The sequence below is a fragment of the Aliiroseovarius sp. B-4 genome (assembly GCF_056857795.1).
The window spans coordinates 400,124-456,020 of record NZ_JBSXNV010000039.1; the positions used below are offsets into that span (position 1 = coordinate 400,124).

Sequence of the window (55,897 nt, forward strand, 5' to 3'; positions counted from 1 at the left end):
CTGCAAAAGTATCACGCCATGTTCTGTGGAGACCCCGAATGACAAAGGAACCCATCGATATTGTCGTCATCGGCGCAGGGATCATCGGGGTCAGCACGGCACTTGAACTTCAGGCAAGGGGCCGCATCCCCTTGCTTGTCGATCGCAAAGGGATCGCCGCAGAAACCTCGCGCGGAAACGCGGGCGCCTTCGCTTTTTCGGAAGTCGAACCCCTGGCCACGCCGGGCATCATGCGCCGGGCACCCAGGTGGCTGTTGGATCCGCTGGGTCCGCTTTCGATTCCACCGGCCTACGCGTTGAAAATCGCACCCTGGATGTTGAAATTCTGGCGGGCCAGTTGGTCGGATCGGTATGATCGCGCGGTCACAGCACAGACCCGCCTGATGCAACATTGTGAGGCCGCGTTTGAACGACAGCTTTCCCGGTTCGGGGATCCGAACATGATCCGCCGCGAGGGACAGTTGGAGCTTTATGAAGGCGCAAGCGCGTTCAGAGAGGCGCAACCCAAATGGCAGCGTCGAGCCGATCTTGGGATCAAGGTGCATCTGTTGGATCACCCCGATGCCATCGCCGAAATCCAGCCAGGCCTGAGCCGGAGATTTACCCATGCCGGGTTCACTCCCGGCTGGTTCAACACCACCGACCCTCAGAATTGGACCGAGATGCTGGCCCAGAGATACGCCGATCAAGGCGGTCGGGTTGGGACGCTTGAGGTCCACGACATGACCCCCCGCTCGGATCACATCGAACTCGTGACCGACCAGGGCCGCTTGTTGGCCAATCAAGTCGTCCTCTGTGCAGGGGCATGGTCGCACAAGCTGGCCGCAAAGATCGGGGATGCCCTCCCGCTTGAAACCGAACGAGGATACAACACCACGTTTGACCACACATCTGTTAACCTGAAAACACATCTGACCTTTGCCGCGCACGGATTCGTCATGTCAAAGATTGGGGATGGATTGCGCATCGGAGGTGCGGTCGAGTTGGGTGGATTGGACTTGCCCCCCAACTATCGCCGGGCGGAAATTCTGGTGCGGAAAGCCGCATCATTCATGCCCGGTCTGGATGCGTCGGGTGGCAGGCAGTGGATGGGCTATCGGCCGTCTCTGCCTGACAGCCTGCCGGTCATCGGGCCGTCCAGCGCGGGTGATCGAATCCTCTATGCCTTTGGTCACGGGCATCTGGGTCTGACCCAATCGGCTGGCACCGCCGAGCTGGTGGCCGATCTCGCGGCACAATCAAAACCCGCGATCGATCTTGCACCATTCGCCGCCGCACGGTTCTGACGCTCTCGGCCGGGTAGCTACTGATCCTGACGCACGATGTTTGTGACAAGCACATCATGAACAACTTCGCCCAACAAGCTGGTCGCAACCTCGCGCAAGGCGCGGCGCAGGTTGGTCAGACGGCTTGTTTGCGTAAACACACCATCAAAGCCTCCAGTGTTTGCGTGGTTGAACATGACCTGCAAGAACTCGTCGCGCAGTTTCGGTTCGCGCTGATAGACGGCCTCGCGTTTGCCCGTCGTGACCTCCAGACTAAGCGAGAGCACGACAAGCGCCGTCACTTTTTCTTCCTTCACGATTGGGATCACGAACTGGTTGTTTATCTTAACAAATTCAGCGTCCACATCCGCCTTGACCGGGTTAGGGGAAGCAGTTTGACTGTCATCCTCACCATCGGCATCGGCGCACGTTTCTGGGATCTCAGCTGCGGGCGGTGGCTTCAGAAAATACCCTGCGCCACCCCCTGCGGCCAACCCCATCAGTGCCAGCAAAATTGGAAAGATCTTTCCCATGACTGCCCCTTTTAGAACGGCAAGATGATGTCGGTGACCTGCTGGCCGTAACGTGGTTGCTGAACGTCAGTGATCTGGCCACGCCCGCCATAGGAAATGCGCGCCGATGCAATCTTGTCATAAGAGATTTCGTTCTGACGCGAGATATCCTCGGGCCGCACGAATCCCGTCACCAGAAGTTCGCGCAGTTCAAAATTCACGCGCACCTCTTGTGTACCCTGAATCTTCAAAACGCCGTTGGGCAACGTGCCGATCACCGTTGCGGCGACGCGCAGCTCAAGTTTTTCGTTGCGCTTCACCGACCCGTTTCCATTCGACGCACTGCTGGGCGAGAGCGACACCGCGTTTGCCATCGACGCGCCTTCGGTCAAGTCTTTGTCGATGGATTGCGGCAGGCCGAAGAAGTTGGGAACCCCCATCTCCTCGGACCCGGATCGCGCGCGTTTCGAACTGTTCGAGAACTCGGCCCGATCATCTATTTCGATAACCACGGTCAGAATATCCCCGGCCTGCTGCGCCCGCCGGTCCCCCAGCAGGGATTGACGCCCGCCGCTCCACAGGGACGCCCGCATGGGCGAACCTTTGGCTGGTGCCGTGCGCGGCAGGGCCGAGGCGCTCATCGCGACGTGCTCTGCGCTCATCTCTACCGGGTTAAGCTCTGGCGCCTTGCCGATGTCATTTATACGGCCGCATGCCGAAACAACCATCAGGGTAAGAAGTGAAAGAATAAAATGGCGCATGGAAAATCCTTCGGGCTTGTTAACGCGTATGTGAGACAGAGACCGTTCCGTCCGCCAGAACGGACCCGGTGACGGTGCTGCGAGACGACAGGTTCAGGATGCGGACACGATCGCCTATGCCCGCCCGGCCAAGACTGCGACCTTCGGCAAGAATGGTCAGTGGGCCCGAGACATAGGCCAGCGTCACGATTTGATTGCGTTCGACAAGTGCGGGTGGGCCAATATCGTTCACCATGACTGGGCGACCTGCATACAGCACCACGCGTGCCTCTTGCCCGACCACATCCTCGATAAACTGGAATCCGCCAGGAAGATCAGATGGGATCAGTTCAACGTCTTGCGCCGTGATCACCGCATTTGCGCGAAGATTGCGCGCGGCGACCACTGTGTCGGCGCTGGCCAGACCGGCCGAGGCAACACACATGACAAGACCAATAAGCGCGCGCATCACCGCACCTGTGTTGTTGCAGCCAGCATCTGGTCGGCGGCGGTTATGACTTTCGAATTCAGCTCGTATCCACGCTGCGCTTCGATCAATTCGGTGATTTCACGCACAGCATCAACCGAGCTGTTTTCAAGATAGCCCTGTCGCAACGTGCCGCGCCCATCTTCACCGGGTGCACCAACAAACGCGGGGCCGGAAGCTGGCGTTTCGCGAAACAGATTCGATCCGATTGCTTCAAGACCCTTTTCATTGGTGAACCCCGCCAGGCTGAAGGCCCCCAACAATTCCGGTTCAACGGCATCTTCGAAATAGGCATAAACTTCGCCATCGGCATTGATCGAGATGGATCTTGCATCGCTGGGAACCGTAATCTCGGGCGCAACAGCATACCCGTCCGAGGTTACGATCAACCCGTCGCCGGACAATTTCAAACCGCCATCGCGCGTGTATCCTGATCCGCCCGACGGTAGCGTCACCTCGAAATAGCCTTTGCCTTCGATGGCGATATCCAGATTGCCATTGGTTTGTGACAGCGTGCCTTGCTGCACCAGCATCGAGACTGATGTGGGGCGCACACCCAGACCCAGTTGAATTCCTGTGGGCAACGCTGCGCCATCCGCTGCGCTGATGGTGCCGGCACGGGCCATCTGCTGATAATGCAGATCGGCAAACTCTGCGCGTCGCGCGTTGTATCCGGTCGTGGACATATTGGCGAGGTTGTTCGATATCGTCTCGACCCGCATTTGTTGCGCCAACATACCTGTGGCAGCGATGTTCAATGCACGCATTGTAAACCCCCTTTATCCGGCGATGGTTTTCAGGACGGAGCGGATGCGTTCGTCCTCTTTCTCAAGAAATTTCTGGCCCAGTTCGTAGCTGCGTTGGACTTCGATCATGCGGGCCACCTCGGAAATCGGATCGACATTCGATCCTTCCACAAAACCCTGTAGAATGGCGACGCTCTCCAAAATGGGTTCCATCCCACCGGGCGCTTCAAAGCGAACGCCATCACGGTGCAGAAGGTCAGTCTGATCGATGGGGGCATACAGTCCGATCTGCGCCACGGCCCGGCCGTCAATTGACAATGTGCCGTCGGCCGCAACCGAGACAGCCTGCGCGTCTGGTGGCACAAAGACAGGGGCGCCGCCGCCATCCAGCAGGCGATAGCCATCGGGCGTGGACAGTTCGCCCTCGGCCGACGGAGCAAACGACCCGGCACGCGTTAAAAACTGACCATCGGGACCGTCGAGCAGAAAAAACCCCGCACCTTCAATCGCAAAGTCAAACGCGCCGCCGGTTTGGACCAATGCACCTTGCTGAAGATCAAGAGCGCGCGCATTCGCCGTGGCCATCGACAGCGAAGGATCTCCCGGGGCCAGCGCTTGAATATATTCCGAGAATACAACACCTTCCCGCCGGAACCCGGTCGTCGAAGCATTTGCGATGTTGTTCGCGACGGTCTGCATTTCGCGCATCAGACCAGATTGACGGGTCAGCGAGGTGTAGCCGATGTTGTCCATGCCTATCCCCCTGCGATCAGCGGGATCACCCGCAGTTGAAAGAATCCAACCAGAGTCTCGGTCATGAAACCCATGCTGGCCCAGAACACGACAACGATCGCGAGCAATTTTGGGACAAAAGTTAGCGTCAGTTCCTGAATAGAGGTCAGCGCCTGAAGCAGGCCAACGATCAACCCGGACAACAGCGCCACGGTGAGGATCGGCACCGAGATCACCACCGCAATCCATAGACCCGCACGCAACGTGTCGTAGAAGATGATTTCGTCCATCATCAGATCGGCATCCTTAAAATTTCCTGATAGGCCTCGACGACCTTGTCGCGGACGGTCACGGCGGTTTCGACGGCCAGCTCGGTCTGTGCCAGTGCCTGCACAAGGGCGTGCGGGTCAGCATTGCCCGACAGGGCGGCCATCGCGGTTTTCTCGCCCTGCTGGACAGTTTCGGCAAAGCTGGTGGCGACCGTCGCGAACGGGTTCGTGCTTTGTTCGTCCAGCGGGGCGGGTGTCGCGGCCTGTCTGGATGCAGCGTATTGCTGAGCGGCGAGGGTTGATCTGATATCCATCTAACAGCTTCCTATCGGCGCAGAAGGTCAAGCAGGCTACTCGACATTTGCCGGGCCTGATCGAACATCTTGAGGTTGGCTTCGTAACTGCGTTGTGCTTCGCGGGCGTCCGCAATCTCGATCACAAGGTCAACGTTTGACCCTTGATAGTATCCGGTCTCGTCCGCCAATGGATGAGCGGGGTCGTAGATCGCCGGCAATTCCGTCTGATCCAGTATCACCCGTCCCGAACGCACGGCTCCGGTGGCTTGCCCACCGTCCATCACCGCTTCGAAACTGGCCAGCTTGCGGCGGTACCCGGGCGTGTCGGCATTGGCGATATTCTCGGAGATATAGCGCAGGCGGTTTGCCTGGCTCTGCATTCCGGAAGCGGCGGCTGCGACAGAGGATCTTAAGTCATTCATTTTGCGTCACCTCACCTGCGGCCGAGCGCTGTGCGCATGATGCCAAGCGACGTTTTGTAGACGGTCAAGGCAAGATCTTGGTCGCGTTTTGCTTCTGCGGCGGCCATCATCTCGGTCTCTAACGCGACAGAGTTCCCGTTGGGCGACATGGCCCCGGCGCGGTAGACCATGTTCGGCTCAGCATTTGCCTGATCAACAGACCCGGTCAGGTGGCGCGCGCGGGTGGCTTGCATCGCCCCGCCATTGTTTTCACGAAACGTTTCGGCAAATGATGCAATATCTTTCGCGCGGTATCCGGGTGTATCGGCATTCGCGATATTCTGCGTAATGACCGACTGTCGGGCGGCGGCATGTTTTGCCAGCCCCACGGCTTTGGTCAGGATTTCCATTTTTTCAAACATCGGGGCTTCTCCCTCGATTGGCTTCAACCAAGGCTTAACCCTGATTCCTTTAAAAACAGTTTCAGCAAATGATGGGAGATGCCGAGTGACCCAAATCGGATTTGAACAATTGGCCGCCGAAGTGTCGTCGGTGCGAACCGTCTGCCATGTCGGACGCATCGTGGAAATCGGGCGCGGCACAGTGCGGGTGCGCGGGTTGTCATCGGTCGCCGCGCAAGCCGACCTTGTCGACATTCAACCCAGAACCGGGCGCGCACGTATGGGAGAGATCCTGAATCTGAACGCTGAAACCGTGACAATATTGCCTGACGGAGATGTGGAAGGTCTGCAAATCGGGGATAAGGCTGTCTTGCAAGGGCGCGCCGAGATTGCGCCTGACGACAGTTGGATCGGTCGGGTGATTGACCCGATGGGACAGCCGCTGGATGGGCGCCCGATATTACGAGGCACGCATGCTACCCCACTGCGAGGGCAGCCTGCAAACCCGACAGAGCGGCGCGCCCTTGGTGCCCGGTTGGAAACAGGGCTGGCCGCGTTCAATACGTTTCTGCCCATCGTGCGTGGGCAGCGAATCGGATTGTTTGCCGGATCCGGTGTCGGTAAATCGACATTGCTGGCGAAACTCGCGCGTGGTGTGCAGGCCGATGTCGTTGTGATTGCCCTGATTGGCGAACGCGGGCGCGAGGTGAAGGAATTCGTCGAACGGGTTCTGGGGCCCGAGGGGATGAAGCGCGCCGTTGTGGTCGCGGCCACATCGGATCAATCGCCCATGGTCCGGCGACGTTGTGGTTGGGCTGCTATGACGGTGGCCGAACATTTTCGGGATCAGGGCCAGCATGTTCTGCTTCTGGCAGACAGCGTTACCCGATATGCCGAGGCGCATCGCGAAATCGCGCTGGCGTCGGGCGAAAGCGGAAACTTGCGGGGCTTTCCTCCGTCGACCGCACAACAAATCACAACGCTTTGCGAACGTGCTGGACCGGGTGCAGGCGCGGCGGGCGACATCACCGCCATATTCTCGGTGCTGGTGGCCGGGTCGGATATGGAGGAGCCAGTTGCCGACATTCTGCGTGGGGTGCTGGATGGGCATGTAGTCCTGGACCGAAATATTGCTGAACGCGGGCGTTTCCCGGCGATTGATTTGCTGCGCTCTGTGTCACGCGCTCTGCCAGAGGCCGCGACGGATGAAGAGAATGCCTTGATTTCAAAAGGGCGCAAGCTGCTTGGACAATACAGCAGATCGGAAATGATGATCCAATCCGGCCTTTATACGGCCGGTTCCGACCCTGCGTTGGACCAAGCCATAGCGGCCTGGCCCGATCTGGATGCCTTCCTGACCCACGCCGAAGTAAAAGACAGCACGGCGAGCTTTCAGCGTCTTGCGGCATGTATGGCAACCTAGCGCGGCTTCATCTGACCTAGGCGGCGGACTCATGGAATTCGAGCCACAGGCGTACCGATGCAAGTTTGATCGTTGCCAGAAAGTTGCGTTACGTTTTCTCATACCGCGTTGCGATGCGGCGGGAAGAGGCTTTGATGCGCTCGAAGAAGCGTTCGATTTTGTTGCGTTCCTTATAGATTCCCTGTCGAAATCCTTGGGCAACTTACGATTTGACCTGGGTGGGATCACGTCGATTGCACCTTGTTCCCAGATCATCTCGCGGATCCAATCGGCGTCATATGCCTTGTCCGCCAGTACGTATTGACCGGGTTGCAGAGCGTTCAGAAGTCGCTTTCAGGGCGGGGCATCATGGGCCTGTCCGGGCGTCAGCTCGAACCGGATCGGCAGGCCGTCCTGGTTGGTAAACGCTTGAATTTTCGTACTTAAGCCGCCGCGCAAGCGCCCGAGGCAACGACGCGGGTTGTTTTCTGAGCGTGGTAGCCGAATGGTGTGCCCGCACGGTCGTGCCATCCACCATGACCATATCGACGTTGTGGGCGTCGGCCACCGCCTCCATGATCCGATCCCAGTGGCGCGCATAGCCCCAACAATTGAAGCAGTTGTAGATCGTGGTCGGCGGACCGTATTGCTCGGGCAGATCGGCCCAGGGGATGCCCGTGCGAGGGACGTAAAAGATGCCATTGATCACGCGGCGATCATCAGCACGCTTCACGCCGCGTGACTTGTTGGGAAGTGCTTGTTGGGAAGTGCTTGCTTGATAAACTCCCACTCTAAATCGCTCATATCCGACCGCGCCATCTGTCTGCTCCCGCATGTTGTCTTGCGAGAAATGAATCACAAGCCTATACGAAAGAGCAGAAATTATCGGGTGTACCGCCTAGATCGTCTGAAGCAAACTCAGCGCAATCGCACCGCTTGACATTGACGCGTCGCCAGATGCGATTTGTGAGCGAACAAGGAAAAGCCGGTTTAACTCGTCCACTTTGTCCTGATCCGCAAACTGATCGACAGTGCTGCTACCCAAGTATTGGTCGGCCTTGTCCCGAAAGGTTGCCAGTTGCTGGTCGATGTCGACGGACCCGAACGCGCTTGGCAAACCAAAGGCTGTTTGGAACACCTCGCGCAAAGGTGGGTTGCCCATGATCTTGTACCATTTCGTATCGTCCGATCCGGACCCGCGAACAATTTCAGACAACTGGTAATCCAGTGTCATAGCCAACCGCATGTCGGCATCCTGCTCACCCACCGCAATTTCGAACTGCTTCTGCCGATAGGCATCGGCGACCCTGGACCCGAAATCCGAGATCTGGGTGCGCGGAATGTTGTAATCGCCAAACCCGAAATCCTTAGCGAACTCCAAATACCGTTTATCCGACAACTTGTTGGCCAAATCACCGGTGTCCAGCGTGCCATCGTCCAACACCTTCTTCACAAAATAGGTGCTGTTGATGTCGTCGCCCAACCCGTACGCACCCAAAGCCACACGCAACAGGCGGCGATCACCGACCAGATCTTCACTCGTCTTGATCGACCCGATTTTTTCTTCGAAATACTGTGTGTCCCGCTGGATTTCAGGCGAAGCATTGAACGCGGTCTGTTGCGCAGCCTGTGTGCGCTTCAGGAACGCCCAACCCGCCGCGCCGCCCATGGGTATGACGGGCTGAAAGCTCATGACAATCGCGCACCCAGCAGACGTTCCTCGCGCGGCAACAAGGCCCGTAATTGCTTGAGGGCGAGGTAGTGCTGATCCTCAAGCACGGCCGACGTCGCCAAGGACAGCAGGTCGCGACTGTCCACATCCGTCAGAACTTGGCTCAACTGCTCGATCCCACGCAAAAGTTGCAAGTGCGCATCGTCTTTGGTGACATCACCCGACAGAACAAGCTGTGCGATGTAACAGACCCTGCGTACCGGGGTATTTGCATCCTCGGGATGGATGGCATCCCGCAGTCGCAGGATGTTTGCATTCGGCGTCACGATGGACAGACGCGACCTGCGATCGCCGTTTTCGATCACGGCCCCATTGATCAAGACGCGTTCCTTTGGGCTGAGCTTCAGAACAAGGCCGCTCATGACGCACCCTCCGACTGCCGCAACCCGCGCATGATGGCTGTGTTGATATCCACGAGAACGGAAACATCTTCGCCTTCGGATAGAATCTTGCGACTGTGGTCAGCCGTAAACTCGGCCAGAAAAAATATGCGCGCCCGCAGTTCGTTGGGCAGACCGTTGCCATCATCGGCGACATCCGCCGCAAGCACGGTCCACAGACGCCGGTTTTCATGAAGGGCTGCGGCCAGATCAGCGAAGCCGGTGGTTCGCGCCCGGCCCAATTGGTGCGTAACCTTTGCAAAAGCGTCGTATTCAGTTCCGCGAGATGTGCGCAACGGTGCGCGGGAGGATGTATTATAGGCCGTTTTGGCCAAGGTGACTGCGTTCACTGGGATTTCCTTCCTGTGACGGGAAACTTACAGAGGGTGAGGTGAGGGCGCCATTTTGGCGCCCTCGTGTCAGTTTAGCGGAACAGTGACAGGATGTTCTGCGGCGCCTGATTCGCAATCGACAGCGCCTGCGTGCCAAGTTGCTGCTGAACCTGAAGCGCCTGCAACCTTGCCGAGGCTGCTTCCATATCAGCGTCAACCATCGCGCCGATGCCGGCTTTCAGTGAATCCGACAGTTTGCCCACGAAGTTGGATTGAATTTCAATCCGACCTTCAACCGAACCAAAGGTGGCCGAAGCATCAATCGACGTTTGAATCATGTTCTCAATCGCACCAAGGGCTGCATCCGCGCCACCGCTGGTCGAAACATCCATGGTGGCCAGACCTGCCAACCCACCAGACCCGCGCGACGCGCTGAACGAGAAGGCCGCATCAGCATTGGTTTCATTGGTGATCACCAGCTGCGCTGCATTGGTGTCGATGTCCATACTGAAGCTGTTTCCATCAAGCCCCTGCGCGACCATCGCGTTCTTCATGCCCGCAACCACGGATTCCGCTGTGTCACCTTCCTTGACGACATAGCTTCCTTGCACCGTCCCTATCGTCAGAGACAGTTGATCGCCAACAACCAGTCCGGTGGTCACGGCAGTATCCACCCCGGCCGCATCCGGCATCACTGCCGCAGTCGCAGTAGCGCCACCAGAGGCGTCAAGGAACGCAAACGTGTCCAGTGTGATCGAGTCGTTGGTGCCACCATCATTGGCATCGATCACACCGGCTGTGCCGGTATCCGTTCCGACCGAGGCAGCCGCCGCGGCCAACGCCGTGCCCGCCGTCAGCGACAGGTTCTGTGCGTCGACACCGATCGAGCTGGTGACGATGGATCCATCTGCTTTCCGGTCAAGCGACGACAGGACGTCGACGCCCGTGTTGCCATTGGCGTTGGTTCCGGTCTGCGAGCCATCCACAAGGTTCAGACCGTTGAATTGCGCCGCGCCGACGACGGATGTGATCTGGTTGCGCAGCGCGACGATGTCGGTTTGGATCTTGCCACGGTCAACATTGTCTTCCTGCGCCGCCACAATCTTGGATTTGATTTCCGTCAGCAGGTCGGTCACGGTTTCCGACGCCTGACGCGCAACCGCAACGGTGCTTTCGCCCAGTGACAAGCTGTCAGAAATGCCCTTGAAGCCTTTCACATCCGCTTCCATCACTTTGGAAATCGCCCAGACCGCTGCATTGTCTTTGGCTGAGCCGATGGCCTTGCCGGTCGAAATTTCAGCCTGCGTGCTGGCAAGGTTGGAATTGATGGATTTCAGTGTCTGAAGTGCGACCATCGCACTGTTATTGGTCAGAATACTGGACATTCGATTTTTCCTTCGTTCATTGGCGCTTTGCACCTGATTTCGTAGCCGCCGGTTGCGGCGGGTCTGCAAGTCTTTCTGACCGTTGCGTCGCCATAAATCCGGCACGCGCCATCCCTCAGGATGCAGAACTAAAATGAGACGAATGATCTAAAGGAAGTCTGAATCCATACAGTTTGCTTGCCTTCAATTTGAGACAATTCTTTCCTGATCAGGCTTTCCGTTCAAAGCTGGATCCCCGCTTCGACAAATCTTGCGCCCGCCCTTCGCGTGTATAGGTGCGCAGTTCCGACTGACCCTTCATCAGCGCATCCAGTCGCTGTTTCACAGCTCGAATCCCGCGCACCGTTGCCGCCAGCAACTGCTGGTTTCGATCTGCCCGATGGCGAAGCCGTTCAAGAGCCGGTTGGTCTGCCTCCAGCGACTTCACAGAGTTCAATAACCGCTCCTTTTCAGGCACCAGCCGCGTCAGCTTTTCGATTTCGCCTGAAAGGATAAAGACCCTTTCCCGCTCAAGCAGGTCTTCAAGTGCGTTCATAGCTGTAGGGGCGCTAGAGTCCTCCATTATCTTGTTCCTTCAACGCGTCGAACAGAGATTGAGCCAACCCAATGCCGCCTGATTTCACCATTTCCTCGGCCTGCGCCTGACGTAGAAACGATGCGAACTGATCCTCACCCGCACCACCTCCGAAACTGTCGGGTGTTTTGCCGATCCCTGCTGATTTCAGCATTTCGGACAGGAAACTGGCCTCCAGCTTGCGGGCAACATCCATCAACTCCGCGTCATTCTGCCCTTTGGCGTCAGCATTTGGTTGTGCACCCATACGGTGCGTGGATCCAACTGCGTCCATTTTCCGATCCTTTTTGACGACAATTTTCTTGGTTATCGCAGCAAGCGGTAAAGAACTGGTAACTTGCAACTGGCATGGTCGCCTTATCGGAGTCAGAACACCCGGGACATGACATGCAATTTAACCCCGCCATTCAGCCAATTGGACCCAGCGATGCCGAACACCGGCCGAGCCTCCGGTCGGCAAAATTGTCAACTGCGCCGGGTGTGGACACGCAGACGAGCATCTCGTTTTCTCTGGGTAAAGACAGGTCCAATATTGGATCGACAATGGAGCCTCCTGCAGTCGCCCGCTTTCTGCCTCCTACCACGCAGGCGGAAACGGCTCCCATTCAGGTCGATCCACAGACCGACCTCAACAGCCAAAACGCGGAAATGACCAAACCAAGGGATACGAATGACCGTATGATGGCTGGGCCAAAAATGCCTGACGCGCCCCGCGCTGCTCCAACAAACGTCACGGCAAAGCCAAACCTTGAGCGCGATCCTGATTTACCGGAAACACCCGCACAAAACGAAGACGAACAGTCCGAGGCCGTGACAGTCCCTGTATTCGCACCTGAAACAGCACCAGCATTTGTCGGGCTTGTGGGCTGGAATGCAGGTGGACCGCCCGGTCACAGCCCGGCATCCGCCATCGGTTCATCACCAACAAACGCATATCCAAGCGAGAATCCCAAACCAGGTACCGCCGCGCCGGTCACGCACAGCCCGCTTGCTTCACAGGACGCCTCCACGCTATCCGTCACCATTCCCTCTGACCCGATTGTGACCATTGTGGCTGCGGCGGACACGGCCGTTCAAACGCCGCCTTTAGTTCCTGACGCCAAATCCGCAGGCCCTGCACTTGCGTCACCCATACATCAACCGATCGCAGGATCGCCCGAATCAAATCCTGTCGCGGCGACCCCTGCCGCGGTGCCACATGATTCTGTGAAAGAGGGGTCACGCTCGCGGATTGCAAATGACCCCGTGCAACCAATACAACAACAATCCCCGCTCCTTGATGGGTCAATGCGCAGCGAAACCAAAGCCGTTACACCACAATTGCCGCCATCGCCCTCACCTTTGGCAGCGTCCACTTCGATTGGCGTGTCAACTCCGACGAAATGGTCTTTGGACGACCCAATCACCGCCGCCGAGGTGTTTGTTGCATCGGACGACCCGCTCCCTGATCTGAGCGCGCCGCATCTTCGCGAGGCGGGTCAGCCTGCGCAGCTGCCCCGTTCGGCATCCGAATTGCCACGGCTTATCGCCACACAATTGGCCGATGCGGTTCGATCAAACCCTGACAAACCGATCGAACTGACCTTGAACCCCGAAGAGCTGGGACGCGTTCGGATGAGCTTTCAGACCGAGGCAGCATCCCTGAATGTCATCCTTCAGGTCGAACGCCCCGAGACGCTGGACCTGATGCGCCGCCATATCGAACAACTGGCGCAGGAGATGCACGAACTGGGCTATGACAAGGTCAGCTTTTCATTCCAACAGCAACGGCAAGACACAGCTTCGAACGGGCAGTCCCTGCCGACCGCGCAACAACTGTCGACAACCCGAACCGATCCCGTTGACCCGCTTGAAACGCAAGACGTGGTTCAGGTCCATGTCGGTGGTGCCACCGGCATGGACATTCGGATCTAGAAAGGAAACCCAATGGATGTATCTCAAACCCTGCCCGCTGCGTTGACGGCGGGACCTGCACAATATTCCGAAGGGACGAAAAATGGCGATGCCGTGATCTCTTCTGATTTTGAAACTTTTCTGAAAATGCTGACCGCTCAGATGGAAAATCAGGATCCGTTGAACCCGATTGAATCTTCCGATTACGCCGTGCAGCTGGCCACCTTCTCAGGCGTCGAACAACAGGTGCGGACGAATGATCTGCTTGACGGGCTTGGGACAAAACTTGGCCTGATGGGGCTGTCCGATATTGCCGGATGGGTCGGGATGGAGGCGCGCGTCGCCGCCCCCGTTCAGTTTGATCAGACGCCGATCACACTTGTACCGCAACCAGCCATCGGTGCTGATGAAACAAGGTTGGTCGTCAAGAACGCGGCTGGCGACATTGTCGAGAACAAGATTATCCCGACCTCGACCGACCCGGTTCAATGGGCCGGTGTGGATCAGTCCGGCATGCCGTTCCCGCGTGGTGTCTATTCGTTTGAACTGGTCAGTTCCGGCAACGGTGTTCACCTTTCAACCGACCCGGTAGAGGCTTATAGCAAGATCACCGAAAGCCAGAATGCAGATGGCAATCTGTGGTTGATCCTTGAAAGCGGTCAAAAGATTCAGGCGGACACGGTGTCAGCGATCCGCGAGCCGTGATTGATACGGTTGCCCCTGACCCTTTCGCATCCTAGCTTGGCGCCGGTTTGAACAGGGGCCACGGGAATGGACGAAAAGCTAAGGCAGACAAAGCGCGAGCAATTGCGGCGCATCTGGTCAGATGCGTCGGTGATCCCGGATGCGGCTCATTGGTCCCTGCTGACAGGTGGACGCACCAACCTGATTTGGCGCGTCGATATGCAAGATGCTCCGCCCTTGGTCTGCAAATTGTTCATTCCCAACACCGCCACGCCGCTTTTCGCCAATGACGGAACCCGCGAGGCGCTGGCGTTGCGTGCATTGAGCGGGTCACGCATGGCGCCAGAGCTTGTGGCTTTTCAGGACAGCACCCTTGGTGAAACGATGGTCTATCAGCACATCGACGGCCACCCCTGGAACGGCGATGTGACAGCGGCGGCACAAGCAATGGCACGGCTGCATGCACGCACGCTGCCGGTTGGACTGCCGGAATTGACCGTCACACCCGCCTCACTGATTGCCGATGGTCATGGCATGTCCCCATCCGGCCTGACCCCACCGCCGCCCGTTCCGCAAGCCCTGCCTGACGCCCACCGCGTATTTCTGCATGGCGACTTCGTTCCCGGCAATATCATCGTGACCTCCGATGGGCTGCGACTGATCGACTGGCAGTGCCCCGCCGCTGGCGACTCCAGCGCCGATATCGCAATGTTTCTGTCCCCGGCGATGCAGATGCTCTATGGCCACCGCCCTTTAAGCAAGAATGAAATCGCGCGTTTCCTGTCGGATTATCTGCATGCGAGTCAGGACGCCCGGGCCATCGCGCGTTATCATGCGCTGGCCCCGCTGTATCACTGGCGTATGGTCGCCTATTGTCACTGGAAAAGCGCCCGCGGCGATCAGGACTATGCCCGCGCAGCCTCGCTTGAACTGGACGCGTTAGAGCAGGCTTGACACCCACACGGCGACAAGGGCCAAACCACCACCCAGCGTCACATATCCCATCGCCCGAGCGGGGCGCGCCCGGTCGGTTTCCGGCGGTGGTGTGGATTGTCGGATCAGTGCCGCTTCAGCCAGTTCTGGCAAACGCGGGCCGAACCGGGCCAGCACCCGCACCGTCCGCGCCAAATCGCTTAACAGCGCCTTTGGCCCGATCGAGTTGGCGATATAGCTTTCGACCACCGGCTTTGCGACCTGCCAGATATTGATATTCGGGTTCAGCGACCGGGCCACACCTTCGACAACCACCATGGTGCGTTGTAACAAGATCAGCTCGGTGCGGGTTTCCATCCCAAATTTCTCGGTTACTTCGAACAGATAGGACAGCAGCCGACCCATCGAAATCTGCGTGGCATCCATGCCGAAAATCGGTTCGCCCACAGCGCGCAGGGCGCGGGCAAATTCCTCGACATTGCGGTCGGCGGGCACGTAACCCGCTTCGAAATGAACCTCGGCCACGCGACGATAATCGCGGGTGATGAAGCCATACAGGATCTCGGCATAAACGCGGCGGGTGTATTCGTCAATTCGCCCCATGATGCCGAAATCAATGGCGATAATATCCCCGTTTGCTGCAAATTTCAGATTGCCTTGGTGCATATCGCCATGAAACAGACCGTCGCGCAGCGCGTGTGACAGGAACAGTTGCAGCACCCGTTCGCCCAGCCCATCCATATCCAGCCCCGAGGCGCGAATGGCGGGCAAATCGTTTGCCGGAATGCCCTCGCCCCAACCCAATGTCATGACGGTCCGAGCCGACAATCCCCAATTGACCTTGGGCACAACGAACCCGGCATCATCTGCGGTGTTTTCGGCAAACTCACTGGCCGAGGCGCTTTCCAGCCGCAAATCCAGCTCGCCCATCACCACGCCCTCGAAATGTTCGACCACATCAGTGGGACGCAGGCGGCGGGTGGAGGGCAGCAAGAACTCGATGACACCGGCCGAGAAATGGAATGCGTCGATATCGGTGCGAAACGCGCGTTCAATATACGGGCGCAAAACCTTAACTGCGACTTCCTCGCCTGTGGCTGCGATGCGCGCGCGATGGACCTGCGCAATCGACGCAGCGGCGACGGGTTCTGAAAACTCCGAGAACACCTCGTCGATCTTGATGCCCAGTTCCTTTTCGACCATCCGCCGGGCAACGGCAGACGGAAACGGGGGAAGCTTGTCCTGCAGATATTGCAATTGATCCGACAGCTCCGCACCAACCACGTCGGGGCGTGTCGATAGAATCTGGCCAAACTTGATATAGGCTGGGCCAAGCGCCGTGATCGCGCGCGTCAGGGGCGGCAGAGACGTATCGCCCTTCTTGCCCAACCACGCAAAAGGAAAGCCCACAATTCGCGCGGCCATACGAATGATCGGCGGCGCGTTCATCGCATCCAGCACGACACCCATCGCGCCCGTCCGTTGAAAGGTCGCACCGGTGCGGATCAGCCGCCAGATGTTGTGGGGTCCGCGCATCCTAGATCTTCCATCCCGAATGCAGTGCTGCGATGCCCATGGACAGGTTGCGATATTTCACATTTTCAAATCCGGCGTTGCGGATCATTTGCGCGAACGTCTCTTGATCCGGAAATTTGCGAATGGATTCGACCAGGTATTGGTAGCTGTCGGCGTCATCAGCGATCAGTTTGCCCATGCGGGGGATCACGTTGAAGGAATAGAGATCATAGAGCTTCTGCATGCCGTCATTGGGAAGCTGGCTGAACTCCAGCACAATCAGGCGACCGCCGGGTTTCAGCACGCGGTAAGCCTCGGACAGGGCATCTGCGATCCGCGTCACGTTGCGGATGCCGAAGCTGATCGTATAGCGGTCAAAGCTGCCATCCTCGAACGGCAGCGCCATCGCATCGCCGACGACCCATTCCAGCCGGTCAGCTTTGTTGGCGACGTCTGCGCGTTTGCGTCCTTCGACCAGCATCGACTCGGTCATGTCCAGCACAACCGCAGATGCCTTGGGTGCGCGATCCAGGAAACGGAACGAGATATCGCCAGTGCCCCCTGCGACATCCAAAAGCCGTTGACCGTTCCGGGGGGCCAGCCAATCCATCATCGCGTCTTTCCAAACGCGGTGGATGCCAACGGACATGACGTCATTCATGATGTCATATTTCGACGCGACATTGGTGAATACGCCATGGACCATGCGGGCCTTGTCATCCTCGGCCACGGTCTTGAACCCAAAATGGGTTGTTTTTGTTTCGGATGTGCTCATCGGGCTTGCCCATTCCTTGCGATTGATCCCTCATATCCCGACGAATACCCACGCACAATGGAGACACGCCCGATATGCCCGAATTACCAGAGGTCGAGACGGTTCGTCGCGGATTGTCCCCCGTGATGGAAGGCGCGCGGATTGTCCGGGCTGAAACCCGGCGCGAGGGGCTGCGCTGGCCGTTTCCCGATCGGATGGCGGATCGGCTGACCGGGGCACGGGTCATGCGGTTAGGGCGGCGGTCGAAGTATCTGTTGGCGGATCTTGATACCGGCGAGACCCTGATCACTCATCTTGGCATGTCAGGACGAATGCTGATCTCGGGCCACCCTTTGGGCAAGTTTCATCACGACCACCCCGCGCCGGAAAAGCATGACCACGTGGTGCTGCACATGGACAACGGCGCACGGGTGACATTCAATGACCCGCGGCGCTTTGGCGCGATGGACCTGTGCGACTCGTCAGGGCTAGAGGACCATAAACTGATCCGCGTGTTGGGACCGGAGCCGTTGGGGAACGCCTTCGACGAACCCTATCTCATCGGCGCGTTAAAGCACCGTAACTCCCCCATCAAATCCGCCCTTCTGGATCAGGGAATCATCGCGGGGCTTGGCAATATATATGTCTGCGAGGTGCTGTTTCGGGCCGGCATTCACCCCACCCGCAAAGCCATGCGTCTTTCATCCGCGCGCATCGCAGGGCTGGTCCCGATCATTCGTAACGTGCTGGTAGAAGCGATTGAAAGCGGCGGATCTTCCCTTAACGATTACCGGCAGGCAGACGGCGAACTGGGCTATTTCCAACACAATTTTCAAGCCTACGGCCGCGAGGGTCAACCCTGCGTGACGCAAGGTTGCACTGGAAAAATAAGGCGAATCACGCAATCGGGGCGTTCAACATTCTATTGTGCGCAATGCCAAAGATAGCTTGATCACTGAGGCGGGCAGGCTTACGACTCCGCTTCGACCACCACGGACAATGGCAAGGGGAACCATGGCCTATAAGAATATCATCGTTGAGATCGAAGATCACATCTGTCTGATCAAGCTCAACCGACCCGACGCGCTGAACGCATTGAACCTTGATCTGCTGGGCGAACTGGGTGACGCCCTGGCGGACGCTCAGAAGAACGACAAGGCGCGTTGCATCGTGATCACCGGATCCGAAAAAGCCTTCGCCGCCGGGGCAGACATCAAGATGATGGCCGAGAAGAGCTTTGTCGATGTGTTCGCTGGCGACCTTTTCACTCCGGAAGAAGATGCGATCATGCGCATCCGCAAACCGATCATCGCCGCCGTGTCCGGCTATGCGCTGGGCGGCGGGTGCGAGCTGGCGATGATGTGTGATTTCATCATTGCCGCGGACACCGCCAAGTTCGGCCAACCCGAGGTGAACCTGGGTGTGATGGCTGGCATGGGCGGCAGCCAGCGTCTGACCAAACTTGTTGGTCGCGCCAAGTCGATGGACATGAACCTGACCGGTCGGTTCATGGACGCGGAAGAAGCAGAACGTGCTGGCCTTGTCAGCCGTGTCGTGCCCGCCAAGAAGCTGATGGATGAAGCGATGTCCGCCGCGGCCAAGATCGCCGAAAAGTCCATGATAACGGTGATGGCCATCAAAGAAGCAGTGAACCGCGCCGAGCAGCTGCCGCTGACCGAAGGCATCCTGTTTGAACGTCGCCTGTTTCATTCGTTATTTGCGACCGAGGACCAGAAGGAAGGCATGGCCGCCTTCACCGAGAAGCGCGAACCACAGTTCCGCGACAAGTAACGCTTTTTATGGGTTCCCTTTGCAGACATTTTTCCGTAAAGGGTGCCGTCATACATGCGCGTGAGGCCCGCTTTGGCCAGAATCACCGGTTCTGAACCCGGTCGGGTGCGAACGCGCGGCTATTGAAACGTAAACCACACCCGATGAAGGGATCAGACACATGGCAAATTCGCCCCAGTCCAAAAAACGCGCCCGCCAGAACGAGGCTCGTTTCGCTGTAAACAAAGCCCGCCGTTCGCGCATTCGCACCTTCCTGCGCAAGGTCGAAGAAGCCATCGAATCCGGTGACAAGGAAGCCGCGTCGGCAGCCCTGAAAACTGCTCAGCCCGAACTGATGCGCGGCGTGACCAAAGGCGTTTACCACAAGAACACTGCCGCTCGGAAAGTGTCGCGCCTGTCCGCACGGATCAAAACCCTGGGCTAATCGCGATTCTGGTCAAAGACCGGTTTTGAAAAACAGACGGAGCGTGTCCTCAAAGGCACGCTCCGCTCTCGTTTTTGGCGGCAAAAATTGCATTAGTGCAAGCCGCTTGGGATTCGTTTCTGCAAAGAATGAGTCAAGCACGAGTTTCTATTGCGCGCGCCGCTGACAGGTTGCTAGTTTGCCCTCAGCGATTCACATCGCCGACTTGGGACTATCATACATTCAAGGGATAACCCCTTGAAAAATTAGGTTAAAATTTGACCTGAAGATTGAATCGGAGCCTGTCCGGTGCAATCGACGTAAGTTTTTATTCCGACTTGGGGGTCGGGTTAAAGGCAAGCGTCGTTTCAGTGATTGTCAGACCGTTTCGGCCTGGCAGGTTAACTTATTGTTATGTCTCCATGCCCGATCGGGCGATCCCTGTGCCAAGACTGTGGTCTTGTGCAGCGAACGCCTGTCGGCTTGGCACGCTTTTGGTGAGGCAGGCGTGCTTGGTTTTGTGGATCGTCGGGCGCTTGGGCGCGTCTGGTATCTATATGTTTGGTAAAATGGCTGTCGTTGAACAGCCTATCAAAGAAACCGGGTCGAGGTGACATGACGAACGATGAATGGGGACTTGTTCGAAACAAGCTGCAAAAGGCGGTAGGGCAGAACAACTATACCAATTGGATTGAACCGCTGGAATTTGCCGATCTGAAGAACGGCGTGGCAACATTTCTGGTTCCGACCAATTTTATGGGCAACTGGGTGGATCGAAACTTCGGCGACAAGATTCTGCATCAGATGGTTGGCGAGGGCCTGAAGGTCTCGAGACTTGATTTTGCGGTCCCGTCGAAGACAGCCACGGCAAAATTGGCTCAGGCGTCAGATGAAACTGCACCGGCTGTCGCAATTGCCAGAACAAATCACGACGATCTGCCCGGCGCACCGCTTTACGACCGTTTCACCTTCGACAATTTCGTTGTGGGCAAGCCCAACGAACTGGCGCACGCAGCAGCCCGTCGCGTGGCCGAAGGTGGCCCGGTGACGTTCAACCCGCTGTTCCTGTATGGCGGCGTCGGACTGGGCAAAACGCACCTGATGCACGCCATTGCGCACGAAATGACCACCCGCAATCCCGATCTTCGCGTGGTCTATCTGTCAGCCGAGCAGTTCATGTATCGCTTTGTGCAGGCCCTTCGCGAAAAGCAGATGATGGATTTCAAGCAGTTGTTCCGCTCGGTTGATGTGCTGATGGTGGATGATGTGCAATTCATTGCGGGCAAGGACAGCACGCAGGAAGAATTTTTCCACACCTTCAATGCGTTGGTGGATCAAAACAAGCAGATCATCATTTCCGGCGACCGCGCACCAGGCGAGATCAAGGACTTGGAAGACCGTATCAAAAGTCGTCTGCAATGTGGCCTTGTGGTGGACCTGCACCCGACCGACTACGAACTGCGCCTTGGTGTGCTTCAGAACAAGGTTAGCACCTATCGCGAACAATATAACGGGCTGGTGATCGCGGATGGCGTTCTGGAGTTTGTCGCCCACCGCATCTCGACCAATGTGCGCGTTCTGGAAGGTGCTTTGATGCGCTTGTTTGCCTTCGCGTCTCTGGTGGGTCGCGAAATCACGTTAGAGCTGGCACAGGATTGCCTTGGTGACATCCTGCGCGCCTCGGACCGTAAGGTGACGGTGGAAGAGATACAGCGCAAGGTCAGCGAACATTACAACATTCGCCTGTCCGACCTGATCGGTCCCAAGCGTGTGCGCACCATTGCCAGACCGCGTCAGGTGGCGATGTATCTGGCCAAACACATGACCGCGCGGTCATTGCCAGAGATCGGGCGCCGATTTGGCGGTCGTGATCACACCACTGTCATGCACGGGGTGAAGCGGATTGACGAGTTGAAGGGCGCCGACGATCAGATCGCTGAAGATCTTGAACTTCTGCGCCGTGCGCTTGAAGCCTGAATTGACACGACTCTGGCGGGTTTTTAGGCCCTAAAGCCTTGACCCGCCCGCGAAAGAATCAGACATTCCGAATAACAAATTGAGCCGGGCGGAGAACGTGATATGTTCACCGTCCCGGTATCTGTCAGGAGTGGGACATGAAGATCAGTATCGAACGCGGCGCGCTGCTTAAAGCCGTGTCACAGGCGCAATCCGTTGTAGAACGCCGAAACACCATCCCAATCCTCGCCAATGTGCTGATCGAAGCCGAAGGCAACAGCGTATCGTTCCGCGCCACCGATCTGGATATCGAAGTTGTCGACAAGACCGATGCCATGGTCGAACGCGCAGGTGCCACAACGGTGTCCGCCGTGACCCTGCACGAAATTGTGCGCAAGCTGCCAGATGGGGCGTTGGTGCAACTGACCGATGATGGTGCAACCGGCCGGTTGGCGGTCGAGGCGGGACGCTCGAACTTTTCGCTCGCGACGCTGCCGAAGGAAGATTTCCCGGTGATGGCATCATCCGAGTATTCAGCTAATTTCTCGGCCCCCGCGCCTGTTCTGCGCCGCCTGTTCGACAAGTCGAAATTCGCAATCTCGACGGAAGAGACACGGTATTACCTGAACGGCGTCTATATGCATGTGGCTGATGCTGATGGCGGCAAGGTTCTGCGTTGCGTGGCCACTGATGGTCACCGTCTTGCACGGATCGACGCCGACCTGCCCGCCGGCGCCGAGGATATGCCCGGCGTGATCGTGCCCCGAAAAACCGTGGGCGAGATGCGCAAACTGCTGGACGATGACGATGCGACCATCGCCGTGTCCGTGTCGGAAACCAAGATCCGCTTTGCGACACCAGCGATCACACTGACGTCGAAGGTGATCGACGGCACGTTCCCCGACTACACCCGCGTTATTCCCACGGGCAACACCCGCAAACTGGAGGTGGACGCCACCGAATTTGCTCAGGCCGTCGATCGCGTCGCCACTGTGTCCAGCGAACGGTCGCGTGCCGTGAAGCTGCAACTGGACGAAGATCGCCTGATCCTGTCCGTGAATGCCCCGGACGCCGGTGCCGCCGAAGAAGAACTGGCTGTCGCCTATGGGGACGAGCGATTGGAAATCGGGTTCAACGCCAAATACCTGCTTGAGATTGCCAGCCAGGTGGACCGCGAAAACGCTGTGTTCATGTTCAATTCCTCCGGCGACCCGACCTTGATGCGTGAAGGCAATGACACCAGTGCTGTCTATGTCGTCATGCCGATGCGTGTGTGACCGCTACCAAGCCACGATCCGACGCCCCCGGCGGGGATGTTTTCTGTAAGAAGATAAGGCAGGGCAAGTGATGCTGGCCTTGCGAGAGCTGACACTCAGCCATTTTCGAAGCCACCGCATTGCGCGGCTGTCGCTTGACGGACGGCCCGTCGCCATCCATGGCCGCAACGGGGCTGGCAAGACCAACATCCTTGAGGCGATATCCATGCTGTCTCCGGGGCGCGGGTTGCGACGTGCAACCGCGGACGAGATGATCCGGCGGCCGGAAGGCGTCGGCTGGAAGGTCACGGCAATCCTGCAAAGCCTGCATCAAATACACGAGGTTGAGACCTGGATCGAACAAGGCGGCGTGCGGCAGGTGCGGATCGATGGTAAATCCGCGCCGCAGGTCGCCCTGGGCCGGATCGCGCGGATGGTCTGGCTGGTGCCGGTGATGGACCGTCTTTGGGTCGAAGGCGCAGACGGGCGCAGGCGGTTTCTGGACCGGATGACAATGAGTTTCGAGCCGCACCACGCCGATACGGTTCTGACCTATGAAAAGGCCATGCGCGAACGCAATCGGCTGTTGAAAGATGGTCAGCGTGACGGCCACTGGTATGATGCCTTGGAAGCGCAGATGGCGCGCGCTGCCGCCGAGATGACCAAGAACCGAAACACCGCCCTGTCACTGCTGATCGCGGCACAAGCCGAAGCCGAAACGGCTTTTCCGGCGGCGGAACTGTCTCTAATCCAGCCTGACGAGGCCGAATTGCCGACAACTGAAGAGGGTTTGGCACAGGCGTTTGCCGAAAGCCGTCCACGTGATTTGCTGGCCGGGCGGACCCTTGTTGGGCCGCATCGGACAGATCTGGCCGCCACTTATTCCACCAAGGGGATTGCCGCGCGGGATTGCTCGACAGGCGAGCAGAAAGCGCTCTTGGTGTCGTTGATTCTTGCCAACAGCCGCGCGTTGACGCGTGATTTTGGCGCACCGCCCATCCTGCTGCTGGACGAAGTGGCCGCACATCTGGATGCTGGCCGTCGTGCCGCGCTTTATGACGAGGTTTGCGCACTTGGGGCGCAAGCCTTCATGACCGGCACTGGTCCCGATTTGTTTGCCGAACTTGGCAATCGTGCCAGCCATATTGAAGTCAGCGAAGCGGATGGGCGCTCGCACATTGAAGAGGTGACGATATGAAGACCAACCGTGTGACCCTGATCACCCTAGGCGTCAGGGATATTGCCCGGGCCCGCGCCTTTTATGAAGCCATCGGGTGGGAGCCATCCGAAGTGCAGGACAAGGTGGTCTTCTATGACATGAACGGCATGAAATTCGGATTTTACCTGTTGGATGGCTTGGCCGAAGACACAGGGATGCCAATTGAGGCCCTGAAGACAGGGGCGATGACACTGGGACAGAACTTCTCGACCGAGGCCGAGGTCGATGCAGCCTATGACAAGGCTCTTGCAGCGGGGGCAACCGAAGTTACACGCCCTGAAAAGATCTTTTGGGGCGGGTATTCGGGTTACTTCGCCGACCCAGACGGGCACCTGTGGGAATACGCCATGAACCCGTTCTGGGAACTGGATGGTGATGGGCATCTGAAATGACAATCACAGCGCTTGAGCTTGGTTTCTATGTCATCGGCCTGTTCATCCTGTTCCTGACCCCCGGCCCGGTTTGGGTGGCATTGGTGGCTCGCGTTCTGGCCGGTGGCTTTGCCCAGGCTTGGCCGCTGGCGATGGGCGTCGCAATCGGCGACATCTTCTGGTCGGTTCTGGCGGCCCTGGGCATGGGCTGGGTGGCGTCCAGCTTTGGCGGGGCCATGTTGGTCCTGAAAATCGTGGCTTCGCTGTTTTTCATCTGGCTGGGCGTCGCGATCATTCGATCCGCCGATCATAAGATTTCCAAGGATCGCAAGTTGACCCGTCCCGGCATCTGGGCGGGTTTTGTCGCGGGCCTGATCGTAATTCTCGCCAACCCCAAGGCCATTCTGTTCTACATGGGCGTTCTGCCGGGGTTCTTTGACCTGTCGCGCCTGACCGCCGCGGACATTGTGGCTATTGGCATCGCCTCTTTCGTCGTGCCGTTGATCGGCAACCTGGGCATGGCGTTTTTTATCGACCGCGCCCGCAAAGTGCTGTCATCACCGACAAGCCTGCGTCGTATGAACGTGGCCGCCGGTAGCATGTTGATTCTGGTGGGAATCATCATTCCATTTACATAGGCGGAAAAGCGGTCTGTTGGACACTAAATCTTGTGTCAGGCGGGTGACAACGCCGGTAAAAAACCCTATATTTTCGGCAACAATGAACAGGAAGTCCCTTATGGCTGATGACGCGCAGACCGGTGCCGAATACGGTGCCGAATCCATTAAAGTTCTCAAAGGTTTAGAGGCCGTTCGCAAGCGTCCTGGCATGTATATCGGCGACACCGATGATGGGTCTGGTCTGCACCATATGGTATATGAAGTCGTGGACAACGGCATTGACGAGGCCCTGGCCGGTCATGCCGATGCCGTGAATGTCACAATCCACGCCGATAACTCGGTTTCTGTGTCGGACAACGGGCGCGGAATTCCCACCGATATCCACCAGGAAGAAGGCGTTTCGGCGGCCGAGGTCATCATGACCCAGCTTCACGCAGGCGGTAAGTTTGACTCGAACTCCTATAAGGTGTCGGGCGGGTTGCACGGCGTCGGTGTGTCGGTGGTGAACGCGCTGTCTGACTGGCTGGAACTGCGCATCTGGCGCGGCGGCAAAGAACATGTTGCGCGCTTTGAGCGCGGCGAGACCGTCGAACACCTGAAGGTCGTCGGTGATTGCGGCGACCGTACCGGCACCGAAGTGCGGTTTCTTGCGTCTACGACAACATTCTCGAACCTCGATTACCAGTTCAAGACGCTGGAAAACCGTCTGCGCGAGTTGAGCTTCCTGAACTCGGGCGTGCGGATCATCATCGAAGACGAACGCCCCGCCGAGAAACTGCGGACAGAACTGCATTACGAAGGCGGCGTGAAAGAGTTCGTGAAATACCTCGATCGCTCCAAGACCCCCCTGATGGAAGAACCCATCTTCGTCACGGGCGAAAAAGACGGGATCGGGGTCGAGGTCGGGATGTGGTGGAATGACGGCTATCACGAGAACGTGCTGCCCTTCACCAACAACATTCCGCAACGCGATGGCGGTGCGCATTTGGCGGGTTTCCGTGGGGCGCTGACCAGGACGCTGAACCTCTATGCCAACTCGACCGGGTTGGCCAAGAAGGAAAAGGTGAACTTCACCGGCGACGATGCGCGCGAGGGTCTGACCTGCGTGCTTTCGGTCAAGGTGCCGGACCCCAAATTCTCGTCCCAGACCAAGGACAAGCTGGTCAGCTCGGAAGTGCGGCCCGCGGTCGAAGGGCTGATGAACGAGAAGTTGCAGGAGTGGTTTGACGAAAACCCGAACATTGCCAAGATGATTGTCGGCAAGATCATCGAAGCAGCTCTGGCGCGCGAAGCGGCCCGCAAGGCGCGCGAAATGACGCGCAAGAAATCATCGCTGGATGTGGCGTCCCTGCCCGGCAAGCTGGCCGATTGTCAGGAACGCGACCCCGCCAAGCGCGAGCTGTTCATGGTCGAGGGCGACTCGGCCGGTGGCTCGGCAAAACAGGGTCGATCCCGCCACAATCAGGCTGTTTTGCCCCTGCGCGGCAAGATTCTGAACGTCGAACGCGCGCGGTTTGACAAGATGCTGTCCAGCCAGGAAATCGGCACCATCATCACCGCCTTGGGTACGGGTATCGGGCGGGACGAATTCGACATCTCGAAGCTGCGCTATCACAAGATCATCATCATGACCGATGCGGACGTCGATGGCGCCCATATCCGCACGCTGCTTCTGACCTTCTTCTTCCGTCAGATGCCGGAACTGATTGAAGGCGGATACCTTTATATCGCGCAGCCGCCGCTTTACAAAGTCAGCCGCGGCAAGTCCGAGGTTTACGTGAAAGATCAGGTAGAATTGGAAGATTACCTGATTGCGCAGGGCATCGACGGCACCGTTCTGCGGCTTGCAAATGGTGAAGAGATCGCAGGGGCCGATCTGGCTCGCGTGGTCGAAGCCGCGCGCAGTTTCCGCCGCATCCTGGAAGCCTTTCCCACCCATTATCCGCGCAACATTCTTGAGCAGGCTGCCCTTGCCGGTGCGTTTGATCCGGGTCGTGCCGATGCCGATCTGCAAGCCGTTGCTGAAAGCGTGGCGAAGCGATTGGACAAGGTCGCCGTGGAATACGAACGCGGTTGGCAGGGTCGGATCACCCAAGATCACGGTATTCGACTGGCTCGTATCCTGCGCGGAGTAGAAGAAATCCGCACCCTGGATGGCGCGGTGCTGCGCTCGGGAGAGGCACGCCGCCTGTCCGAGGTCTCGAAAGACACGCGCGACATCTACAGCGACAGCTCTCACCTCGTGCGCAAAGATCGTGAGGTTCTTGTGCAGGGACCAATTGACCTTCTGCAGGGTATTCTGACCGAAGGCGAAAAAGGTTTGACCTTGCAACGCTACAAGGGGTTGGGTGAGATGAACCCTGATCAGCTTTGGGAAACCACGCTGGACCCGGAAGCCCGCACGTTGCTTCAGGTGAAAGTGGACGATCTGGCAGATGCAGACGATCTGTTCACCAAGCTGATGGGCGATGTTGTCGAGCCGCGCCGTGAATTTATTCAGCAAAACGCGCTGTCCGTCGAGAATCTGGATTTCTAGTAGCTACTAGGTTTGGTCGAAAGAACAGGCAGCGGTTTTTCGCTACGGGCGGTAACAATAACCGCCATCGTTTACAACGCAAGCATCCGGCGAGTGGTCTGCTTACAGCGAGAAATCCGGCAGCATGTCCAAGGCCTCGCGCAGCGCGTCGCCCCATCCTTGGGAAACTGATTGGAAATAAGGGTCATCACTTGCCATGCGCCCGGTTTGGCCAGTTTTCAGGCTGTCTTTATCGTAGCAATGGAAATCGAATGGCGCGCCCACCGTCAGGTTTGCTTTGGTCGTGGAATCGAAGCTCACCAACAGAAGCTTCATCGCGGCTTCAAAGCTCATGTCCGACTCATAGGCCCTCACGAGTATTGGCCGGCCATATTTAGTCTCGCCAATCTGGAAAAATGGGGTGTCCTTGGCCGCTTCGATGAAATTGCCCTCTGGGTAGATCAAGAAAAGCCTATGCGGGCCTCCCTTAATCTGACCTCCAAGGATCAGGGTTGCGTTGAAGCTGCTATCGGCGCGCTGGCCTGTGTTGGCATGGCTTGCGATCACTTCGCGCAACGTGTCGGCCACTATGCGTGCCGCTTGGAACATGGAAGGAACCGCGAGAAGTGACGGCGCGCGTTCGTCGTGGGATTTGCTACGCTCGTCCAACAAGCTGACGACTGCTTGCGTCGTTGCCAGATTGCCCGCCGACATCAGCGTGATCGACCGATCCCCCGGCGTTTCCCAGATCGACATCTTCCGAAAGGTCGAGATATTGTCAAGCCCGGCATTCGTGCGCGTATCTGACATGAAAACCAGCCCCCGCTCGAGCATCATCCCCACACAGTAAGTCATTCAGGTCTTCCTATTGCTGCACCACATCAATGGCGACAGACAGAGTTTCTTCTGCACCACCGACGCGCGTGCCCGATACCGGGGCTGCTTCGGCATAGTCCCGACCGGTCGCCACGCGCACATAACGTGTATCAGGTGAAATCGCGTTCGACACGTCGAAACCGACCCAGCCCAGCCCTTCGACATGGGCTTCGGCCCATGCGTGCATCGCCTCCTGAGCTGTTCGGTCGTTTAGCATCAGGTATCCAGATACGTAACGCGCCGGGTAGCCCAGTTCGCGGGCACAACTCAGAAAGATATGAGTGTGGTCTTGGCACACGCCTTTGCCAGCCGCGATGGCCTCTTCTGCACCCCAATCTGCGTCTGAAGCACCCACCTCAAAACGCACACTGTCACGGATGATGTCCGACAGAGCATGCAATTGGTCCAGCGGCTCTGACTTCGGAGTGTCGTGCAGAATTGCCCTGACCCCTTGCCTCGCTTCTGTCCTTGTCGTCGATTTCTGAAAGAACCAAAGCGGTGCCGCCCCGCGATGCTGACCGAAGATGCCGTGATTGTCGCTCAGTTCGACCTCGCCTTCACTGACAACGGTCAACTCCTGTGCTTCCGGCGCGAAGCTGATCAACTCGACAGTGTTGTCGTTTTGATCTTCATAGCTCAGCTCACGTTGGCCGCCGACGACTTCTGTCCGCCATGACAATACCGATTGCTGGTGCGAGGACTTCGGTGTCTTGCGAAGCTGTTGCAACCCGTATTTCACCGGTGTAGCGAAATTATAGCGGGTTTCGTGGCGGATGGTCAGGCGCATGATCTTACTCATAGAACCGAAAGTCAGTTTCAATCTGCGCGGACAGGTCTGCTAGAAGCCTCAGCGCTTTCTGGACGTATTCGTGAAGGCCAAAGTCGAAAACTGCGTCGATTTCGTGGCTGAGATAGGTCCGTTCAAAATGCAAGGTCTTTGATTGGGCCGGACTGGGCCGCCTCAGATCTCTGCTCAAATATCCGAGATTATCGTGAAGCTTACGCACGCAGAACGCCAATGATCGCGGCATTCGCCTGTCGAGGATCAGGAAATGCGCGATCTCGCGCGTTCCGGCACCTGCGCCATATTCCATGCGAAACCCGCCACGTGCCGATACCGATCGCAGGATCGATTCCCATTGCACATTGTCCAGTGATGTTCCCACCGCCCTGGCCGACGGCAGTAGCACATAGTATTTGACGTCAAGAATACGTGCAGTGTTATCTGCGCGCTCGATAAATGTTCCAAGCCGCGCGAAGTTATAGATATCGTTGCGCAGCATTGTGCCGTGTGTCATCCCGCGAACAAGAGCCGTTCGTTGGCGTAAGGTGCTTAGAACGCTCGGCAAGTCACGCTCTACCACTTTGCGCGCAAGTACTTCGCGTGCGCTCATATAGGCGGCATTTGTGGCTTCCCAGACCTCGTGGGTCAGGGCCGTGCGCACCAGTCGGGCATTTTGGCGAGATGTTTCGATGGAGGACAGTACGGATGATGGGTTTGAACGGTCTCGCAACAGCCAGTCAATCGCGGCATCTTTGGTCAACTCGTCCCGGTTTGCTTCGAACTGTTCCAAGCTGCCAGCCGACTGCAGGACGGACCGCCATTCGCTTTCGCCCAACTCAAGCCGTGTCAGGGCGATGCGCTGACCGGTTTCAATCAGGCGCGCGGTGTTCTCGGCCCTCTCAAGAGAGCGATACATCCAGTAAAGACCATTGGCGGTTTTACCTAGCATTGCATCAGTCCTCCACCACCCAAGTATCCTTGGTCCCGCCACCTTGGCTGGAGTTGACCACAAGCGAACCTTTTTCAAGCGCCACGCGCGTTAGCCCGCCGGACGTGACCTTGATCGCGTCTGGACCGACAAGAACGAAAGGGCGCAAATCAACGTGCCGCGGGGTCAAACCCTGACGGGCAAAGATCGGCACGGTCGACAGGCTGAGTGTTGGCTGCGCGATATAATTGCTTGGCCGCGCTTTAAGCTTTCGCCTGAAAGCTGCAATGTCCTTTTTGGTGGCCGTTGGTCCGATCAGCATCCCATACCCACCTGAGCCATGGACTTCTTTGACAACCAGTTCTTCGAGATTGTCGAGCACATGGGCCAGTTGGTCCGGCTCAGAACAACGCCATGTCGGCACGTTCTTCAGCAAAGGACGCTCGCCTGTGTAAAACTCTACGATTTCAGGCATGTAGCTATAGATTGCCTTGTCATCGGCAATCCCGGTTCCGGGAGCATTGGCAATGGTTATCCCCCCAGCCCGATAAACGTCCATGATACCCGGCACGCCAAGCTGGCTTTCGGGATCGAAATTCAAAGGGTCGAGAAAGTCGTCATCAACCCGCCGGTAAAGCACATCAATCGGGGTATAGCCGCGCGTTGTGCGCATGGCCACGCGCCCGTCCACGACACGCAGATCATGGCCCTCGACAAGTTCTGCGCTCATTTGATCAGCAAGGAACGCATGTTCGTAATAGGCCGAATTGTATATGCCGGGGGTAAGCACCGCAACGACTGGTAGTCCCTTGGTTGCAGCGGGGGCGCAAGCCGACAAAGAACGGCGAAGATCCATCGGGTAGCTTTGCACGCTTTTAACCCGGTTGCGCGAAAACAACTCGGGGAACATCTGCAACATGGTCTCGCGGTTTTCGAGCATGTAGCTGACGCCGCTTGGAGTGCGCGCATTGTCTTCAAGAACAAAGAACTCGTCCGGACCGGTGCGCACAAGATCGACACCAACGATATGTGTATAGATCCCGCCGGGTGGTGAGACGCCGATCATGGTCGGCTCGAAAGCGGCATTCCGACTGATCATTTCGCGTGGAATTCGGCCAGCCTTGATGATCTCTTGCCGGTGATAAATGTCGTGCAGAAACGCGTTTATCGCGCGCACCCGCTGCTCGATCCCCTTGGTCACCCGTGACCATTCCCGATCCGAGATGATGCGCGGGATGATATCAAAAGGGATCAACCTTTCTTCAGCTTCAGCGCGCCCATATACGTTGAAAGTAATGCCCGTCAGCCGGAACAGGTCTTCCGCTTCGCGTTGTTTAGAGCGCAAGCGTTTGGGATCTTCACCTTCGAACCAGGGGTGAAACTGCTGATACGGCTGCCTCAGCCGCTTATTGCTGCCCCACATCTCGTCGAAGATCGGCGTATTCTCCATTCCTAACCTCTCCGAATGTCCCGGTGATTGGGCATTCCTTAGCGCGGAATTGCCAGAGTCAACGCGGCCGGTTTGCTAAGCTGATATTGATTTGCCCAATATTTGGGCGCCTTCGCGGCTCAGCCTGGCCTCAAGATCAATTTCCGCGCTTTTCAGTAACAGCTAAAGATGTGACTGCGGGCTGGATGCTTACAGGAACCCACCAATATGTCGCTGGCTTATGTGTCGATGGATGAAAGGTCCGTTTTCGACATTCGGGACTTCCTGCATGCACGCAAGCGGGAAAAAGAGGCCTGGAAGAGCTGGGCCAACTGTTGGTCAGACCGAGACAGCTTTGAGCAGCGCGTCTCGGTCTGCATCCTGTTTGCTTCCGGACATCGTGACTTCGCCGCGACGCAAAACCACAAAGTTGTCGGCAAGCTCATAAGCGAAATCGAAGTATTGTTCGACCAGCACGATTGCCATGTCGCCTCGATCACGAAGCAACTTTATCACTTCTCCGATCTGCTGGATGATGTTTGGTTGAATGCCTTCTGTCGGCTCGTCCAGCAAAAGCAGTTTGGGTTTGGTGATCAACGCTCGCGCAATCGCCAGCTGCTGTTGCTGCCCGCCCGACAAATCGCCACCGCGACGGCCCAGAAACTTTCGCAGTATTGGGAAAAGTTCGAACATCTCTTCCGGGATATGATGTTCCGATGCGGGTAGACAGGAAAATCCTGTTTCCAGATTTTCGCGCACAGTGAGCAGCGGAAAGATTTCGCGCCCCTGCGGCACAATTGCGATGCCTTTCTGAGACAAAGCATGCGCAGGCAGCACGCCCAAATCTTCGCCATCCAAAGTGACTTTACCGCCTGATCTTGGATGCGCCCCAGAAATCGCGCGCATCAGGCTAGTTTTGCCGACGCCGTTCGTGCCCATTACACAGGTGACTTTGCCTGCCTGTGCTTCGAATGATATCCCGTTCAAGATTTGTGAATGCCCATAATGGAGCGTCAGATCGTTCACGTTCAGCATGTTTTATCGCCCCAAATACACGTCGATGACTTCTTGGTTCGACGTGACGTGATCCAGACTGCCTTCAGCCAGCACAGCACCTTCATGCAAAACCGTGACCCGGCAGTTCAAACGTCGCACAAATTCCATGTCATGCTCGACGACAACCACGGCACAGGTTTTTGCGGCCTCGACCAGCAGGGCGGTTGTGTGTTCACGTTCTGCGGGTGTCATCCCAGCCGCGGGTTCATCAACCAACAACAACTGTGGGTCTTGCGCCAAAAGCATGCCGATCTCCAGCCACTGTTTTTGCCCATGGCTAAGTTCGCCCGCCTTGCGGTGTAACTGATCGGCAAGGTTAATTTCATCCGCCAACTCGTCAACACGCGACATGTCGTCCGAACTGCGTTTGTAAAAAAGTGCCGCGAACGGGCCACGTTTGCTTTTCAACGCCATGACAAGGTTTTCTTCGACCGATTGGTCTTCGAATACCGTCGGCTTTTGAAACTTCCGACCAATGCCGGCTTGTGCGATTTTTGCCTCCGACATGCCCAGTAATGATCGGCTCAAGTCCCCCCAAACAACGCGTCCTTCATCCGGTTTGGTTTTGCCGGTAATGATGTCCATAAATGTGGTCTTGCCTGCGCCGTTCGGACCGATGATGGCACGTAACTCTGCCGACCCGATTGTGAAGCTTAGATTGTTGATCGCCTTGAACCCGTCAAAGCTGACAGAGACACCAGAGACTTCTAAAAGAGTGCTCATTCAACAGCCTCCTTTTCTTGCAGCGAGCCTTCGCTTGGTCCCAGATCGGCACCGTGGCGATTGGGGCTTTTGCGGTCAGTCCACAGATCAACCAATCCTCCGATGCCTTTTGGAGCAAAGAGCGTGACGGCCACGAAGCTCAGGCCCAACACGATCAGCCACCAGTCGACCCATTTGATGGTGTAAAACCCAAGGTTCACATCCGGCACTTGCCCTCCGGTGAACCATGACGACACGAGGCTTACGAAGATCGCGCCGATGACGGCGCCGTAAAGCCGCCCGCGGCCCCCAATGGCGACCCAAACAGCCAGGTAGATTGATGCGATGGGCGCGACTTCTGCCGGGTTGATGATCCCCGCCTGCGGATAATAAAGCGCGCCAGCGATGCCCGCGATCATCGCGGTGACTGTGAACAAAAACAGCTTGTAGGTTTCCACCGGATACCCAAGGAACCTGACGCGCGCCTCGTCATCGCGAATACCGCGGATAACCGACCCGAATTTGCCGGACACGATCCAGGACGCAAAGAGATAACCTAAACCCAAAGCAAATGCAGATGCCCAAAAGAACCAGATTGAGATCGTCGCCTGTGGTACGTGATCCATGCCGGGAAGGTTCTGAAGGCCAGAAAGTCCATTGTTACCGCGCAATCCGCTGTCGTTTTGGAACAGGTACAGAGCAAGGGCCAGCGTCATGGCCTGCGTCAAGATCGAAAGATATACGCCCGTCACGCGTGACCGGAAGGCCAGCCAGCCGAAGACGGCGGCCAGAGCCCCCGGAACCAGCACGACCAGCGCCAATTGTATGGCGAGACTGTCCGCAAAGCTCCAGATAACTGGGAACTCGCTTGAGCCAACCACGCCAAAGATTTGATTGCCGATCGCATCCACCACTTCCTGAGCAGTCGGGGGGATCTGCGCCTCTGCCAACGAGGCTTCGACGATCCCGCGCGTGCGTTCATACATTAGCCACATACCAATCATGTAGCCGCCAAGGCCGAAGAACGCGAAGTGGCCAAGGCTAAGAATGCCCGTGTATCCCCAGACCAAATCCATCGCGACGGCAATAAGTGCAAGGCAGAGCGTTTTACCCAGCGTTTTCACGAAACTGGTCGAGATCAACCCGGCACCCGAGCCTTCGGCCAGCACCGTCACGAGGATCGTGAACACAGCCAGTACCGCCAGAAAAACCAGTGTGGTTGGATTGCGCAAGACAAAGGATTTCTGCATGGATCAATCCCCCGCCGCGCGACCCTTGAGGGCGATGATCCCTCGCGGTCGGAACTGGATGAAAATGATGATGAAGATGATCATATAAGTCTGGGCCGCAAGCGTGTTGGACGGGTTCATCCACTCGATCCCTTTTTGAAGGAATCCAATCATCGCGGCCCCTGCCAACGTGCCCCAGATGTTGCCGACGCCACCGACGACAACGGTCATGAAGCTTTGCACGATATAGTCAGATCCAAGTTCCGAGGTCACCTTGGCAAAAAGCCCGATGGCGACGCCTGCGATACCGGCGATGCCTGATCCAAGACCGAAGGTCAGCATATTCACGCGTCCCGGATTGATCCCCATCGCACCCGCCATCCGCGGGTTTTGCGTCACAGCACGGGTCTCAAGCCCCAGCCGCGTGCGCTTCATGATGTAGAGGAACACACCCAGAAAGATCAGCGCCAATACGAAGATTGCAATGCGAATGTAGCTGATTGAAATCACGGGATTCAGAACAAGCGCGCCGTCAAGCCAGCCGGGCGCGGTAAGCGGACGTGCTTGCGTACCAAAGATGTTCTTCGCCAGCTGTTGTAACGCAATCGAGATACCAAAAGTTGCCAGAAGCGTCTCAAGCGGGCGGTTGTAGAGCCAGCGGATTACCAGCCGTTCCAAGACAACGCCTGCAGCAAATGTCACCGCAAATGCCAGAGGGACCGCGACGATAATCGATACCGTGTGGTTTGGAACAAGTTGCTGAACGACATACCCGGTGTAGGCCCCCATCATGATAAATTCGCCATGGGCCATGTTGATCACGCCCATCACGCCAAAGGTGATGGCCAAACCGATTGCCGCCAGAAAATAGATTGACGCCAGTGACAGCGCATCCAGCGTCAGATCTGCGGTTTGGCTGAGTGATACTCGGGTCGAGATTTTGGTAAGCGCCGCTTCGGCGGCTTGAGTGACGGCGGGGGACGTCTCTGCATAGACGTCCGCGAAACTGAACGCTTGCAACGAGCTATCAATGTCGGCCTCCAAAACAAGCGGGGGAACTTTCCCCGTTGCGGCCAGAGCGGCATAAGCACGAACGCGGGCATCGGCATCGCTAAGCTGGGCAATTGGCACACCACCAACTTGGCCACCGTCGATGTGCGCGCTCAGCGACGATCGAAGCTGATCGTCCGAAATCAAGGCTGGTGCTTTTTCGGCATCGACGAGCAATTGATACGCGGCCGCCTTGGTAAATTCATCGCGTCCGGGAACGCGTGTTTGCGCGACGTTCAAATCGGCGGGGATATCTCCTTCGAAGGCTCTGGTCACTTTCGTGACCAAGGGGTTAAGTGCACCACGCACATCGACACCCAGATCACCGGAAAGCTCCTCAATCGCAGCAACGCGTGCAAGGTCGTCGTCGCCAAAGGATATTGTAAGCAGTTTCGCAAGCCGGGCTTTGCGTGCCTTAAGATCAGGATCCGTCTCGCTTTCGACTGACGCAACTAGGGGTTCAAGCAGCGACGCGTTTGGCGCGCGCTCGATTCCGGTCAAGCCCTTTGCACGCATCAACGGATCGGGGTCTTCCAGTTGGAAGCGAACAAGCGCTGTCGCAATCATCGCGCGAATGCCGCTGTTTGGTTTGATCTGCTTCAGATCACCTTTGTCGACTTCGCCAACAACTTCGCCGGTGTCGAAGTCTATAAGACGATAGGTTTTGCCCTCGACCTTCTGAGCTTGATAGAACAGCCCGCTTGGCTTGTGGTGCCACATGTCTTTGCTTTGCCATGTGTTCAGCATTGCGCGCGCTTGCGGCAATTTGCTGGCAACGACCGCATCAATCGCAGGACCAATCGTCTTGCGCGAGCTTTTAAGGACCGCTTCTTTGTGGTCTTGCAAAACGATTTGCATCGGGCCCACTGGACTGTCCGTCTGTGCAAGTGTCATTAACGCCGAGACAAGGACCATCAGCGCGGCCAAAACATGGGTTCTCATGGGAAGAAGCCTTCAGGCAAAGGGGTCAGAGGGGCCAAAGCCCCTCTAAAAGTTTCAGATTAGTAGTTGGACTTCAGTTGAACACAGCTGCTGGTTTCGGTGTTGTACATACCGCAACCCAGATCCTTCCAATCCGACTTAAGCACAGCGGATTCTGCCAAGTAGTCGGTCCATGCGTCGCCGGGAACTTCTTCGGTCTGGCTGATGATGTCGAACTGACCATCATCCTGGATTTCCCCGATCAACACCGGCTTGGCCAAGTGGTGGTTGGGCAGCATTACGGCGGTGCCGCCAGTCAGGTTCGGGAACTCTTGGCCATACATCGCGGTGCGCACGGCATCGACGTCAGTGGTTCCAGCAGCCTCTGCCGCGTTGACCCACATGTTGAAGCCAATGAAATGTGCTTCCATCGGATCATTGGTCACACGTTCCTCACCCATCCTGGCCTTCCAGGCTTTGATGAATGCTGTGTTTGCATCAGATTCGGCTGACTGGAAATAGTTCCACGCCGCCAGATGGCCAACAAGGTTCGAGGTGTCCAGACCCGACAGCTCTTCTTCACCGACCGAGAAGGCAACCACGGGAATGTCATCCGCCGAGATACCGGCCGCGGCCAGCTCTTTATAAAAGCCGATGTTTGCGTCACCGTTGATGGTCGAGATCACGCCGACCTTCTTACCGTCAGCACTCATGGCGACAACATCAGCAACGATTTTGGACCAGTCTGAATGACCAAACGGGGTGTAGTTCACAAAGATGTCTTCAGCGGCAATGCCTTTGCCTTTTAGATAACTTTCCAGAATGTTGTTCGTGGTGCGCGGGTACACATAATCGGTGCCGAGCAGAGCGAATTTTTCAACGCCCAGTTCATCCAAGAAATAGTCAGTTGCCGGGATGGCCTGTTGGTTCGGGGCAGCACCGGTGTAGAACACGTTTTTCGAGCTTTCTTCACCCTCATACTGAACCGGATAGAAGAGCAGACCGTTCAATTCTTCGATTACGGGCAGAACTGATTTACGTGACACTGATGTCCAGTTGCCGAAAATCACGTCAACCTCGTGAACGGTCAGCAGCTCACGCGCTTTTTCAGCGAACAGTGGCCAGTCAGAGGCTGGGTCTACGACGACAGCTTCCAGTTCGCATCCAAGCACGCCACCCTTAGCGTTCTGTTCGTCCACCAGCATCAGCATCGTGTCTTTCAACGTGGTTTCCGAGATCGCCATGGTCCCGGAAAGGGAATGCAGAACACCAACCTTAATCGGACATTCAGCAGCATTGGCAGCCGTCGCAACGGCAGCCGTCGCAACCGTGGCCAGCATCGTAGTTTTCAAAAAATTCATGTGTTTCTCCTCGCAGAGAAGGCCATGGACACTTGCGCAAATACGCATGTTTCACTAGGCGTTGTCTCTGCAACTTCCTTTGTTGCACCCGTGTGGCGGCTTGATGCGAGCACTACTTCGTCTTGCCGTCACACACCTGTCTCCCAAGCATCGGCTCAGCAGGCAGAAAGAGCCTCGCTGCACTGCGGCGGACTTTGCAACACTGCAAGGGTCGTAGCGCTGCAATTATTAACGTGTGCTGCAACTTTCAGCACAATGACTCGCGAAAGCTCATTTTTCACGCAGTAGAGGTTTGGTGGGTGCCAGATGTCAGATTTCGATGGTCTTAAACGCGTATGTGGCAAGAAATATGGGTACCTCTGATAAACGAGATGTCCCATCAACCGGCCCACGCACATAAAGCATCCTGAAGCGACACAGATCCAGCCGCGCGCCATCGGCGGTGTGAATCTCACTGTTGTAGCTGCAGGGACGCAAACCCGTTTGCGCAATCTTAGGCAATCGGGCTCTTTGAAATGCTTGTTCCCGCGCAAAGCTGAGGGTGGGTGCGAAGCCGTTCTGGTAAACACCGCAGGCGGCGTGACCGGAGGAGACCGGTTTACAGTTGCTGCAACGGCGCAAACAGATGCTCACTTAACCATCACGACCCAAGCATCCGAACGCGCTTATGCAAGTGTGGGTGAAGATAGCGGGCACATCACAAGCGCCCTGACCGTCAAAAGCGGCGGTCATCTGAACTGGCTTCCGCAAGAAACGATCCTGTTTAACAATTGCCATCTAAAGCGATCCCTCCATGTCGCGCTGGAACAAGGCGCGTCTGCGTTAATTTGTGAGCCGGTGATCTTCGGGCGGGCGCTGATGGGAGAGCAACTTTCCAACGCGCAGTTTGAAGATCGGGTGGAAATCACACGAAACGGCAAACCTGTTTTTCTGGACCAAGTTAGGTTGCGCGCCAACATCGAGAATACATTGTCGCGTCCTCACATCGCGGGCAGAAACCGCGCCATGGTGTCTTTGGTCTACATCGCGCCGGACGCAGAAGCCCGCTTGACGACGATACGGAGTTTGCTGCCAGAAACTGGCGCCGCAAGTCTGATCCAAGAAGACCAACTGGTGTGCCGGATACTCGCACCCGATGGATACCTGCTGCGCAAGCATCTGCTACCAGCCCTTAACCTCCTGACACGCAATCAACTGCCTAAATGCTGGATAATCTGACATGAACCTAACTCCCCGAGAAAAGGACAAGCTGCTCGTTGCCATGGCTGCCGAGGTCGCGCGCAAACGGCTGTCCCGTGGCGTGAAGCTCAACCATCCTGAAGCCATCGCCTTGATCACGGATGCAGTGGTCGAAGGCGCGCGCGACGGACGGTCGGTCGCTGACATGATGGAGGCCGGTGCTGAAATCGTTTCACGCAATCAATGCATGGATGGGATCGCCGAGATGATCCACGAAATCCAGGTCGAGGCTACGTTTCCAGACGGAACAAAGCTCGTCACCGTTCACAACCCCATTCGCTAAGGAGAATCCAATGCGCAACCTTGCTGCTCTTCTGCTCACCTCAACGCCCGCATTCGCACATGCTGATCGACTGCCTCATGCGCATGGGTCTGAAGCCTATTGGGTTGCTGCTGGCGTCATTGTGATCGCGCTCGCAGGACTGGGCATATTTCGACCGCAAAAACTGCGTGCCAGCAAATGATCCCCGGAGAGCTGTTTCCTGCCGCGGGTGAAATTACCCTGAATGCGGATCGCGAAGCCATCACGCTGATGGTCGCCAATACCGGGGACCGCCCGGTGCAAGTCGGCAGTCATTATCACTTTGCAGAAAGCAACACGGCGTTGGATTTCGACCGCGATGCGGCGCATGGCATGCGGCTTGATATTGCGGCCGGTACTGCCGTTCGGTTCGAACCGGGTCAGCGGCGCGAAGTAAACCTTATCCCCTTTTCCGGTGGTCGAAAGATATTTGGGTTTAACCAAAAAGTTATGGGAGCACTCTGATGCCCGCCACGATTTCCCGCGCTGACTATGCCGCCATGTTTGGCCCGACCACGGGGGACAAACTGCGACTGGCTGACACCGATTTGGTCATCGAGGTTGAACGCGATCTGACCGCCGATTTGGCGGCCGGTCAGGGCAATCAACCGCTTTACGGGGAAGAGGTGAAATTCGGCGGCGGCAAAGTGATCCGCGACGGGATGGGGCAGGCTCAGACCACACGTGCCCAAGGCGCGGTGGATACGGTGATCACCAATGCGCTGATCGTTGACCACACCGGGATCTACAAGGCAGATGTGGGTCTGAAAGACGGACGTATTGCCGGAATTGGCAAGGCGGGCAACCCGGATACGCAGCCGGGTGTGAACATCATCGTCGGACCGGGCACCGAGGCCATCGCAGGCGAGGGTCGCATCCTTACGGCTGGTGGTTTCGACAGCCATATCCATTTCATTTGCCCACAACAGATCGAAGACGCGTTGCACTCGGGCCTCACCACCATGTTGGGTGGTGGAACGGGTCCGGCCCATGGAACGCTTGCCACCACCTGCACACCAGGACCGTGGCACATCGGGCGGATGCTTCAAGCTGCGGACGCCTTCCCGATGAACCTAGCGTTTGCCGGAAAGGGGAATGCGTCGTTGCCGGCCGCTTTGGAAGAACAAGTGCTGGGCGGGGCCTGCGCGCTGAAGCTGCACGAAGACTGGGGCACAACGCCGGGCGCGATTGATTGCTGCCTGTCCGTGGCCGATGCCATGGATGTGCAGGTTATGATTCACACGGATACGCTGAATGAAAGCGGGTTTGTTGAAAACACCGTTGCCGCCATGAAAGGGCGCACGATTCATGCCTTCCACACCGAAGGCGCAGGCGGCGGGCACGCGCCGGACATCATCAAAATATGTGGCGAAGACCACGTGCTGCCATCCTCGACCAACCCAACGCGTCCCTTTACCGTGAACACGCTTGAAGAGCATCTGGACATGCTGATGGTCTGCCACCATCTGGACAAATCGATCCCTGAAGACGTCGCCTTCGCCGAAAGCCGGATCCGTCGCGAGACCATCGCAGCAGAAGATATTCTGCATGACATGGGCGCGTTCTCGATCATCGCGTCCGACAGCCAGGCGATGGGCCGCGTGGGTGAGGTGCTGATCCGCACGTGGCAAACTGCTGACAAGATGAAGAAACAGCGCGGGCGGCTCTCGGAAGAGACCGGAGACAACGACAATTTCCGGGTTCGCCGGTATGTGGCGAAATACACGATCAATCCGGCAATCGCACACGGGATCGGGCGCGAAATCGGGTCGATTGAAGTCGGCAAACGCGCAGATCTGGTCCTTTGGAGCCCTGCGTTCTTTGGTGTGAAGCCCGAAATGGTGCTGATCGGCGGCACGATTGCCATGGCACAAATGGGCGACCCGAATGCTTCGATCCCAACACCACAGCCCGTATATTCCCGGCCCATGTTTGGCGCCTATGGACGATCCGTTGAGAACTCGGCCGTTTGCTTTGTAAGCGAAGCTGCACAGACTTCGGGCATCCGCTCTGCTCTGGGATTGGCCAAGCAAACCGTCGCCGTGCAAAACACCCGGAACATCGGGAAAAAGGACCTGATGCTCAACCACGCGACGCCTGAAATTGAAGTGAACCCCGAAACATATGAAGTGCGTGCAGACGGCGAACTTCTGACTTGCCAACCCGCCGAGACCCTGCCGATGGCGCAACGGTACTTTCTGTTCTGATGTCGCTTCCTGTTTGTCATAAGATTGAACACAGCCACCACGCGGATGACCGCGTGACGCTTGACTATGAAGGCCGTTTCCTGCGCAGAAAGGTGCTGACGACTGACGGTGGTATCCGGTTTCTTGTCGATCTCAGCCAGACCACCTCTGTCAATCAAAGCGACGCCTTTGTTCTAGAAGATGGCCGGTTGATTCAGGTGGTGCCAGCCGCCGAAGATCTGTTGGAAGTCACGGGCGATCTGATCCGGCTTGCCTGGCATATCGGCAACCGTCACATGCCCTGCCAGATCGAAGCCGACCGGCTTTTGATCCAGCGCGACCATGTGATCCGGGACATGCTTGGGAAGCTCGGGGCCGATGTCTGCGAGGTGCATGAACCCTTCACACCAGAAGGGGGCGCCTATGGACATGGCCGCACTCATGCCCATGCACATTGATCAGCTTTTAACCCTCACTCAGTGGCTTTCGCCCGTCTTTCCCGTCGGGACATTTGCTTATTCCCACGGGTTGGAGGCCGCCGTGGACCAAGGCTGGATCCGGGATGCAGCGGGGCTTGAGGGTTGGCTGAAGGATGTGGCCGAATACGGCGGCGGGTCATCCGATGCGCTGTTTCTAAATGCGGCCTATGGTGCCGAAAACCACGAGGCGCTTTATCACATCGATGCCACCGCCCGCGCCTTTGCCCCGTCGAAAGAAAGACTGCTTGAGACCGAAGCACAGGGGCGGGCATTTTGCGATGTGACCGCCGCCCTTTGGGGCGACATGCCGATGCTGTTGACCTATCCCGTGGCGCTTGGTTTCGCCGCTGCGCGCGAGGAGCTTCCCGCAGCGCAAACCACGCAACTGTATATGCAAGCGCTGCTATCGAACTTGATCGCAGCAGGGCAGCGGCTTTTGCCCGTCGGTCAGACCGAGGGGCAGGCCATCCTCAAGCGATTGACGCCGCTTTGTGTCCGGGTCGCAAAGGCCCATGCACATGGTGATCTGAACCACCTTAGCAGCACCGCTTTCCTTACAGATGTCGCCTCGATGAAGCACGAAACCCAATACTCAAGGATATTCCGCACATGACCAGCCCGAACGGCCCCCTGCGTATCGGAATAGGCGGCCCCGTAGGCGCGGGGAAGACAACATTGACGGCGGCGCTGTGCGAGCAGTTGCGCGACCAGCATTCGATCGCGGTCGTCACAAATGACATTTACACGCAGGAGGATGCAGAAGCGCTGATGCGCCTGCAGGTCCTACCGTCGGATCGCGTAGTAGGGGTCGAAACAGGGGGCTGCCCTCACACCGCGATCCGAGAGGACGCGTCGATCAACCTTGCGGCCATTGCGGACCTCGTCGACAAGCATCCCGATCTTGAGATTGTCCTGATCGAAAGCGGAGGCGACAATCTCTCGGCCACCTTCAGCCCAGAGCTTGCCGATTTGACAATCTACGTGATCGACGTGGCTGCAGGAGAGGAAATCCCCCGAAAAGGCGGCCCCGCAATCACACGATCAGACATTCTGATCATCAACAAAACAGACCTCGCACCTTATGTAGGTGCTGATCTGGCGGTGATGGAGCGAGACGCCAAAAAGATGCGTGGCGCGCGCCCCTTTGTCTTTTGTAAGCTGCTTCATGATAACGGTATTGATGCGGTTCTTAACTACATTTTCGAAATGGGGGGCCTTTGGCGCAACTGATTTGGCTTGAAATTTGCGACTTCAGAAAAAACTCTAGCCCGAGAATTACGGCGGTCAAAAGCAATGATGGATCTCAAAAACAACCGGGATACGATCTGGAGTCAGATGCGCAGCCCGGAGATGTTCCGGTGCTCCTTCCTGTTCTCAAGTAGGTTCCACGACAGGCCGCATATATTGCCACGGCAGTATGCGCGGCTTGTTCGGGATTGGGTGTCGGCGATTGACCTCGATCCGACGGGATCGGGCACGTATTCTATGTGACGCACAAAAGAGGCGCTGAGCAAAGAGCCTATGACCAACTGCACGACATTACAGCCATGCCAGCAAGCAGATGCCCATAGCGCGCGTTCTGGGCATCCTCCATCCCAGATTTACACGCTCCGAAGGGCCCTTCCGGCTTCCGTTGTATTTTCCCTCGCTGTTCACCCTTCAGAACTTTAGTCGGAACCCTTCGCCCGTGACCCTATAGCTTGATTGTCAGCGACATCCGTAAGCGGTTTCCCGGTCACACGGTGGGGCCATAGTTCCACGGCATAAGTTCGTGGATCATAGATTGTTTGTGTCCGTTGACGATGGCTTGAAGCGTAGCGGTCAGCCACGCGTGCGGATCAACGGAGTTGAGCTTACATGTCTCGATCAGTGACGCCAGCATTGCCCAGTTTTGGGCTCCGGCATCGTGCCCGGCAAAGAGAGCGTTCTTGCGATTGAGAGCGATCGGCCGGATTGTTCGTTCGACGGTGTTGGAATCCAGCTCTACTCGACCGTCATCGAGGAATGCGACAAGCCCGGGCCAATACTTGGCGATGTATTTGAGGGCTTCGCCGATCGGGGATTTGGCCGACACGCGGGCACGGCTTTCCTGAAGCCATATTTCCATTTGTTTGATTATCGGTTTCGAACGTTCCTGTCTCGCTGCCAGCCGATCCGCGGGGCTTTGACCGCGAATGTCCTTTTCGATCTGATACAGGGCTCGGATTTACACATGGGCGGCTGCGAGGTGTCGCTGAACTTCACGGTTTTTTACTGTCTTGGCCTTCGGAAGCGGAGATAGCAATTTCTGTTGAATCTGAATGGCAAAACATCGGGATAGGAAACGCGATTTTTGAACGCGTTCTTGCAATGGCTCAGAATCGAGGTGTCAGAACGATTCACATGACGTGTCTCAAAGAGAATAGCCGCATGAGGCATCTCGCCACCAAGCACAACGCATTGCTCTCCATTGATCAAGACGCCACTGAAGCTGTTCTACACCCCTATTGGCCAACAATGACATCCATGACCAAAGAGATCATCGGTGAAACTTGCGGCTTTGCACAGACAGTTTTTGAGCCGAACCGACAAAAGGTGTATCGGGCATATCTTTAATCTCAGCCCCGTTTTCCGACAGTGGTGACGAGCGCAGCAAATGCGCGGATTCGATATCCACCGAGAGCGATCCGCTTTGTTGGTCGGCATGGAAAATAGGTACTGCGTCGCTAGAACCCGATGCTTCTGCCACGAACAGGTCTGAGAACCTTTTTGCTTTTGCATTAGCTCGTATGACCGGCCCCACCTGAGGGTCCTGTTTGAATGTTAGTGCATGATCGGTCTTGGTTCCTGCAAAATCTCACGTAATAGCCCGGTGGTTTCTCAAATGATCAGCGCATGGAGTTTCCCTTAAGATGGAAGTGATGTGCGTGACTTCTGATTCGGTTCAGCATCCACGTCGACGATGGTTACAGAAATCGGATATTTTTGGTTGGGGAGGAATAGTTATCGGACATTTGTATAAACCAAAATGAACAAACCTGGGATAAAGAACGACGGCAGCCCAAACAGCTGATATCTCGGGTGTGATCTTCAGAAGCTTGAACCGTGAAAATCTTTGAAAATGATGATCTTTATCAAGCTAGTTCTGGTTGAGTGGTTCTTAAAACCTACCCACAGATAAGCAAGATAGAATATAATGAGAACAATGAGGTACCCATGCAGTAAAACTGCACACGAACCACCTCTCCGCTTCGATAGAAGCGGAGAGGTTTCTGCATCAAGCGTCCAGAAACGCCCCGATGGTCACGCCCACATCCTTGCGTCGGGAATACATCAGCAGATGGCCGGCCTGGTATACCTCTAAACGGGCGTTCTGCATCATGTTGGCCAGCAGGATCTGATTGGTGATCGGGATCAGCCCGTCATATTGACCCGCGATGATCAGGGTCTTTTGCGACAGTTGGCGCAGCCACGGCAGGCTGGTCCAGCTGCACATGGCGCGCACCTGTGTGAAATACCCATCCGGGCTGGGCGCAATGGCGTGTTTGGAATACTCGCGGAAATCTGTCGGGGTGAAAATTGCTTCTCCCCCATACATCAAAGGGCCGATGAAGTTGCCGTAGGTTTTGCTGATATAGCGCATCGGGAACATGATCTCGGACAGGGCAATCGGGGTGCCCCACCAACTGCCAATCCCGCCCGCCGAGGTGATGGCCAGCACCAGTTTACCCACGCGACCGGGCGTGTCGCGGGCCAATTGCTGCGCTACTGCCCCGCCCCAGGAAATGCCCAGAATGTCGAACCGTTCGATCTTCAACCGGTCCAAAACACGCAAGGCAAAACCCGCATAGTCGGGGATTGTGGCCATGCCTTCGATCATTGGTGTGCGCCCGATCCCGGGCATATCGAAGGCAACTATGGTGCGGTTTTTTAACTCGTCTACCAGCGGTAAAAGCACTTCAAGTGACTGTCCCAGTCCGTTAAAGATTAACAGCGGCGGGGCGTTATCCGGGCCATCGCGCCGCAGATAGCGGACAGACGTATCATCGACTGTAACGATGTTGAAGGTGATGTCCGGGTGCGGGTTGGTGGCGTTCAGATCTTTCATGCCTCACACACCCTCTAGCACATAGGTGCCGGGGGCGGGATCCATCGGGGCATAAGTCTTGTTGCCCAGCGTCTTGGGTTTTGCGCCACGCTCGGCCGGGTTCCGAGCGTCCAGCCAGTTCAGCCAATGCGGCCACCAGCTGCCATCGGTCAGTTTGGCGCTCTCCTGCCAGGTCTCGGCATCGCCCGTCGTTTTGCCGCCAGTCCAGAACTGGCGTCGGCTATTGGCGGGGTGGTTGATCACGGTGCCCGACACATGCCCGCCGGTGGTCAACACGAACTCGCTCGGGCCAGACACCAGCCCGGTCGCGGTATAGGAGGTTTTCCACGGCACGATATGGTCGCCGTCTGCGGCCAGGAAATAGCAGGGCAGGTCTATGTTGCGCGTATCGACCGGGGTGCCACACAGGGTCAGTGCGCCGGGGTCTTTCAGCTTGTTCGCCATATACATCTCTTCAATGAAATAGCTGTACCATTTGGCGGGCAGGTTCGAGGTGTCGGCGTTCCAATACAGCACGTCAAACGGCGCAGGTGATTTGCCCATCAGATAGTTGGACACCACGAAGTTCCAGATGGATTCGTTGACATGCAGCATTGCCATCGCATTGGCGATGTCGCGACCCGGAGCGAGTTTCTCGGCCTTCAGACGCTGGTTGTAGATCTCGACCTGTGGTTCGTCGATGAACACCTTGATCTGTCCGGGATCAGAGAAGTCGATCAGCGACGACAGGAAAGTCGCGGTGCCCAACTTGGATTTCAACGCCTTGGGCATGACCGCAAGCGCCGCGGTCAGCATCGTGCCGCCATTGCACCAGCCCAGAATATCGATCGCGTTGGATTTGCTGACCGCGGATGTGACCTTCACCGCCTCGAATATCCCGTCCGAGATATAGTCGTCCCAGCTATGGTCGCCCATCTCTGGACCCGGATTGCGCCACGCGATGGTGTAAACGCTTTGCCCTTGTTCAAGCAGGTAACGGATCATCGACTTCTTTTCATTCAGGTCGAAGATATAGAATTTATTGACGCATGGCGGAACGATCAGGATCGGTGCCTTGCGGGTCTTGGCGGTCATTGGTTCGTATTGGATCAGCTCGATCAACTCGTTGCGGAAAATCACCGCGCCGGGCGTCGTGGCAAGGTTCTTGCCCACCTCGAACGCCGCTTCATCCGTGGTCGAGATATAGCCTTTCTCAAGATCGGCCAGCAGGTTCTGATACCCGTCAAACAGGCTTTGCCCCCCGGTTTCCTTCGCCAGTTGCTGGGCTTCGGGATTGGTCAGCAGGAAGTTTGACGGCGCCATGTTGTCGGCGGCAATGCGGGCATAGAAGCTAAGCTTTTCCTGCTCCTGATCGGGCAACCCGGCCTTGTCTGCCATGTCCACCATAGCTTTGGAGGTTAGCTCGTAGGAATGGCGCAGGATCGGGAATATCCCTTCGTTCCATGCCTCTGCTCCAAAACGGCGGTCGCGCGTTTCGGCGGCAGCGGCCTCGCCATGGAGGGCGGTGCCCATCCAAAGTTTTGCCATGTCGCTTTGATATCTGAGCATCGTATTGGCCCAGTCTGCAAAGACGGTATTGTCCGATTTGTTCATAGCTTCGAACAGTTTGAAGAGATCCTTGGACATGTCCTCTGCCTTTCCGCTTGCACCGCATTTTCACGCGCGACCCTGTCAGGGAAATGCTTCACGAATTTTGCAAGCCCTGCGAGTGCGCGTGGTTTTTTGTATCAGCGACGGCGCGAAGAAAGAAGGCGTCCGACGCTCAACCGAAAAACTGGCATTGTTGCCGAGCGTAGGGGATTGCCATGTCGGAAAAATGGTGCCCAGAAGAGGACTCGAACCTCCACGTCCATACGGACACTAGCACCTGAAGCTAGCGCGTCTACCAATTCCGCCATCTGGGCACGGTTGGTGAGGCCGCGATGTAAAGGGCGTTGCCGATACTGTCAACCGGATTCGCGGGGATTCCAAGAAATCCGTTTGCGACTTGCCCAAAGCCGCGTGGAAAGCTATTCAAAGCCCAAGGTTTTCAAGGAGAGCTACCATGTCCAAGCTTGTCACCATCTATGGCGGTTCGGGCTTTGTCGGGCGCTATATAGCGCGCCGCTTAGCCAAGCAGGGGTGGCGCGTGCGCGTTGCTGTGCGCAGGCCAAACGAAGCCCTGTTCGTCAAACCCTATGGCGCGGTCGGACAGGTCGAGCCTGTTCTGTGCAACATTCGCGATGACGCTTCGGTGCGCGCTGCGATGATGGGTGCGGATGCGGTGGTCAACTGCGTTGGTGTGCTGAACTCGATTGGCAAGAACAATTTTGACGCTGTGCATCATGACGGTGCCGAGCGGGTGGCGCGGATCGCGGCAGAGCAAGGCGTGGCGCAGATGGTGCAATTGTCCGCCATCGGCGCGGACGCGAACAGCGACAGCGAATATGCGCGAACAAAAGCGCAGGGCGAAGCAGGTGTGCGAGCTGCGTTTCCGAGCGCGGTGATCCTGCGCCCCTCGGTCATTTTTGGGTCCGAGGATGAGTTCTTCAACCGGTTCGCCGGCATGACACGCTTTGGTCCGATCCTGCCAATCACCGGTGGCGATACACGCTTTCAGCCCGTTTACGTGGATGATGTTGCCGCTGCCGCAGAAAAGGCCGTGCTGGGCCAGGTCGAGCCGGGTATCTATGAACTGGGTGGACCTGATGTGGCGACCTTGCGAGAGCTGATTGACGAAATGCTGGAGGTGGTGCAACGCCGCCGTGCAGTTATCAATCTGCCGTTCGGGATTGCAAAGCTGCAAGCGGCTGTTTTTGACTTCATCCAGTGGATGTCGGGAGGCTTGATCAAAGCGCCGCTGACCCGCGATCAGGTGCGATCGCTGGCGCATGACAACGTGGTGGCTGACGATGCCAAGGGGTTTGCTGAACTGGGGATCACGCCGACAGCGACGGAAGCGATCCTGCCGGATTACCTCTGGCGGTTCCGCCACAATGGTCAATATGCGGCCATTCAGGCTTCGGCAAAGAACCTGCGCACCAATGGCTGACGCTTGGGTTCACGAGATTTCGAAGGCGCGGCAGGGTCCGCGCCTTTTTCATTGGTAGGCGATGAACAGCAACACGGCCCCCAGCGCAATCCGATAGATCACATAAGGCGTGAAGCTGACAGATCTGAGCAACCGCATCATCAGGCTGAGCGCCAGAAGGGCTGATACAAAGGCCAGCACCGCCGCGATGGCGCCGTCCTTGGCGACTTGCATGTTGGCGGTGGCGACGACTTCGGACCCCAGCAGAACGCCGGATGCAAAGATTGTCGGGATCGACATCAGCATCGACAGTTTTGCCGCGTCATGTCGCGCATATCCCAGGGCGCGCGCGCCCGAGATGGTTGCGCCGGATCGTGATGTTCCGGGGATCAGCGCCAGCGCCTGCCAAAGCCCCATGATGATTGCGTCCCGCAGCGTCCAGTCATCGGCCTTCTTTTCAGACGCGCCTTTATGATCGACCCAATACAGCACCAGCCCGAACAGGATCATCGTCCATGCGATGACTTTGACCGATCGCATCGCATCGTTCAGCCCGGTCAGTTTCAGAACCAAGCCAATCGCGATGGCGGGGATCGTTGCGATGGCCAGCAGGAACGCCAGCCGTGCGCCGGGCGTATCAATGCGTCCCGTCAACATCCGTGGCACACCGGCAAGCCCCATGCGTACATCGCGCCAGAAGAACAGGACCACCGCACCCAACGTGCCCACATGCACGGCGACATCAATGGTTTGCCCCTGATCTGGAAGGGTGGTCAGGTACGGAATCAGGGCAAGGTGCCCAGACGAGGAAACCGGCAGAAATTCGGTGATTCCCTGTAGCACGGCGACAAGAAACAAATGGGCAAGGGTCATGCGGGAGCCTTCTGAAGTATGTTGTCGCGCAAGCTAAACAAGCCATATGGAAAGGGAAGGGGAATAAAAGGTAATTAAAGCTGACCTAATAATGATCTATATTTCCAGAAACTGGGAAAAAATATGCTTGAGAATGCCATATAGGTCAGTAAGACTGTCTTTTAATATATGTATGCCTTCATTAAAAGCGCAGGACCGAGCCAAATTGACGGAGAGCCAGGATGGCCAAGCAGCCTATGTTGAAATTTGTGGATGTCGAGCGGGATATGCCTGAAAAGCGGGCGGCTGATGCGCGCAAGGATGACTTTCACGAAATCTATGCCGAGTTTGCGGCCCAGAAAGCTGCCGAGCAAGCCAGCCGGTGCAGCCAATGTGGTGTGCCCTATTGCCAGACGCACTGCCCGCTGCACAATAACATCCCCGACTGGTTGCGCATGACTGCAACGGGCCGGTTGAAGGAAGCCTATGAACTGAGCCAGTCCACCAACAGTTTCCCGGAAATCTGTGGCCGTATCTGCCCACAGGACCGTCTGTGCGAAGGCAATTGCGTGATCGAACAATCGGGCCACGGCACCGTCACCATCGGCGCGGTCGAGAAGTATATTACCGACACGGCGTGGGACAACGGTTGGGTTGAAGCGATCACGCCGTCGGCCAATCGCGACGAAAGCGTTGCGATCATCGGTGCCGGTCCGGGCGGTTTGGCGGCGGCGGATGTTCTGGTGCGTGCGGGTGTGAACGTGACCATCTATGATCGTCATGACCGTGCCGGCGGGCTGATGACCTATGGCATTCCGGGTTTCAAACTTGAAAAAGACGTGGTGATGCGCCGCGTTAAGTTGCTGGAAGATGCCGGAGTCGAGTTCGTTCTTAACTGCAATGTCGGAAAAGACATCAGCTTTCAGGATATCCGCGCCATTCATGACGCGGTTCTGCTGGCAACCGGTGTTTACAAAGGCCGTGATTTGTCCGGGCCGGGGGCTGGTGCCGAGGGGATTGTTCCCGCGTTGGATTACCTGACCTGTTCAAACAAACTCAGCTTCGGGGATACGGTTCCTGCGTTCGACAGCGGACAGTTGAACGCGGATGGCAAAAATGTTGTGGTGATCGGCGGTGGCGATACCGCGATGGATTGTGTGCGCACCGCCATTCGGCAGGGCGCGAAATCAGTGAAATGTCTGTATCGTCGCGACCGAGCAAATATGCCGGGATCACAGCGCGAGACCCAAAACGCCGAGGAAGAGGGCGTCGAATTTGTCTGGCTGTCCGCACCCAAAGGGTTCACCGGCGATCCGGTCACGGGCGTAATGGTGCAGAAGATGCGCCTTGGCGCGCCTGACGCGACAGGTCGCCGAAGTCCCGAGGTGATCGAAGGCTCGGAATACACTGAAGAGGCCGATCTGGTCATCAAGGCGCTGGGCTTCGAACCTGAAGACCTGCCAACCCTGTGGGACGAAAAGGAACTGACTGTCACCCGCTGGGGCACCGTGAAGGCCGCGTTTGAGACACACCAGACTGATCTGGATGGCGTCTGGGCAGTGGGCGACATCGTGCGTGGTGCCTCGCTGGTGGTTTGGGCCATCCGCGATGGGCGCGAAGCAGGGGCCAACATTCTGGCCCGCCTCGATGCCGCCCGCGCGCTTGCCGCCGAATAACGAATTTTCCGGGCCATCCGGGTCAATGCACCCCCGCCCGTCCGAGAGGAGAACCGAGATGACGAAATATGATGCCGACTGGGTCCGCCGCGAGGAAGCCAAGCGCAAATTCATGACCGAGCACAGCCTGTATCGCGAACAGGACGAACACAGCTCTTGTGGTGTGGGTCTGGTCGTGTCGATCGAAGGCAAAGCGTCGCGTGATGTGGTCGAAGCGGGAATCGCCGCGCTGAAGGCCATCTGGCACCGCGGTGCTGTTGATGCTGACGGCAAGACCGGTGACGGGGCGGGTATTCATATCCAGATCCCCGTTCCGTTCTTCTATGACCAGATTCGCCGCACCGGACACGAACCGCACGAAGATCAGTTGATCGCGGTTGGTCAGGTGTTCCTGCCGCGCACGGATTTTGGTGCACAGGAAGCGTGCCGGACCATCGTGGAGTCCGAAATTCTGCGCATGGGCTATCACATCTATGGTTGGCGGCACGTGCCTGTGGACATCACCTGTCTGGGTGAAAAAGCCAACGCGACACGCCCTGAGATCGAACAGATCATGATTTCGAATTCGAAAGGTGTCGACGAGGACACGTTTGAACGCGAGCTTTACGTGATCCGCCGCCGAATTGAAAAAGCGGCCGCGTCTTCACAGATCAACGGGCTGTATATCGCATCTCTGTCGTGCCGGTCGATCATCTATAAAGGCATGATGCTGGCCGAACAGGTTGCCGTTTTCTATCCCGACCTGATGGACGAGCGGTTCATTTCGACGTTTGCGATATACCACCAGCGCTATTCCACGAACACGTTCCCGCAATGGTGGTTGGCACAACCGTTCCGCATGTTGGCTCATAACGGAGAGATCAATACGCTGAAGGGCAACCTGAACTGGATGAAAAGCCACGAGATCCGCATGGCCTCGTCGGCTTTTGGCGATCTGGCCGAAGACATCAAGCCGATTGTGCCGGGCGGGTCATCCGACTCGGCGGCGCTGGACGCTGTGTTCGAGGTTCTGGTGCGTGCAGGTCGCTCAGCCCCCATGGCGAAAACCATGCTGGTGCCGGAAAGCTGGTCGAAGCAGGCGATCGAACTGCCCGAAGCGTGGAAGGACATGTACTCCTATTGTAACTCGGTGATGGAGCCATGGGATGGTCCTGCCGCCCTTGCCATGACCGATGGTCGCTGGGTGTGTGCCGGGCTTGACCGTAATGGTTTGCGCCCGATGCGCTATGTCGTAACGGGTGAAGGGCTGGTGATTGCCGGGTCCGAAGCCGGGATGGTGCCGATCAACGAGGCTGGCATTGTGGAAAAAGGCGCGCTTGGTCCGGGGCAGCTTCTGGCTGTCGATACGGTCGAAGGCAAGCTGTATCACGACACCGAGATCAAAGATCGTTTGTCGGCTTCGCTGCCCTTTGGTGAATGGGTCGGCAAGATCAACGATCTGGGAGAAGAGTTTACTTCGGTTGAGGAAAAGCCGATCTATTCCGGTGAAGACCTGCGCCGCCGTCAACTTGCCGCAGGATACACTCTGGAAGAGCTGGAACAAATCCTTGCACCGATGGCCGAGGATGGGAAAGAGTCTCTTGCGTCTATGGGCGATGACACGCCGTCGGCGGTGCTGTCGACCAAATACCGCCCGCTCAGCCATTTCTTCCGTCAGAACTTCAGCCAGGTGACGAACCCACCCATCGATAGTTTGCGCGAATTCCGCGTGATGTCACTGAAAACGCGGTTTGGCAACCTGAAGAACGTGCTGGATGAAAGCGGTGCCCAGACCGCAATTATCGTTCTGGAAAGCCCGTTTGTTGCAAACCAGCAATTCGAGAAACTGACAGAAGCCTTTAACGCCCAGATGGTCGAAATTGACTGCACCTTCCCTGCGGATGGGGGCGAAGGCGCGTTACGCATTGCACTGGATGATATTCGCGCCAAGGCCGAAGATGCCGTGCGCTCGGGTGCTGGGCATCTTGTTCTGACCGATCAGGGGCAGGGCGAAGATCGCATAGCGATGCCGATGATCCTTGCGACATCGGCCATTCACAGCTGGTTGGTGAAGAAGGGGCTGCGCACGTTCTGTTCGATCAATGTGCGGTCCGCAGAGTGTCTGGACCCGCATTACTTCGCGGTCTTGGTGGGCTGTGGTGCGACAACGGTCAACGCATATCTGGCAGAAGATTCGCTGGCGGATCGGATTGATCGTGGTCTGTTGGATTGCTCGTTGACCGAAGCCGTACGCCGGTATCGCGAAGCGATTGATCAGGGTCTGTTGAAGATCATGGCGAAGATGGGTATCTCGGTCATCTCGTCCTATCGTGGCGGCCTGAATTTTGAGGCCGTGGGGCTGAGCCGCGCTATGGTTGCAGAGTATTTCCCTGGCATGACCTCGCGGATCTCCGGCATCGGTGTGAACGGGATTCAGAAAAAACTGGAAGATGTGCACGCGGCAGGCTTTGGCAGTGGCAATCGGGTTCTGCCGGTGGGCGGTTTTTATAAGGCGCGTCGGTCGGGTGAAACGCACGCGTGGGAAGCGCAAACCATGCACCTGCTGCAATCGGCGTGCGATCGCGCGTCATTCGAGATGTGGAGGCAGTATTCTGCGAGGATGCGGGCCAACCCACCGATCCATCTGCGTGATCTGCTGGACATCAAGCCCTTGGGCAAGTCAGTGCCCATAGAGGAAGTTGAAAGCATCAATGCGATCCGCAAACGGTTTGTGACGCCCGGCATGTCGCTTGGCGCGCTCAGCCCCGAGGCACACAAGACGCTGAATGTCGCCATGAACCGCATCGGCGCCAAGTCGGATTCGGGCGAGGGCGGTGAAGACCCCGCGCATTTCCACCCGGAACCGAATGGTGACAACCCGTCTGCGAAGATCAAGCAGGTCGCGTCGGGCCGATTTGGTGTGACCGCCGAATACCTGAACCAGTGTGAAGAGCTTGAAATCAAGGTCGCGCAAGGTGCGAAACCCGGCGAGGGGGGGCAGCTGCCCGGCATGAAGGTCACAGACCTGATTGCGCGTTTGCGCCACTCGACAAAAGGCGTGACACTGATTTCGCCGCCACCACATCATGACATTTACTCGATCGAGGATTTGGCGCAGCTGATCTATGACCTCAAGCAGATCAACCCGCGATGCAAGGTGACGGTGAAGCTGGTGGCAGCCTCGGGCGTTGGCACGATTGCCGCCGGTGTTGCGAAGGCCAAGGCCGATGTGATCCTGATTTCGGGCCACAATGGCGGCACGGGCGCATCGCCTGCGACCTCGATCAAATTCGCGGGTCTGCCGTGGGAAATGGGTTTGACCGAAGCGCATCAGGTGCTGGCGATGAACAACCTGCGCGACCGTGTGACTTTGCGCACCGATGGTGGCCTGCGCACGGGTCGTGATATCGTCATGGCCGCGATGATGGGGGCCGAAGAATACGGCATCGGCACCGCGGCCCTGATCGCCATGGGTTGTATCATGGTGCGTCAGTGCCAGTCGAACACCTGCCCGGTTGGTGTCTGCACGCAGGATGAAGACCTGCGCAAGAAATTTACCGGCAGCGCCGACAAGGTCGTCAACCTGATCACCTTCTACGCGCAGGAAGTGCGCGAAATCCTTGCTTCGATCGGGGCGCGGTCGCTGGACGAGGTGATCGGGCGTGCAGACCTGCTGAGCCAAGTCAGCCGTGGCTCGGCCCATCTGGATGACCTTGACCTGAACCCGTTACTGCTGGTTGTCGATGGGGCGGACAAGATCGTTTACAACCGCAACCGCGACCGCAACGCGGTGCCCGATACGCTGGACGCCGAGATCGTTCGCGATGCCCATCGCTTCCTTGAGGATGGCGAGAAGATGCAGCTTTCCTACACGGTGCAGAACACACACCGGACGGTTGGCACGCGCATTTCCAGCCATATTGTCAAACGGTTTGGTATGCGCAACAGCCTGCAACCTGACCACCTGACCGTGAAGCTGCAAGGCTCTGCTGGTCAATCGTTGGGCGCGTTCGCGGCACCGGGCCTGAAAATCGAAGTGTCGGGGGACGCCAACGATTATGTTGGCAAAGGTCTGTCCGGTGGCACCATCGTGGTGCGCCCGCCGCTGTCCAGCCCCTTGGTCGCCAAGGACAACACGATCATCGGCAACACGGTGCTTTATGGTGCAACCGACGGCCATCTGTTCGC

The 55,897-nt window shown here is 57.2% G+C and carries 58 protein-coding genes, 1 tRNA gene and 2 pseudogenes (1 of these 61 only partly in view); 26 read left to right on the top strand and 35 right to left on the bottom strand.

The genetic code is table 11. The features are described from left to right. The first annotated feature begins 38 nt into the window (after nucleotides 1-38). Nucleotides 39-1,286: an NAD(P)/FAD-dependent oxidoreductase gene (locus AC13C8_RS12905; protein ID WP_482847675.1), complete on the top strand. Its 1,248-nt coding sequence runs from the start codon at nucleotides 39-41 to the stop codon at nucleotides 1,284-1,286. A 17-nt stretch (nucleotides 1,287-1,303) separates the two neighbouring features. Here AC13C8_RS12905 and AC13C8_RS12910 read toward each other — a convergent pair whose 3' ends face one another. The 9 genes from AC13C8_RS12910 to AC13C8_RS12950 are packed head-to-tail and all read right to left on the bottom strand — an operon-like array spanning nucleotide 1,304 to nucleotide 5,870. Then, nucleotides 1,304-1,798 carry a flagellar basal body-associated FliL family protein gene (locus AC13C8_RS12910; protein ID WP_482847676.1) on the bottom strand — a complete coding sequence of 165 codons (495 nt, stop codon included), beginning with the start codon at nucleotides 1,796-1,798 and terminating at the stop codon, nucleotides 1,304-1,306. A gap of 11 nt (nucleotides 1,799-1,809) precedes the next feature. Beyond that, a complete protein-coding gene (gene flgH, locus AC13C8_RS12915) occupies nucleotides 1,810-2,538 on the bottom strand; it encodes a flagellar basal body L-ring protein FlgH (RefSeq protein ID WP_482847677.1) in 729 nt (242 codons plus the stop codon). A 19-nt stretch (nucleotides 2,539-2,557) separates the two neighbouring features. Then, nucleotides 2,558-2,986, bottom strand: coding sequence for a flagellar basal body P-ring formation chaperone FlgA (flgA, locus tag AC13C8_RS12920; protein ID WP_091427772.1), 429 nt, complete (start codon nucleotides 2,984-2,986; stop codon nucleotides 2,558-2,560). Next, on the bottom strand, nucleotides 2,986-3,771 hold the full coding sequence (gene flgG, locus AC13C8_RS12925) for a flagellar basal-body rod protein FlgG (protein WP_091427773.1): 786 nt from the start codon (nucleotides 3,769-3,771) through the stop codon (nucleotides 2,986-2,988). Before flgG ends, flgA begins: the two co-directional genes overlap by 1 nt. Nucleotides 3,772-3,783: 12 nt before the next feature. Continuing rightward, nucleotides 3,784-4,503: a flagellar hook-basal body complex protein gene (locus AC13C8_RS12930; protein ID WP_482847679.1), complete on the bottom strand. Its 720-nt coding sequence runs from the start codon at nucleotides 4,501-4,503 to the stop codon at nucleotides 3,784-3,786. Between the two features lie 2 nt (nucleotides 4,504-4,505). Further along, a complete protein-coding gene (locus AC13C8_RS12935) occupies nucleotides 4,506-4,775 on the bottom strand; it encodes a flagellar biosynthetic protein FliQ (RefSeq protein ID WP_482847680.1) in 270 nt (89 codons plus the stop codon). Further along, on the bottom strand, nucleotides 4,775-5,065 hold the full coding sequence (gene fliE, locus AC13C8_RS12940; protein ID WP_091427778.1) for a flagellar hook-basal body complex protein FliE: 291 nt from the start codon (nucleotides 5,063-5,065) through the stop codon (nucleotides 4,775-4,777). Before fliE ends, AC13C8_RS12935 begins: the two co-directional genes overlap by 1 nt. Before the next feature lie 11 nt (nucleotides 5,066-5,076). Further along, on the bottom strand, nucleotides 5,077-5,469 hold the full coding sequence (gene flgC / locus AC13C8_RS12945) for a flagellar basal body rod protein FlgC (RefSeq protein ID WP_091427780.1): 393 nt from the start codon (nucleotides 5,467-5,469) through the stop codon (nucleotides 5,077-5,079). Between the two features lie 11 nt (nucleotides 5,470-5,480). Then, nucleotides 5,481-5,870 carry a FlgB family protein gene (locus AC13C8_RS12950; protein ID WP_091427782.1) on the bottom strand — a complete coding sequence of 130 codons (390 nt, stop codon included), beginning with the start codon at nucleotides 5,868-5,870 and terminating at the stop codon, nucleotides 5,481-5,483. Between the two features lie 85 nt (nucleotides 5,871-5,955). Here AC13C8_RS12950 and AC13C8_RS12955 point away from each other — a divergent pair, with 85 nt between their 5' ends. Further along, on the top strand, nucleotides 5,956-7,272 hold the full coding sequence (locus tag AC13C8_RS12955; RefSeq protein ID WP_482847682.1) for a FliI/YscN family ATPase: 1,317 nt from the start codon (nucleotides 5,956-5,958) through the stop codon (nucleotides 7,270-7,272). 93 nt (nucleotides 7,273-7,365) lie between these two features. Here the strand turns inward: AC13C8_RS12955 and AC13C8_RS12960 are convergent. The 9 genes and pseudogenes from AC13C8_RS12960 to AC13C8_RS13000 all read right to left on the bottom strand — a co-directional run. Then, nucleotides 7,366-7,596: pseudogene (locus AC13C8_RS12960) on the bottom strand (hypothetical protein); the annotation flags it as partial. Nucleotides 7,597-7,618: 22 nt separating this feature from the next. Further along, complete coding sequence (locus AC13C8_RS12965; RefSeq protein WP_482847684.1) at nucleotides 7,619-8,086, bottom strand: transposase; 468 nt, start codon at nucleotides 8,084-8,086, stop codon at nucleotides 7,619-7,621. Nucleotides 8,087-8,149: 63 nt separating this feature from the next. After that, nucleotides 8,150-8,944 carry a DUF1217 domain-containing protein gene (locus AC13C8_RS12970; RefSeq protein ID WP_482847686.1) on the bottom strand — a complete coding sequence of 265 codons (795 nt, stop codon included), beginning with the start codon at nucleotides 8,942-8,944 and terminating at the stop codon, nucleotides 8,150-8,152. After that, entirely contained in the window at nucleotides 8,941-9,345 is a 405-nt protein-coding gene (flbT, locus tag AC13C8_RS12975) for a flagellar biosynthesis repressor FlbT (protein WP_091427787.1), read from the bottom strand. Before flbT ends, AC13C8_RS12970 begins: the two co-directional genes overlap by 4 nt. Continuing rightward, on the bottom strand, nucleotides 9,342-9,713 hold the full coding sequence (gene flaF, locus AC13C8_RS12980; RefSeq protein WP_482847688.1) for a flagellar biosynthesis regulator FlaF: 372 nt from the start codon (nucleotides 9,711-9,713) through the stop codon (nucleotides 9,342-9,344). The genes flbT and flaF overlap by 4 nt, the downstream gene beginning before the upstream one ends. A 74-nt stretch (nucleotides 9,714-9,787) precedes the next feature. Continuing rightward, the gene (locus tag AC13C8_RS12985) at nucleotides 9,788-11,080 is read right to left on the bottom strand and encodes a flagellin (RefSeq protein WP_091427790.1); all 1,293 of its coding nucleotides are present in this window, start codon (nucleotides 11,078-11,080) and stop codon (nucleotides 9,788-9,790) included. Nucleotides 11,081-11,288: 208 nt separating this feature from the next. After that, entirely contained in the window at nucleotides 11,289-11,642 is a 354-nt protein-coding gene (locus AC13C8_RS12990; protein WP_482847691.1) for a hypothetical protein, read from the bottom strand. Next, nucleotides 11,629-11,901: a rod-binding protein gene (locus AC13C8_RS12995; protein WP_482847879.1), complete on the bottom strand. Its 273-nt coding sequence runs from the start codon at nucleotides 11,899-11,901 to the stop codon at nucleotides 11,629-11,631. The genes AC13C8_RS12990 and AC13C8_RS12995 overlap by 14 nt, the downstream gene beginning before the upstream one ends. A gap of 643 nt (nucleotides 11,902-12,544) precedes the next feature. Next, nucleotides 12,545-12,679, bottom strand: coding sequence for a hypothetical protein (locus tag AC13C8_RS13000; RefSeq protein ID WP_482847693.1), 135 nt, complete (start codon nucleotides 12,677-12,679; stop codon nucleotides 12,545-12,547). Between the two features lie 262 nt (nucleotides 12,680-12,941). Here AC13C8_RS13000 and fliK point away from each other — a divergent pair, with 262 nt between their 5' ends. The 3 genes from fliK to AC13C8_RS13015 all read left to right on the top strand — a co-directional run bounded on the left by fliK (nucleotide 12,942) and on the right by AC13C8_RS13015 (nucleotide 15,185). Beyond that, the gene (gene fliK / locus AC13C8_RS13005) at nucleotides 12,942-13,568 is read left to right on the top strand and encodes a flagellar hook-length control protein FliK (RefSeq protein WP_482847695.1); all 627 of its coding nucleotides are present in this window, start codon (nucleotides 12,942-12,944) and stop codon (nucleotides 13,566-13,568) included. Nucleotides 13,569-13,580: 12 nt separating this feature from the next. Beyond that, nucleotides 13,581-14,252, top strand: a complete 672-nt coding sequence (locus AC13C8_RS13010) for a flagellar hook capping FlgD N-terminal domain-containing protein (protein ID WP_482847697.1) — start codon at nucleotides 13,581-13,583, stop codon at nucleotides 14,250-14,252. 66 nt (nucleotides 14,253-14,318) lie between these two features. After that, nucleotides 14,319-15,185, top strand: coding sequence for a phosphotransferase (locus AC13C8_RS13015; protein WP_091427797.1), 867 nt, complete (start codon nucleotides 14,319-14,321; stop codon nucleotides 15,183-15,185). Here the strand turns inward: AC13C8_RS13015 and ubiB are convergent. Together ubiB and ubiE are read right to left on the bottom strand one after the other, a co-directional pair. Further along, nucleotides 15,171-16,700, bottom strand: coding sequence for a 2-polyprenylphenol 6-hydroxylase (gene ubiB / locus AC13C8_RS13020; RefSeq protein ID WP_091427798.1), 1,530 nt, complete (start codon nucleotides 16,698-16,700; stop codon nucleotides 15,171-15,173). The genes AC13C8_RS13015 and ubiB overlap by 15 nt on opposite strands. A 1-nt stretch (nucleotide 16,701) precedes the next feature. Beyond that, nucleotides 16,702-17,454: a bifunctional demethylmenaquinone methyltransferase/2-methoxy-6-polyprenyl-1,4-benzoquinol methylase UbiE gene (gene ubiE, locus AC13C8_RS13025; protein WP_482847699.1), complete on the bottom strand. Its 753-nt coding sequence runs from the start codon at nucleotides 17,452-17,454 to the stop codon at nucleotides 16,702-16,704. Between the two features lie 74 nt (nucleotides 17,455-17,528). Between ubiE and mutM the strand changes: the two genes are divergently transcribed. From mutM to gyrB, 9 genes are all read left to right on the top strand, one after another. Continuing rightward, nucleotides 17,529-18,380: a bifunctional DNA-formamidopyrimidine glycosylase/DNA-(apurinic or apyrimidinic site) lyase gene (mutM, locus tag AC13C8_RS13030; RefSeq protein ID WP_091427802.1), complete on the top strand. Its 852-nt coding sequence runs from the start codon at nucleotides 17,529-17,531 to the stop codon at nucleotides 18,378-18,380. Nucleotides 18,381-18,447: 67 nt separating this feature from the next. Next, nucleotides 18,448-19,224, top strand: coding sequence for an enoyl-CoA hydratase (locus AC13C8_RS13035; protein WP_091427803.1), 777 nt, complete (start codon nucleotides 18,448-18,450; stop codon nucleotides 19,222-19,224). A 160-nt stretch (nucleotides 19,225-19,384) separates the two neighbouring features. Next, nucleotides 19,385-19,648 (top strand): 30S ribosomal protein S20, encoded by a 264-nt coding sequence (rpsT, locus tag AC13C8_RS13040; protein ID WP_091427805.1) that lies wholly within the window; start codon nucleotides 19,385-19,387, stop codon nucleotides 19,646-19,648. A 594-nt stretch (nucleotides 19,649-20,242) separates the two neighbouring features. Beyond that, nucleotides 20,243-21,604 carry a chromosomal replication initiator protein DnaA gene (dnaA, locus tag AC13C8_RS13045; RefSeq protein ID WP_482847701.1) on the top strand — a complete coding sequence of 454 codons (1,362 nt, stop codon included), beginning with the start codon at nucleotides 20,243-20,245 and terminating at the stop codon, nucleotides 21,602-21,604. Between the two features lie 137 nt (nucleotides 21,605-21,741). Next, entirely contained in the window at nucleotides 21,742-22,860 is a 1,119-nt protein-coding gene (gene dnaN / locus AC13C8_RS13050) for a DNA polymerase III subunit beta (protein WP_091427809.1), read from the top strand. A gap of 70 nt (nucleotides 22,861-22,930) precedes the next feature. Next, entirely contained in the window at nucleotides 22,931-24,037 is a 1,107-nt protein-coding gene (recF, locus tag AC13C8_RS13055) for a DNA replication/repair protein RecF (protein WP_482847703.1), read from the top strand. Next, nucleotides 24,034-24,450, top strand: coding sequence for a VOC family protein (locus tag AC13C8_RS13060; protein ID WP_482847705.1), 417 nt, complete (start codon nucleotides 24,034-24,036; stop codon nucleotides 24,448-24,450). Before recF ends, AC13C8_RS13060 begins: the two co-directional genes overlap by 4 nt. Continuing rightward, nucleotides 24,447-25,067, top strand: coding sequence for a LysE family translocator (locus AC13C8_RS13065; protein ID WP_482847707.1), 621 nt, complete (start codon nucleotides 24,447-24,449; stop codon nucleotides 25,065-25,067). Before AC13C8_RS13060 ends, AC13C8_RS13065 begins: the two co-directional genes overlap by 4 nt. Before the next feature lie 100 nt (nucleotides 25,068-25,167). Next, on the top strand, nucleotides 25,168-27,585 hold the full coding sequence (gene gyrB / locus AC13C8_RS13070) for a DNA topoisomerase (ATP-hydrolyzing) subunit B (protein WP_482847709.1): 2,418 nt from the start codon (nucleotides 25,168-25,170) through the stop codon (nucleotides 27,583-27,585). A gap of 102 nt (nucleotides 27,586-27,687) precedes the next feature. Here the strand turns inward: gyrB and AC13C8_RS13075 are convergent, their stop codons facing one another. From AC13C8_RS13075 to urtA, 9 genes are all read right to left on the bottom strand, one after another. Further along, complete coding sequence (locus tag AC13C8_RS13075) at nucleotides 27,688-28,419, bottom strand: proteasome-type protease (RefSeq protein WP_177179271.1); 732 nt, start codon at nucleotides 28,417-28,419, stop codon at nucleotides 27,688-27,690. Between the two features lie 10 nt (nucleotides 28,420-28,429). Beyond that, nucleotides 28,430-29,227: a transglutaminase family protein gene (locus tag AC13C8_RS13080; protein ID WP_091431928.1), complete on the bottom strand. Its 798-nt coding sequence runs from the start codon at nucleotides 29,225-29,227 to the stop codon at nucleotides 28,430-28,432. A gap of 4 nt (nucleotides 29,228-29,231) precedes the next feature. Next, entirely contained in the window at nucleotides 29,232-30,173 is a 942-nt protein-coding gene (locus AC13C8_RS13085) for an alpha-E domain-containing protein (RefSeq protein ID WP_482847711.1), read from the bottom strand. 4 nt (nucleotides 30,174-30,177) lie between these two features. Continuing rightward, complete coding sequence (locus AC13C8_RS13090) at nucleotides 30,178-31,602, bottom strand: circularly permuted type 2 ATP-grasp protein (RefSeq protein WP_482847713.1); 1,425 nt, start codon at nucleotides 31,600-31,602, stop codon at nucleotides 30,178-30,180. Nucleotides 31,603-31,920: 318 nt separating this feature from the next. Continuing rightward, nucleotides 31,921-32,616: an urea ABC transporter ATP-binding subunit UrtE gene (urtE, locus tag AC13C8_RS13095; protein WP_482847714.1), complete on the bottom strand. Its 696-nt coding sequence runs from the start codon at nucleotides 32,614-32,616 to the stop codon at nucleotides 31,921-31,923. Nucleotides 32,617-32,619: 3 nt separating this feature from the next. Further along, nucleotides 32,620-33,360, bottom strand: a complete 741-nt coding sequence (urtD, locus tag AC13C8_RS13100) for an urea ABC transporter ATP-binding protein UrtD (protein WP_091427826.1) — start codon at nucleotides 33,358-33,360, stop codon at nucleotides 32,620-32,622. Next, nucleotides 33,357-34,589, bottom strand: a complete 1,233-nt coding sequence (urtC, locus tag AC13C8_RS13105) for an urea ABC transporter permease subunit UrtC (RefSeq protein ID WP_482847716.1) — start codon at nucleotides 34,587-34,589, stop codon at nucleotides 33,357-33,359. The genes urtD and urtC overlap by 4 nt, the downstream gene beginning before the upstream one ends. A 3-nt stretch (nucleotides 34,590-34,592) precedes the next feature. Continuing rightward, the gene (gene urtB, locus AC13C8_RS13110; RefSeq protein ID WP_482847718.1) at nucleotides 34,593-36,560 is read right to left on the bottom strand and encodes an urea ABC transporter permease subunit UrtB; all 1,968 of its coding nucleotides are present in this window, start codon (nucleotides 36,558-36,560) and stop codon (nucleotides 34,593-34,595) included. Between the two features lie 59 nt (nucleotides 36,561-36,619). Beyond that, complete coding sequence (gene urtA / locus AC13C8_RS13115) at nucleotides 36,620-37,900, bottom strand: urea ABC transporter substrate-binding protein (protein ID WP_091427833.1); 1,281 nt, start codon at nucleotides 37,898-37,900, stop codon at nucleotides 36,620-36,622. Between the two features lie 510 nt (nucleotides 37,901-38,410). On the opposite strand from urtA, the gene AC13C8_RS13120 reads away from it, so the two are divergent. From AC13C8_RS13120 to ureG, 8 genes are read left to right on the top strand one after another with little or no spacing between them, the layout of a single operon-like run. Then, nucleotides 38,411-39,118, top strand: a complete 708-nt coding sequence (locus AC13C8_RS13120) for an urease accessory protein UreD (RefSeq protein WP_482847720.1) — start codon at nucleotides 38,411-38,413, stop codon at nucleotides 39,116-39,118. Between the two features lies 1 nt (nucleotide 39,119). After that, nucleotides 39,120-39,422 (top strand): urease subunit gamma, encoded by a 303-nt coding sequence (locus tag AC13C8_RS13125; RefSeq protein WP_091427838.1) that lies wholly within the window; start codon nucleotides 39,120-39,122, stop codon nucleotides 39,420-39,422. 10 nt (nucleotides 39,423-39,432) lie between these two features. Further along, nucleotides 39,433-39,603: a hypothetical protein gene (locus AC13C8_RS13130; protein WP_482847721.1), complete on the top strand. Its 171-nt coding sequence runs from the start codon at nucleotides 39,433-39,435 to the stop codon at nucleotides 39,601-39,603. Continuing rightward, nucleotides 39,600-39,905, top strand: a complete 306-nt coding sequence (locus tag AC13C8_RS13135) for an urease subunit beta (RefSeq protein WP_091427841.1) — start codon at nucleotides 39,600-39,602, stop codon at nucleotides 39,903-39,905. Before AC13C8_RS13130 ends, AC13C8_RS13135 begins: the two co-directional genes overlap by 4 nt. After that, a complete protein-coding gene (gene ureC, locus AC13C8_RS13140) occupies nucleotides 39,905-41,647 on the top strand; it encodes an urease subunit alpha (RefSeq protein ID WP_091427844.1) in 1,743 nt (580 codons plus the stop codon). Before AC13C8_RS13135 ends, ureC begins: the two co-directional genes overlap by 1 nt. Next, complete coding sequence (locus AC13C8_RS13145; RefSeq protein ID WP_091427847.1) at nucleotides 41,647-42,084, top strand: urease accessory protein UreE; 438 nt, start codon at nucleotides 41,647-41,649, stop codon at nucleotides 42,082-42,084. Before ureC ends, AC13C8_RS13145 begins: the two co-directional genes overlap by 1 nt. Beyond that, nucleotides 42,050-42,718, top strand: coding sequence for an urease accessory protein UreF (locus AC13C8_RS13150; protein WP_482847722.1), 669 nt, complete (start codon nucleotides 42,050-42,052; stop codon nucleotides 42,716-42,718). The genes AC13C8_RS13145 and AC13C8_RS13150 overlap by 35 nt, the downstream gene beginning before the upstream one ends. Next, entirely contained in the window at nucleotides 42,715-43,335 is a 621-nt protein-coding gene (gene ureG, locus AC13C8_RS13155) for an urease accessory protein UreG (protein ID WP_482847723.1), read from the top strand. The genes AC13C8_RS13150 and ureG overlap by 4 nt, the downstream gene beginning before the upstream one ends. A 505-nt stretch (nucleotides 43,336-43,840) precedes the next feature. On the opposite strand, the pseudogene AC13C8_RS13160 reads toward ureG, so the two are convergent. Continuing rightward, nucleotides 43,841-44,311: pseudogene (locus AC13C8_RS13160) on the bottom strand (IS66 family transposase); the annotation flags it as partial. 14 nt (nucleotides 44,312-44,325) lie between these two features. On the opposite strand from AC13C8_RS13160, the gene AC13C8_RS13165 reads away from it, so the two are divergent. After that, the gene (locus AC13C8_RS13165) at nucleotides 44,326-44,700 is read left to right on the top strand and encodes a GNAT family N-acetyltransferase (RefSeq protein ID WP_482847880.1); all 375 of its coding nucleotides are present in this window, start codon (nucleotides 44,326-44,328) and stop codon (nucleotides 44,698-44,700) included. On the opposite strand, the gene AC13C8_RS13170 is transcribed toward AC13C8_RS13165, so the two are convergent. From AC13C8_RS13170 to AC13C8_RS13185, 4 genes are all read right to left on the bottom strand, one after another. After that, the gene (locus tag AC13C8_RS13170; protein WP_482847724.1) at nucleotides 44,624-44,887 is read right to left on the bottom strand and encodes a hypothetical protein; all 264 of its coding nucleotides are present in this window, start codon (nucleotides 44,885-44,887) and stop codon (nucleotides 44,624-44,626) included. The two genes, AC13C8_RS13165 and AC13C8_RS13170, sit on opposite strands and share 77 nt — an antisense overlap. A gap of 474 nt (nucleotides 44,888-45,361) precedes the next feature. Continuing rightward, nucleotides 45,362-46,192 carry an alpha/beta fold hydrolase gene (locus AC13C8_RS13175; protein ID WP_091427860.1) on the bottom strand — a complete coding sequence of 277 codons (831 nt, stop codon included), beginning with the start codon at nucleotides 46,190-46,192 and terminating at the stop codon, nucleotides 45,362-45,364. 3 nt (nucleotides 46,193-46,195) lie between these two features. Next, entirely contained in the window at nucleotides 46,196-47,818 is a 1,623-nt protein-coding gene (locus AC13C8_RS13180) for a PHA/PHB synthase family protein (protein ID WP_482847725.1), read from the bottom strand. A gap of 191 nt (nucleotides 47,819-48,009) precedes the next feature. After that, nucleotides 48,010-48,096 (bottom strand) — tRNA-Leu (locus AC13C8_RS13185). Between the two features lie 140 nt (nucleotides 48,097-48,236). On the opposite strand from AC13C8_RS13185, the gene AC13C8_RS13190 reads away from it, so the two are divergent. Beyond that, on the top strand, nucleotides 48,237-49,223 hold the full coding sequence (locus tag AC13C8_RS13190) for a complex I NDUFA9 subunit family protein (RefSeq protein WP_091427864.1): 987 nt from the start codon (nucleotides 48,237-48,239) through the stop codon (nucleotides 49,221-49,223). A 48-nt stretch (nucleotides 49,224-49,271) separates the two neighbouring features. On the opposite strand, the gene AC13C8_RS13195 is transcribed toward AC13C8_RS13190, so the two are convergent. Next, a complete protein-coding gene (locus tag AC13C8_RS13195; protein WP_091427866.1) occupies nucleotides 49,272-50,075 on the bottom strand; it encodes an undecaprenyl-diphosphate phosphatase in 804 nt (267 codons plus the stop codon). 221 nt (nucleotides 50,076-50,296) lie between these two features. Here AC13C8_RS13195 and AC13C8_RS13200 point away from each other — a divergent pair, with 221 nt between their 5' ends. Beyond that, a complete protein-coding gene (locus AC13C8_RS13200) occupies nucleotides 50,297-51,730 on the top strand; it encodes an NAD(P)-dependent oxidoreductase (RefSeq protein ID WP_482847727.1) in 1,434 nt (477 codons plus the stop codon). 58 nt (nucleotides 51,731-51,788) lie between these two features. Next, nucleotides 51,789-55,897, top strand: partial view of a glutamate synthase large subunit gene (gene gltB, locus AC13C8_RS13205; RefSeq protein WP_482847729.1) — the 5' portion only. 430 nt of this gene lie beyond the right edge of the window; only the first 4,109 of its 4,539 coding nucleotides appear in the window; it begins with the start codon at nucleotides 51,789-51,791; the stop codon falls past the right edge of the window.

Bases quoted from the DNA above. Each gene is read 5' to 3' on its own strand.
- AC13C8_RS12905 (WP_482847675.1), top strand. From the start codon at position 39: ATGACAAAGGAACCCATCGATATTGTCGTCATCGGCGCAGGGATCATC.
- AC13C8_RS12910 (WP_482847676.1), bottom strand. From the start codon at position 1,798: ATGGGAAAGATCTTTCCAATTTTGCTGGCACTGATGGGGTTGGCCGCA.
- flgH (WP_482847677.1), bottom strand. From the start codon at position 2,538: ATGCGCCATTTTATTCTTTCACTTCTTACCCTGATGGTTGTTTCGGCA.
- flgA (WP_091427772.1), bottom strand. From the start codon at position 2,986: ATGCGCGCGCTTATTGGTCTTGTCATGTGTGTTGCCTCGGCCGGTCTG.
- flgG (WP_091427773.1), bottom strand. From the start codon at position 3,771: ATGCGTGCATTGAACATCGCTGCCACAGGTATGTTGGCGCAACAAATG.
- AC13C8_RS12930 (WP_482847679.1), bottom strand. From the start codon at position 4,503: ATGGACAACATCGGCTACACCTCGCTGACCCGTCAATCTGGTCTGATG.
- AC13C8_RS12935 (WP_482847680.1), bottom strand. From the start codon at position 4,775: ATGATGGACGAAATCATCTTCTACGACACGTTGCGTGCGGGTCTATGG.
- fliE (WP_091427778.1), bottom strand. From the start codon at position 5,065: ATGGATATCAGATCAACCCTCGCCGCTCAGCAATACGCTGCATCCAGA.
- flgC (WP_091427780.1), bottom strand. From the start codon at position 5,469: ATGAATGACTTAAGATCCTCTGTCGCAGCCGCCGCTTCCGGAATGCAG.
- AC13C8_RS12950 (WP_091427782.1), bottom strand. From the start codon at position 5,870: ATGTTTGAAAAAATGGAAATCCTGACCAAAGCCGTGGGGCTGGCAAAA.
- AC13C8_RS12965 (WP_482847684.1), bottom strand. From the start codon at position 8,086: ATGCGGGAGCAGACAGATGGCGCGGTCGGATATGAGCGATTTAGAGTG.
- AC13C8_RS12970 (WP_482847686.1), bottom strand. From the start codon at position 8,944: ATGAGCTTTCAGCCCGTCATACCCATGGGCGGCGCGGCGGGTTGGGCG.
- flbT (WP_091427787.1), bottom strand. From the start codon at position 9,345: ATGAGCGGCCTTGTTCTGAAGCTCAGCCCAAAGGAACGCGTCTTGATC.
- AC13C8_RS12985 (WP_091427790.1), bottom strand. From the start codon at position 11,080: ATGTCCAGTATTCTGACCAATAACAGTGCGATGGTCGCACTTCAGACA.
- AC13C8_RS12990 (WP_482847691.1), bottom strand. From the start codon at position 11,642: ATGGAGGACTCTAGCGCCCCTACAGCTATGAACGCACTTGAAGACCTG.
- AC13C8_RS12995 (WP_482847879.1), bottom strand. From the start codon at position 11,901: ATGGGTGCACAACCAAATGCTGACGCCAAAGGGCAGAATGACGCGGAG.
- AC13C8_RS13000 (WP_482847693.1), bottom strand. From the start codon at position 12,679: ATGGTGACGGATAGCGTGGAGGCGTCCTGTGAAGCAAGCGGGCTGTGC.
- fliK (WP_482847695.1), top strand. From the start codon at position 12,942: ATGCGCAGCGAAACCAAAGCCGTTACACCACAATTGCCGCCATCGCCC.
- AC13C8_RS13010 (WP_482847697.1), top strand. From the start codon at position 13,581: ATGGATGTATCTCAAACCCTGCCCGCTGCGTTGACGGCGGGACCTGCA.
- AC13C8_RS13015 (WP_091427797.1), top strand. From the start codon at position 14,319: ATGGACGAAAAGCTAAGGCAGACAAAGCGCGAGCAATTGCGGCGCATC.
- ubiB (WP_091427798.1), bottom strand. From the start codon at position 16,700: ATGCGCGGACCCCACAACATCTGGCGGCTGATCCGCACCGGTGCGACC.
- ubiE (WP_482847699.1), bottom strand. From the start codon at position 17,454: ATGAGCACATCCGAAACAAAAACAACCCATTTTGGGTTCAAGACCGTG.
- mutM (WP_091427802.1), top strand. From the start codon at position 17,529: ATGCCCGAATTACCAGAGGTCGAGACGGTTCGTCGCGGATTGTCCCCC.
- AC13C8_RS13035 (WP_091427803.1), top strand. From the start codon at position 18,448: ATGGCCTATAAGAATATCATCGTTGAGATCGAAGATCACATCTGTCTG.
- rpsT (WP_091427805.1), top strand. From the start codon at position 19,385: ATGGCAAATTCGCCCCAGTCCAAAAAACGCGCCCGCCAGAACGAGGCT.
- dnaA (WP_482847701.1), top strand. From the start codon at position 20,243: ATGACGAACGATGAATGGGGACTTGTTCGAAACAAGCTGCAAAAGGCG.
- dnaN (WP_091427809.1), top strand. From the start codon at position 21,742: ATGAAGATCAGTATCGAACGCGGCGCGCTGCTTAAAGCCGTGTCACAG.
- recF (WP_482847703.1), top strand. From the start codon at position 22,931: ATGCTGGCCTTGCGAGAGCTGACACTCAGCCATTTTCGAAGCCACCGC.
- AC13C8_RS13060 (WP_482847705.1), top strand. From the start codon at position 24,034: ATGAAGACCAACCGTGTGACCCTGATCACCCTAGGCGTCAGGGATATT.
- AC13C8_RS13065 (WP_482847707.1), top strand. From the start codon at position 24,447: ATGACAATCACAGCGCTTGAGCTTGGTTTCTATGTCATCGGCCTGTTC.
- gyrB (WP_482847709.1), top strand. From the start codon at position 25,168: ATGGCTGATGACGCGCAGACCGGTGCCGAATACGGTGCCGAATCCATT.
- AC13C8_RS13075 (WP_177179271.1), bottom strand. From the start codon at position 28,419: ATGACTTACTGTGTGGGGATGATGCTCGAGCGGGGGCTGGTTTTCATG.
- AC13C8_RS13080 (WP_091431928.1), bottom strand. From the start codon at position 29,227: ATGCGCCTGACCATCCGCCACGAAACCCGCTATAATTTCGCTACACCG.
- AC13C8_RS13085 (WP_482847711.1), bottom strand. From the start codon at position 30,173: ATGCTAGGTAAAACCGCCAATGGTCTTTACTGGATGTATCGCTCTCTT.
- AC13C8_RS13090 (WP_482847713.1), bottom strand. From the start codon at position 31,602: ATGGAGAATACGCCGATCTTCGACGAGATGTGGGGCAGCAATAAGCGG.
- urtE (WP_482847714.1), bottom strand. From the start codon at position 32,616: ATGCTGAACGTGAACGATCTGACGCTCCATTATGGGCATTCACAAATC.
- urtD (WP_091427826.1), bottom strand. From the start codon at position 33,360: ATGAGCACTCTTTTAGAAGTCTCTGGTGTCTCTGTCAGCTTTGACGGG.
- urtC (WP_482847716.1), bottom strand. From the start codon at position 34,589: ATGCAGAAATCCTTTGTCTTGCGCAATCCAACCACACTGGTTTTTCTG.
- urtB (WP_482847718.1), bottom strand. From the start codon at position 36,560: ATGAGAACCCATGTTTTGGCCGCGCTGATGGTCCTTGTCTCGGCGTTA.
- urtA (WP_091427833.1), bottom strand. From the start codon at position 37,900: ATGAATTTTTTGAAAACTACGATGCTGGCCACGGTTGCGACGGCTGCC.
- AC13C8_RS13125 (WP_091427838.1), top strand. From the start codon at position 39,120: ATGAACCTAACTCCCCGAGAAAAGGACAAGCTGCTCGTTGCCATGGCT.
- AC13C8_RS13130 (WP_482847721.1), top strand. From the start codon at position 39,433: ATGCGCAACCTTGCTGCTCTTCTGCTCACCTCAACGCCCGCATTCGCA.
- AC13C8_RS13135 (WP_091427841.1), top strand. From the start codon at position 39,600: ATGATCCCCGGAGAGCTGTTTCCTGCCGCGGGTGAAATTACCCTGAAT.
- ureC (WP_091427844.1), top strand. From the start codon at position 39,905: ATGCCCGCCACGATTTCCCGCGCTGACTATGCCGCCATGTTTGGCCCG.
- AC13C8_RS13145 (WP_091427847.1), top strand. From the start codon at position 41,647: ATGTCGCTTCCTGTTTGTCATAAGATTGAACACAGCCACCACGCGGAT.
- AC13C8_RS13150 (WP_482847722.1), top strand. From the start codon at position 42,050: ATGGACATGGCCGCACTCATGCCCATGCACATTGATCAGCTTTTAACC.
- ureG (WP_482847723.1), top strand. From the start codon at position 42,715: ATGACCAGCCCGAACGGCCCCCTGCGTATCGGAATAGGCGGCCCCGTA.
- AC13C8_RS13175 (WP_091427860.1), bottom strand. From the start codon at position 46,192: ATGAAAGATCTGAACGCCACCAACCCGCACCCGGACATCACCTTCAAC.
- AC13C8_RS13180 (WP_482847725.1), bottom strand. From the start codon at position 47,818: ATGTCCAAGGATCTCTTCAAACTGTTCGAAGCTATGAACAAATCGGAC.
- AC13C8_RS13190 (WP_091427864.1), top strand. From the start codon at position 48,237: ATGTCCAAGCTTGTCACCATCTATGGCGGTTCGGGCTTTGTCGGGCGC.
- AC13C8_RS13195 (WP_091427866.1), bottom strand. From the start codon at position 50,075: ATGACCCTTGCCCATTTGTTTCTTGTCGCCGTGCTACAGGGAATCACC.
- AC13C8_RS13200 (WP_482847727.1), top strand. From the start codon at position 50,297: ATGGCCAAGCAGCCTATGTTGAAATTTGTGGATGTCGAGCGGGATATG.